This window comes from Pseudomonas sp. KSR10, assembly GCF_022355455.1.
Lineage (GTDB): Bacteria > Pseudomonadota > Gammaproteobacteria > Pseudomonadales > Pseudomonadaceae > Stutzerimonas > Stutzerimonas stutzeri_E.
Genome location: NZ_JAKOEN010000019.1, coordinates 1,639,330 through 1,694,300 on the forward strand (window position 1 = coordinate 1,639,330; position 54,971 = coordinate 1,694,300).

General features: G+C 62.2%; 53 protein-coding genes and 1 pseudogene (2 of these 54 only partly in view). 30 read left to right on the forward strand and 24 right to left on the reverse strand.

Annotated features, from left to right (window positions below; genetic code table 11):
* From fadD1 to hrpA, 4 genes are all read left to right on the forward strand, one after another.
* Positions 1-9: the end of a long-chain-fatty-acid--CoA ligase FadD1 gene (fadD1, locus tag MCB86_RS16395; RefSeq protein WP_045163216.1), read on the forward strand. It extends 1,680 nt beyond the left edge of the window; the window shows 9 of its 1,689 coding nt (coding positions 1,681-1,689); the start codon falls outside the window, past its left edge; it ends in the stop codon at positions 7-9.
* Positions 10-270: 261 nt separating this feature from the next.
* On the forward strand, positions 271-1,956 hold the full coding sequence (locus MCB86_RS16400; protein WP_045163215.1) for a methyl-accepting chemotaxis protein: 1,686 nt from the start codon (positions 271-273) through the stop codon (positions 1,954-1,956).
* Between the two features lie 374 nt (positions 1,957-2,330).
* Positions 2,331-3,935: a M28 family metallopeptidase gene (locus tag MCB86_RS16405; RefSeq protein ID WP_239611502.1), complete on the forward strand. Its 1,605-nt coding sequence runs from the start codon at positions 2,331-2,333 to the stop codon at positions 3,933-3,935.
* 117 nt (positions 3,936-4,052) lie between these two features.
* Complete coding sequence (hrpA, locus tag MCB86_RS16410) at positions 4,053-8,135, forward strand: ATP-dependent RNA helicase HrpA (RefSeq protein WP_239611503.1); 4,083 nt, start codon at positions 4,053-4,055, stop codon at positions 8,133-8,135.
* A 35-nt stretch (positions 8,136-8,170) separates the two neighbouring features.
* Here the strand turns inward: hrpA and MCB86_RS16415 are convergent, their stop codons facing one another.
* Together MCB86_RS16415 and MCB86_RS16420 are read right to left on the reverse strand one after the other, a co-directional pair.
* Positions 8,171-8,761 carry a 2-hydroxychromene-2-carboxylate isomerase gene (locus tag MCB86_RS16415; protein ID WP_239611504.1) on the reverse strand — a complete coding sequence of 197 codons (591 nt, stop codon included), beginning with the start codon at positions 8,759-8,761 and terminating at the stop codon, positions 8,171-8,173.
* A 26-nt stretch (positions 8,762-8,787) separates the two neighbouring features.
* Positions 8,788-9,519: an SDR family oxidoreductase gene (locus MCB86_RS16420; RefSeq protein WP_045163211.1), complete on the reverse strand. Its 732-nt coding sequence runs from the start codon at positions 9,517-9,519 to the stop codon at positions 8,788-8,790.
* Positions 9,520-9,610: 91 nt separating this feature from the next.
* Here MCB86_RS16420 and MCB86_RS16425 point away from each other — a divergent pair, with 91 nt between their 5' ends.
* Positions 9,611-10,168 carry a TetR/AcrR family transcriptional regulator gene (locus MCB86_RS16425; RefSeq protein ID WP_045163210.1) on the forward strand — a complete coding sequence of 186 codons (558 nt, stop codon included), beginning with the start codon at positions 9,611-9,613 and terminating at the stop codon, positions 10,166-10,168.
* Positions 10,169-10,229: 61 nt separating this feature from the next.
* Here the strand turns inward: MCB86_RS16425 and MCB86_RS16430 are convergent, their stop codons facing one another.
* Positions 10,230-11,153 carry an alpha/beta fold hydrolase gene (locus MCB86_RS16430; protein ID WP_239611505.1) on the reverse strand — a complete coding sequence of 308 codons (924 nt, stop codon included), beginning with the start codon at positions 11,151-11,153 and terminating at the stop codon, positions 10,230-10,232.
* A 105-nt stretch (positions 11,154-11,258) separates the two neighbouring features.
* On the opposite strand from MCB86_RS16430, the gene MCB86_RS16435 reads away from it, so the two are divergent.
* Positions 11,259-12,164, forward strand: coding sequence for a LysR family transcriptional regulator (locus tag MCB86_RS16435; RefSeq protein WP_239611506.1), 906 nt, complete (start codon positions 11,259-11,261; stop codon positions 12,162-12,164).
* On the opposite strand, the gene MCB86_RS16440 is transcribed toward MCB86_RS16435, so the two are convergent.
* A complete protein-coding gene (locus MCB86_RS16440) occupies positions 12,159-12,758 on the reverse strand; it encodes a TonB-dependent receptor (protein ID WP_275589485.1) in 600 nt (199 codons plus the stop codon). The genes MCB86_RS16435 and MCB86_RS16440 overlap by 6 nt on opposite strands.
* A 56-nt stretch (positions 12,759-12,814) precedes the next feature.
* Entirely contained in the window at positions 12,815-13,843 is a 1,029-nt protein-coding gene (locus tag MCB86_RS16445; protein ID WP_239611507.1) for a ribonuclease Z, read from the reverse strand.
* Positions 13,844-14,047: 204 nt separating this feature from the next.
* Between MCB86_RS16445 and MCB86_RS16450 the strand changes: the two genes are divergently transcribed.
* Both MCB86_RS16450 and MCB86_RS16455 read left to right on the forward strand, forming a co-directional pair.
* The gene (locus MCB86_RS16450) at positions 14,048-14,830 is read left to right on the forward strand and encodes a sulfite exporter TauE/SafE family protein (protein ID WP_025242676.1); all 783 of its coding nucleotides are present in this window, start codon (positions 14,048-14,050) and stop codon (positions 14,828-14,830) included.
* 77 nt (positions 14,831-14,907) lie between these two features.
* Complete coding sequence (locus MCB86_RS16455; RefSeq protein ID WP_239611508.1) at positions 14,908-15,648, forward strand: Mut7-C ubiquitin/RNAse domain-containing protein; 741 nt, start codon at positions 14,908-14,910, stop codon at positions 15,646-15,648.
* 35 nt (positions 15,649-15,683) lie between these two features.
* On the opposite strand, the gene MCB86_RS16460 is transcribed toward MCB86_RS16455, so the two are convergent.
* Positions 15,684-16,307 (reverse strand): cysteine hydrolase family protein, encoded by a 624-nt coding sequence (locus MCB86_RS16460; protein WP_239611509.1) that lies wholly within the window; start codon positions 16,305-16,307, stop codon positions 15,684-15,686.
* A gap of 119 nt (positions 16,308-16,426) precedes the next feature.
* Between MCB86_RS16460 and MCB86_RS16465 the strand changes: the two genes are divergently transcribed.
* The gene (locus MCB86_RS16465; RefSeq protein WP_239611510.1) at positions 16,427-17,380 is read left to right on the forward strand and encodes a helix-turn-helix domain-containing protein; all 954 of its coding nucleotides are present in this window, start codon (positions 16,427-16,429) and stop codon (positions 17,378-17,380) included.
* A 58-nt stretch (positions 17,381-17,438) separates the two neighbouring features.
* Here MCB86_RS16465 and MCB86_RS16470 read toward each other — a convergent pair whose 3' ends face one another.
* The 3 genes from MCB86_RS16470 to MCB86_RS16480 all read right to left on the reverse strand — a co-directional run bounded on the left by MCB86_RS16470 (position 17,439) and on the right by MCB86_RS16480 (position 19,700).
* The gene (locus tag MCB86_RS16470) at positions 17,439-18,599 is read right to left on the reverse strand and encodes a heparan-alpha-glucosaminide N-acetyltransferase domain-containing protein (protein WP_045163290.1); all 1,161 of its coding nucleotides are present in this window, start codon (positions 18,597-18,599) and stop codon (positions 17,439-17,441) included.
* A 239-nt stretch (positions 18,600-18,838) separates the two neighbouring features.
* The gene (locus tag MCB86_RS16475; protein WP_045163203.1) at positions 18,839-19,261 is read right to left on the reverse strand and encodes a VOC family protein; all 423 of its coding nucleotides are present in this window, start codon (positions 19,259-19,261) and stop codon (positions 18,839-18,841) included.
* A 19-nt stretch (positions 19,262-19,280) separates the two neighbouring features.
* On the reverse strand, positions 19,281-19,700 hold the full coding sequence (locus MCB86_RS16480; protein ID WP_045163202.1) for a YciI family protein: 420 nt from the start codon (positions 19,698-19,700) through the stop codon (positions 19,281-19,283).
* 117 nt (positions 19,701-19,817) lie between these two features.
* On the opposite strand from MCB86_RS16480, the pseudogene MCB86_RS16485 reads away from it, so the two are divergent.
* Positions 19,818-20,071: pseudogene (locus tag MCB86_RS16485) on the forward strand (anti-sigma factor); the annotation flags it as partial.
* Positions 20,072-20,196: 125 nt separating this feature from the next.
* Here the strand turns inward: MCB86_RS16485 and MCB86_RS16490 are convergent.
* Together MCB86_RS16490 and MCB86_RS16495 are read right to left on the reverse strand one after the other, a co-directional pair.
* Entirely contained in the window at positions 20,197-20,901 is a 705-nt protein-coding gene (locus MCB86_RS16490) for a glutathione S-transferase N-terminal domain-containing protein (RefSeq protein WP_045163201.1), read from the reverse strand.
* Between the two features lie 122 nt (positions 20,902-21,023).
* On the reverse strand, positions 21,024-22,259 hold the full coding sequence (locus tag MCB86_RS16495; RefSeq protein WP_239611511.1) for a M20/M25/M40 family metallo-hydrolase: 1,236 nt from the start codon (positions 22,257-22,259) through the stop codon (positions 21,024-21,026).
* Positions 22,260-22,451: 192 nt separating this feature from the next.
* On the opposite strand from MCB86_RS16495, the gene MCB86_RS16500 reads away from it, so the two are divergent.
* The 4 genes from MCB86_RS16500 to MCB86_RS16515 all read left to right on the forward strand — a co-directional run bounded on the left by MCB86_RS16500 (position 22,452) and on the right by MCB86_RS16515 (position 25,442).
* A complete protein-coding gene (locus tag MCB86_RS16500) occupies positions 22,452-22,898 on the forward strand; it encodes an HIT family protein (protein WP_239611512.1) in 447 nt (148 codons plus the stop codon).
* Positions 22,899-23,024: 126 nt separating this feature from the next.
* On the forward strand, positions 23,025-24,032 hold the full coding sequence (locus MCB86_RS16505) for an ABC transporter substrate-binding protein (protein ID WP_239611513.1): 1,008 nt from the start codon (positions 23,025-23,027) through the stop codon (positions 24,030-24,032).
* Complete coding sequence (locus MCB86_RS16510) at positions 24,029-24,790, forward strand: ABC transporter permease (RefSeq protein WP_239611514.1); 762 nt, start codon at positions 24,029-24,031, stop codon at positions 24,788-24,790. Before MCB86_RS16505 ends, MCB86_RS16510 begins: the two co-directional genes overlap by 4 nt.
* Positions 24,783-25,442 carry an ATP-binding cassette domain-containing protein gene (locus MCB86_RS16515; RefSeq protein ID WP_045163197.1) on the forward strand — a complete coding sequence of 220 codons (660 nt, stop codon included), beginning with the start codon at positions 24,783-24,785 and terminating at the stop codon, positions 25,440-25,442. Before MCB86_RS16510 ends, MCB86_RS16515 begins: the two co-directional genes overlap by 8 nt.
* 36 nt (positions 25,443-25,478) lie before the next feature.
* On the opposite strand, the gene MCB86_RS16520 is transcribed toward MCB86_RS16515, so the two are convergent.
* Together MCB86_RS16520 and MCB86_RS16525 are read right to left on the reverse strand one after the other, a co-directional pair.
* Positions 25,479-26,744, reverse strand: coding sequence for a DUF445 domain-containing protein (locus MCB86_RS16520; protein ID WP_239611515.1), 1,266 nt, complete (start codon positions 26,742-26,744; stop codon positions 25,479-25,481).
* Positions 26,745-26,887: 143 nt separating this feature from the next.
* Positions 26,888-27,283: a hypothetical protein gene (locus MCB86_RS16525; protein WP_239611516.1), complete on the reverse strand. Its 396-nt coding sequence runs from the start codon at positions 27,281-27,283 to the stop codon at positions 26,888-26,890.
* A gap of 202 nt (positions 27,284-27,485) precedes the next feature.
* On the opposite strand from MCB86_RS16525, the gene MCB86_RS16530 reads away from it, so the two are divergent.
* The 4 genes from MCB86_RS16530 (at position 27,486) to MCB86_RS16545 (ending at position 29,657) form a co-directional block, all read left to right on the forward strand.
* Positions 27,486-27,635 (forward strand): hypothetical protein, encoded by a 150-nt coding sequence (locus tag MCB86_RS16530; protein ID WP_196298683.1) that lies wholly within the window; start codon positions 27,486-27,488, stop codon positions 27,633-27,635.
* A 50-nt stretch (positions 27,636-27,685) separates the two neighbouring features.
* Positions 27,686-27,907, forward strand: a complete 222-nt coding sequence (locus tag MCB86_RS16535) for a hypothetical protein (RefSeq protein WP_239611517.1) — start codon at positions 27,686-27,688, stop codon at positions 27,905-27,907.
* An 81-nt stretch (positions 27,908-27,988) separates the two neighbouring features.
* Positions 27,989-28,417 carry a hypothetical protein gene (locus tag MCB86_RS16540; RefSeq protein WP_045163193.1) on the forward strand — a complete coding sequence of 143 codons (429 nt, stop codon included), beginning with the start codon at positions 27,989-27,991 and terminating at the stop codon, positions 28,415-28,417.
* A gap of 229 nt (positions 28,418-28,646) precedes the next feature.
* On the forward strand, positions 28,647-29,657 hold the full coding sequence (locus tag MCB86_RS16545; protein WP_239611518.1) for an alpha/beta hydrolase: 1,011 nt from the start codon (positions 28,647-28,649) through the stop codon (positions 29,655-29,657).
* 18 nt (positions 29,658-29,675) lie between these two features.
* On the opposite strand, the gene MCB86_RS16550 is transcribed toward MCB86_RS16545, so the two are convergent.
* A complete protein-coding gene (locus MCB86_RS16550; protein ID WP_239611519.1) occupies positions 29,676-31,535 on the reverse strand; it encodes an SLC13 family permease in 1,860 nt (619 codons plus the stop codon).
* A 285-nt stretch (positions 31,536-31,820) separates the two neighbouring features.
* On the opposite strand from MCB86_RS16550, the gene MCB86_RS16555 reads away from it, so the two are divergent.
* On the forward strand, positions 31,821-32,723 hold the full coding sequence (locus MCB86_RS16555; protein ID WP_239611520.1) for an alpha/beta fold hydrolase: 903 nt from the start codon (positions 31,821-31,823) through the stop codon (positions 32,721-32,723).
* Between the two features lie 64 nt (positions 32,724-32,787).
* Here the strand turns inward: MCB86_RS16555 and MCB86_RS16560 are convergent, their stop codons facing one another.
* Positions 32,788-33,735, reverse strand: coding sequence for an alpha/beta hydrolase (locus MCB86_RS16560; RefSeq protein ID WP_045163189.1), 948 nt, complete (start codon positions 33,733-33,735; stop codon positions 32,788-32,790).
* Positions 33,736-33,911: 176 nt separating this feature from the next.
* Here MCB86_RS16560 and MCB86_RS16565 point away from each other — a divergent pair, with 176 nt between their 5' ends.
* Both MCB86_RS16565 and MCB86_RS16570 read left to right on the forward strand, forming a co-directional pair.
* Positions 33,912-34,637 carry an SIMPL domain-containing protein gene (locus tag MCB86_RS16565; RefSeq protein WP_239611521.1) on the forward strand — a complete coding sequence of 242 codons (726 nt, stop codon included), beginning with the start codon at positions 33,912-33,914 and terminating at the stop codon, positions 34,635-34,637.
* Positions 34,638-34,763: 126 nt separating this feature from the next.
* Positions 34,764-35,786 carry a MerR family transcriptional regulator gene (locus MCB86_RS16570; protein WP_239611522.1) on the forward strand — a complete coding sequence of 341 codons (1,023 nt, stop codon included), beginning with the start codon at positions 34,764-34,766 and terminating at the stop codon, positions 35,784-35,786.
* Between the two features lie 63 nt (positions 35,787-35,849).
* Here MCB86_RS16570 and MCB86_RS16575 read toward each other — a convergent pair whose 3' ends face one another.
* The 3 genes from MCB86_RS16575 to MCB86_RS16585 form a co-directional block, all read right to left on the reverse strand.
* Positions 35,850-37,073 (reverse strand): MFS transporter, encoded by a 1,224-nt coding sequence (locus MCB86_RS16575; RefSeq protein ID WP_239611523.1) that lies wholly within the window; start codon positions 37,071-37,073, stop codon positions 35,850-35,852.
* A gap of 166 nt (positions 37,074-37,239) precedes the next feature.
* Positions 37,240-37,764: an ankyrin repeat domain-containing protein gene (locus MCB86_RS16580; RefSeq protein WP_239611524.1), complete on the reverse strand. Its 525-nt coding sequence runs from the start codon at positions 37,762-37,764 to the stop codon at positions 37,240-37,242.
* A 143-nt stretch (positions 37,765-37,907) separates the two neighbouring features.
* Positions 37,908-39,266: a cytochrome B6 gene (locus tag MCB86_RS16585; RefSeq protein ID WP_080890644.1), complete on the reverse strand. Its 1,359-nt coding sequence runs from the start codon at positions 39,264-39,266 to the stop codon at positions 37,908-37,910.
* Between the two features lie 315 nt (positions 39,267-39,581).
* Between MCB86_RS16585 and MCB86_RS16590 the strand changes: the two genes are divergently transcribed.
* Positions 39,582-39,794 carry a DUF3820 family protein gene (locus MCB86_RS16590; protein WP_025242650.1) on the forward strand — a complete coding sequence of 71 codons (213 nt, stop codon included), beginning with the start codon at positions 39,582-39,584 and terminating at the stop codon, positions 39,792-39,794.
* A 43-nt stretch (positions 39,795-39,837) separates the two neighbouring features.
* On the opposite strand, the gene MCB86_RS16595 is transcribed toward MCB86_RS16590, so the two are convergent.
* The gene (locus MCB86_RS16595; protein ID WP_045163288.1) at positions 39,838-40,368 is read right to left on the reverse strand and encodes a hypothetical protein; all 531 of its coding nucleotides are present in this window, start codon (positions 40,366-40,368) and stop codon (positions 39,838-39,840) included.
* A gap of 319 nt (positions 40,369-40,687) precedes the next feature.
* Between MCB86_RS16595 and MCB86_RS16600 the strand changes: the two genes are divergently transcribed.
* The 4 genes from MCB86_RS16600 to MCB86_RS16615 all read left to right on the forward strand — a co-directional run bounded on the left by MCB86_RS16600 (position 40,688) and on the right by MCB86_RS16615 (position 45,391).
* Complete coding sequence (locus MCB86_RS16600; protein ID WP_045163183.1) at positions 40,688-41,809, forward strand: beta-ketoacyl-ACP synthase III; 1,122 nt, start codon at positions 40,688-40,690, stop codon at positions 41,807-41,809.
* A gap of 345 nt (positions 41,810-42,154) precedes the next feature.
* Positions 42,155-43,210 carry a porin gene (locus tag MCB86_RS16605; protein WP_239611525.1) on the forward strand — a complete coding sequence of 352 codons (1,056 nt, stop codon included), beginning with the start codon at positions 42,155-42,157 and terminating at the stop codon, positions 43,208-43,210.
* A 154-nt stretch (positions 43,211-43,364) separates the two neighbouring features.
* A complete protein-coding gene (locus tag MCB86_RS16610; protein ID WP_239611526.1) occupies positions 43,365-44,057 on the forward strand; it encodes a DUF2057 family protein in 693 nt (230 codons plus the stop codon).
* Between the two features lie 209 nt (positions 44,058-44,266).
* Entirely contained in the window at positions 44,267-45,391 is a 1,125-nt protein-coding gene (locus MCB86_RS16615) for a GNAT family N-acetyltransferase (protein WP_239611527.1), read from the forward strand.
* 8 nt (positions 45,392-45,399) lie between these two features.
* On the opposite strand, the gene metR is transcribed toward MCB86_RS16615, so the two are convergent.
* Both metR and MCB86_RS16625 read right to left on the reverse strand, forming a co-directional pair.
* Positions 45,400-46,326, reverse strand: coding sequence for a transcriptional regulator MetR (metR, locus tag MCB86_RS16620; RefSeq protein ID WP_045163180.1), 927 nt, complete (start codon positions 46,324-46,326; stop codon positions 45,400-45,402).
* 214 nt (positions 46,327-46,540) lie between these two features.
* Complete coding sequence (locus MCB86_RS16625; RefSeq protein WP_045163179.1) at positions 46,541-47,131, reverse strand: exopolysaccharide biosynthesis protein; 591 nt, start codon at positions 47,129-47,131, stop codon at positions 46,541-46,543.
* A gap of 157 nt (positions 47,132-47,288) precedes the next feature.
* On the opposite strand from MCB86_RS16625, the gene metE reads away from it, so the two are divergent.
* Positions 47,289-49,589, forward strand: a complete 2,301-nt coding sequence (metE, locus tag MCB86_RS16630) for a 5-methyltetrahydropteroyltriglutamate--homocysteine S-methyltransferase (RefSeq protein WP_239611528.1) — start codon at positions 47,289-47,291, stop codon at positions 49,587-49,589.
* Positions 49,590-49,698: 109 nt separating this feature from the next.
* A complete protein-coding gene (gene ybaK / locus MCB86_RS16635; RefSeq protein WP_239611529.1) occupies positions 49,699-50,169 on the forward strand; it encodes a Cys-tRNA(Pro) deacylase in 471 nt (156 codons plus the stop codon).
* 12 nt (positions 50,170-50,181) lie between these two features.
* Here the strand turns inward: ybaK and mltF are convergent, their stop codons facing one another.
* The gene (gene mltF / locus MCB86_RS16640) at positions 50,182-51,642 is read right to left on the reverse strand and encodes a membrane-bound lytic murein transglycosylase MltF (RefSeq protein WP_045163176.1); all 1,461 of its coding nucleotides are present in this window, start codon (positions 51,640-51,642) and stop codon (positions 50,182-50,184) included.
* Positions 51,643-51,929: 287 nt separating this feature from the next.
* Here mltF and MCB86_RS16645 point away from each other — a divergent pair, with 287 nt between their 5' ends.
* Both MCB86_RS16645 and MCB86_RS16650 read left to right on the forward strand, forming a co-directional pair.
* Positions 51,930-52,229 carry a GIY-YIG nuclease family protein gene (locus MCB86_RS16645; RefSeq protein WP_045163175.1) on the forward strand — a complete coding sequence of 100 codons (300 nt, stop codon included), beginning with the start codon at positions 51,930-51,932 and terminating at the stop codon, positions 52,227-52,229.
* Between the two features lie 69 nt (positions 52,230-52,298).
* On the forward strand, positions 52,299-53,237 hold the full coding sequence (locus MCB86_RS16650) for a glutathione S-transferase family protein (protein ID WP_239611530.1): 939 nt from the start codon (positions 52,299-52,301) through the stop codon (positions 53,235-53,237).
* 48 nt (positions 53,238-53,285) lie between these two features.
* On the opposite strand, the gene MCB86_RS16655 is transcribed toward MCB86_RS16650, so the two are convergent.
* Positions 53,286-54,083 (reverse strand): undecaprenyl-diphosphate phosphatase, encoded by a 798-nt coding sequence (locus tag MCB86_RS16655; protein WP_045163173.1) that lies wholly within the window; start codon positions 54,081-54,083, stop codon positions 53,286-53,288.
* Positions 54,084-54,267: 184 nt separating this feature from the next.
* A protein-coding gene (yejK, locus tag MCB86_RS16660; protein ID WP_045163172.1) for a nucleoid-associated protein YejK crosses the window boundary here: on the reverse strand, positions 54,268-54,971 show its 3' portion. The gene runs 304 nt beyond the window's last position; the window shows 704 of its 1,008 coding nt (coding positions 305-1,008); its start codon lies off the right edge, out of view; it ends in the stop codon at positions 54,268-54,270.

Consider the following 54,971-nt stretch of genomic DNA (forward strand, 5'->3'; position numbering starts at 1 on the left):
CAGAAGTAACGACTCAGGCTAGTGAGAGCCCCGCTTCGGCGGGGCTTTTTTTTGGAGCAGTGCGCTCGTTCGAGGCCGGCTCGCCTACCGTCTGTTCTGGCTTGAGCGATCTGTCTCGCGCGCGTTAAGACCTACGTCATCTTCGAGGGAAGATTTGCTTGGTTGACTCAATTACGCCGCTAGCTAGCCGATAGCCTCGATGGTGCGATAAATTTGGCGCCGAAAAACAGGCGCTTTCGCCGCCTTTAAGTTCTGCTCAAGGTCCAGCTCATGCTCTCCAGATTACGTCTGCAAACGAAGCTTCTCATCCTCGCATTAGGTCCAATCCTCTTGTTGGCGATACTCCTCAGCGGCATATCCGTGCTCACGCTGCAAGAACTGGCGGCCAAGCAGGAAGCAGAGACGCGTGAAAATCTCGTTCGGGATCGCCGCGCGGAACTGGAAAACTACGTGCAGCTTGCCCGGAAGATGATCGCCCCCATCTACGATAGCTCCGCCTCGGATGACCAGGAAGCACGAGACCGCGCCGTGGCCATTCTGGAAACGCTCTCCTACGGCAAGGACGGCTATTTCTGGGGCTACGACGAACAAAGCGTGCGGATTCTCCAGGGCAACACCAAGGACAAGATTGGGCAAAGCTTCTATGACTATCGTGACCCCAGCGGCAAGTACGCCATCCGTGAGCTCGTCCGGGCCGGTATGGATGGAAGCCGTTACGTCGATTACAGCTTTGTGCTGGGCAACAGCACGACGCTCGTCCCGAAGATCGGCTATGCAGAGCATCTGCCGAAGTGGAACATGGTCTTTGGCACATCGCTCAATCTGGACGGAGTAGAGCGCGATGTACAGGCGGCTCGGAAAGCGTTCCAGGACGACATCAACGAACTGCTGTTCGTCATGCTAGGCTCCGCCGTCGCGCTGCTGGTGCTGATCGCCGTGCTGGTAACTGCCACGAGCCGCACGCTGCTACGGCCGCTCATGCTGATAAAGGGCAAGCTCGATGACATGGCGTCCGGTGAGGGCGATCTGACCCACCGCCTGCCAGTTACCAGCCAGGACGAACTGGGCGATCTGGCTTCCTCGTTCAATCGCTTCGTCGAAAAGATCCATGGCCTGGTTCAGCAGGTTTCGAAAACCACCGGCCAGCTGACGACGCTGGTTGCCAGCGTTGCCAGCCAGGCGCAACGTTCCGAGCAGGCGATGGCCGCACAGCGCCATGAAACCGATCAGGTGGCGACTGCGATCAACGAGATGTCGGCTGCTGCACAGGAAGTGGCAATGAGCGCACAGCGCGCCGCCGAAGCGGCGCAGGAAGCGGATCAGCAGGGCCAGGGCGCCAAGCGAACCGTGGACAGCAGCATTCAGCAGATCCACGCTCTGGTCGGCGAGCTGCGTGACAGCGGCGAATCGCTTGGCGGGTTGCAGAAGGATGTGGAAGGCATCGTAGGCGTTCTCGACGTGATCCGGGCGGTCGCCGAGCAGACCAACCTGCTGGCGCTCAATGCCGCCATCGAAGCGGCACGCGCCGGCGAGGCCGGCCGCGGATTCGCAGTGGTCGCCGACGAAGTGCGAGCGCTCGCCAGCCGTACCCAGCAGAGCACGGTCGAAATTCAGGGCATGGTCGACCGTCTGCAGAACACCACGGCAATGACTGTTACCGGCATGGGTCGCGCCGGGCAGCAGGGCGAAAGCACCCGGGCCCAGTCGAACCAGGCGGGCGAGTCGCTGGATGCGATTGCCGCGCTGATAGGCACCATCAGCTCCATGAACGCTCAGATCGCCAGCGCCGCCGAGGAGCAGACTGCGGTCGCCGAGGAGATCAATCGCAGCGTTCATCACATCGCCGATGCGGTTGATGGCGTGGCGCAGGAGGCCGCCGAAGGCGCCCAGACCTCCCGCGAACTCAATAGCCTGGCCGAGAGTCTGCAGCGTCTGGTCGGCCAGTTTCGTATCTGAGCCATCATCGATGAGGCGGGTGTAATGCCCGCCTTGGTCTGTCGAGAACTGCCGGCAGAATTCCGTCGGGTTCCATCAAGCCGACCGGCGGTGCTGCCGTCTGGCGCGACGGCGCGAACCGAAGCGAGACAACCCGGGTCTAGGACCCTATGGCCGCGTCCGCTCCAGCGGCTGTTGAATGCCAGCGCGCCTCCCTATGCCGTGCTGAAGCCGTCTGATGTAAGCAACTGCAGCGCGCCGGTGCGCGACGCAGCCGGCTTGGCCTCCATATCTGTCGCTCGCTCCGTTTTCAACGGCCGTCTGTGCCGTAGGGGACGATGGCGCATGCCATTTTGCGGCCTGCCCATCAATCTCGTTGCAAGGATGAGTTACCCATGCAGAAGAAAAACAATGCACGTCGGGTAGTTGCTTCTTTCGCTTTATTCGCTTCCACCGCAGCCTTGGCAGCACCCTCCGCCGAGATCGCTGCGTTCGATGACTATTGGTCGCCCGGCAAGCCCGACTCTCGGATCTGTCGATCACCGTTGCTGGTGGGAACGCCGCTCGGTCTGCCGCGCTGTATGCAGGCCGGTAACGTGATGAAGCACCTGGAGAATTTGCAGGACATCGCGTCAATGAACCGCGGCAATCGCGCCTCCGGACAGTCTGGCTATCAAGCCTCGGTGGATTACGTGCGCAGCACTCTCGAGCGCGCCGGCTATCGGGTCAGGGTGCAGGCATTTCCGTTCCTGGCGTTCTATCCCGCAGGCCCGGGCGCGCTAGCGGCAGTGACGCCGCAGCCGGTGCAGTACATCTGGGAGGAGGATTTCACCTACGCCGACCAGACCGATCCTGGCAATGTCACAGCGCCCGTGGTGCCGGTGGACCTGGCGCTCGGCCTGGGCAATACCTCGACCAGCGGCTGCGAGCCGTCTGATTTCGCTGGTTTCCCGGCGGGCGCCATTGCGCTGATGCAACGCGGCACCTGTCCGTTCGGCGAGAAGGCCACCAATGCGGCCGCCGCTGGCGCAGCCGGAGCGATCATCTTCAACCAGGGCGATACCGAGGACCGCAAGGATCTGCTGGTCGCGACCTTGGGCGAGGACTATCAGGGTGGCATCCCGGTGATGTTCTCGACCTATGACAATGGTGTGAGCTGGTCGCAGACCGAGGGGCTTCAGCTGAGCATGAACGTCGACGTGATCCGTGAGCAGTCGGAGACCTACAACGTGCTGGCCGAGACCCGTCGCGGCAATCCGGACAACGTGGTGATGGTCGGTGCGCATCTGGATTCGGTCTTCGAAGGACCTGGCATCAATGACAACGGCTCCGGTAGCGCCGCCTTGCTGGAAATGGCCACGCTGATGAGCAAGGCGCACCCGCTGAACAAGGTGCGCTTCGCCTGGTGGGGCGCGGAGGAGTCCGGGCTGGTCGGGTCGACCTACTACGTCACTCAGCTACCGGAGGAGGAGAAACAGCAGATCAAGGCGTACCTCAACGTCGATATGATCGGTTCGCCGAACTACGCCAACTTCATCTATGACGGCGATGGCTCCGATTTCGGCCTGCAGGGCCCGCCCGGCTCCGGTGCGATCGAGCGCCTGTTCCGCTCCTACTTCCACTTGCGCAACGCACCCTCGGAGGGGACCGAGATCGACTTCCGCTCCGATTACGCGCAGTTCTTCGATGACGGCATCGCCTTTGGTGGCCTGTTCACCGGTGCTGAAGACATCAAGAGCGTAGAGCAGGCGCAGCTCTATGGCGGTGCGGCCGGGCAGGCGTACGATCCGTGCTACCACAGCGAGTGTGACAACCTCGGGAACATCTCCACCGACGCGCTGGAACTGCATGGTGACGCCCTGGCCTTCGCCACCAGCTGGTTGTCGCTGTCGACCAAGATGGTCGACGACGAGATCGACGCAGCGGCCGAGCAGGGCATCGGCACCCTGCGCATGCAGAAGGCGCAGGAGAAGTCGCGTTGGGGTCACTGGATCCGTTGACCGCGTGAGCGCCGCGCCGGCTAGCCGGCGCGGTCTTTTCCATCAGTCCCTTTCCCTACGGCCAGCCGGCTAAATCTGCGACAATCGCGTCCTTCTCGAAATCGCTTACGGCTGTCCATGACCGACGCAACGCCCGCTTTTGCACAACTCCTGGAAAACCTCGATCAGACCATGTTTGCCGACCGTCATCGCTTGCGTCGTCAATTGCATGACCTGCGCAAGAAGGCCGGCGATGCGCCGCTCGAAGACGAGCACCTTTCCCTGTGGCTCGAGCGTTTCCAGGCCTCGGTGGCCAAGGTCGAGGCGCGCCGGCAGAGCGTGCCAGCCATGCGCTACGACGACAGCCTGCCGATCGCTGCCAAGCGTGAGGAGATCAAGGAGGCGCTGCGCAAGCATCAGGTGCTGGTGATTGCGGGCGAGACGGGCTCGGGTAAGACCACTCAGCTGCCGAAGATCTGCCTGGAAATCGGCCGCGGCGTGCACGGGTTGATCGGCCATACCCAACCGCGCCGGCTGGCGGCGCGAAGCGTGGCGACCCGAGTGGCCGAAGAAATCGGCACGCCGCTGGGCGAGCTGGTGGGCTATCAGGTGCGCTTCGAGGATCAGAGCAAGGACAGCTCGCTGATCAAGCTGATGACCGACGGTATCCTGCTGGCCGAGACCCAGCACGACCGCTTCCTGGAGAAATACGACACCATCATCGTTGACGAGGCGCACGAACGTAGCCTCAACATCGACTTCCTGCTCGGCTACCTGAAAACCCTACTGCCGCGTCGGCCCGATCTGAAGGTGATCATCACTTCGGCGACCATCGATCTGGAACGCTTTTCCGAACACTTCGGTAATGCGCCCATCGTCGAAGTGTCGGGGCGTACGTATCCGGTCGAAACCTGGTACCGGCCGCTGGCGGCAGAAACCGATGAGGATGGCAACCGGGTCGAGGACGACCTCACCGTCGATCAGGGCATCCTTGCCGCGTTGGACGAGATCGACGCCCATGAGAAGAGCATTGGCAAGCGCCCCGGCGATGTGCTGGTGTTCCTGCCCGGCGAGCGCGAGATCCGCGACGCCGCCGAGGTGCTGCGCAAGGCCAATCTGCGCTTTACCGAGGTGCTGCCGCTGTATGCGCGGTTGACGCCGGCCGAGCAGCAGAAGATTTTCCGACCCGCTGCCGGCCGCAAGATCGTGTTGGCGACCAACGTCGCGGAAACTTCGCTGACCGTGCCCGGCATTCGCTACGTGATCGACTCCGGCACTGCGCGTATCAGCCGCTACAGCTACCGCGCCAAGGTCCAGCGACTGCCGATCGAGGCCGTGTCTCAGGCCAGTGCCAATCAGCGCAAGGGCCGTTGCGGGCGGGTCGAGCCGGGCATCTGCATTCGTCTGTACAGCGAAGAGGATTTTCTCTCTCGACCGGAATTCACCGATCCGGAGATCCTGCGCACCAACCTGGCGGCGGTGATCCTGCAGATGCTGCACTTGCGCCTCGGTCAGATCGAGGACTTTCCGTTCATCGAGCCGCCGGACGGCAAGGCCATCAGCGATGGCTTCAACCTGTTGCAGGAGCTTTCGGCGGTCAACCGCGAGAATCAGCTGACGCCGCTCGGGCGGCAGCTGGCGCGTCTACCGATCGATCCACGTCTGGGTCGAATGCTGCTGGAAGCGGCCGGCCTAGGCAGCCTCGCCGAGGTGTTGATCGTCGCCAGTGCGCTGTCGGTGCAGGACGTGCGCGAGCGCCCGGCCGATCGTCAGCAGCAGGCCGACCAGGCCCATGCCCAGTGGAAGGACCCGGACTCGGATTTCGCTGCGCTGATCAACCTCTGGCGCGGTTTCGAAGAACAGCGCCAGGCGCTCGGCTCCAATCCGCTGCGTACCTGGTGCCGGAAGCACTTCCTCAACTATCTGCGGCTGCGCGAATGGCGCGATGCGCATCGGCAGCTGACCCTGATCGCACGTGAGCTGAATCTGGGCAAGCGCAAGGAAACGGCTGGTCCCGGTCAGCCATCCGCCAAAAAGGCCGACTCCCGTAAGGTGGAAGACGGCGGGGCCTCTTCCATCGAGCAGCCCGCGCTCACCACCGATAAAAAGGTCAACGTCAAGCTCGCCCAGCAAGCCGAAGCCAGCGAGGCGGCACAGAAAGCCAAGAGCTATGCCGCCGTGCACAAGGCAATCCTCTCCGGCTTGCTCAGCCAGGTTGGGCACAAGACCGAGGAGGGCGACTTCCTCGGCGCGCGGCAGCGACGCTTCTGGGTGCATCCGTCGAGCGTCATCGGGCGCAAGAAGCCCAACTGGATCATGGCGGCCGAACTGGTGGAGACCACCAAGCTGTTTGCGCGCATGGTGGCGAAGATCGAGCCGGACTGGATCGAGCCCCTCGCCAAGCATCTGACCAAGACCAACCACTTCGAACCACATTGGGAAAAGAAGCGCGGTCAAGTGGTGGCATTCGAACAGGTGACCTTATACGGCATGATCATCGTCGCGCGCCGGCCGGTGCATTTTGGTCCGATCGATCCGCCTGCGGCACGTGAGCTGTTCATCCGTGAAGGGCTGGTACGCGGCGAAATGCACAGCCGCGCCAAGGCGCTAACGGCCAACCGTGAGCTGCTGGAGCTGTTCGACGAACTGGAAGCCAAGGCCCGCCGGCGCGACATCATTGCCGACGAGGACACCTTGTTCGCTTACTACGACGCGCGTCTGCCGCAGGACATCTATCAGACCGCCAGCTTCGAGAGCTGGTACAAGCGCGAAAGTGCGAAAGACCCGCAGTTGCTGATGATGCGGGACGAGGATGTGCTCGCCCGTGATGCCAGTGAGGTCACTAGCGCGCAGTACCCGGATCAGCTGCACATCGGCGAACTGCAATTGCCGCTCGAGTACCACTTCGAACCCAACCATCCGCGCGATGGCGTGACGCTGCGCGTGCCGGCACCGCTGCTGCCGCAACTGCGCAGCGAAAGGCTCGAATGGTTGGTGCCCGGGCTTCTCGAAACCAAGGCCGTAGCGTTGGTGCGCGGCCTGCCCAAGGCCATCCGCAAAAACTTCGTGCCGGTGCCGGATTTCGTCAGGGCTGCGCTTTCGAAGGTCAGCTTCGGTGAGGGCTCGTTGGCCGAGGCGTTGGGCCGCGAACTGCTGCGCATGACGGGCGCCCGCGTGTCTGAAGAGGCATGGGACGAGGCAGCGAACCAGCTCGACAGCCATCTGAAAATGAACATCGAAGTGGTCGATGGTCGCGGCAAGTACCTGGGTGAAGGACGCGATCTGGCTGAGCTCACTGCGCGCTTCTCCGAGGCCAGCCAGGCCGCGCTGGCGCCACCGCAGCAAAAGGCGGAGCAGAAACCAGTCGAAGCCAAGGCCTTCGCTGAGGTGGCACAAACGGCTCAGGCGAAGATGGCCGGATTGTCGATGACGGTCTATCCCGCCTTGGTGGAAGAGGGTGGCGTGGTCAAGGAAGGCCGCTTCCCGACCCAGGCGGAGGCCGAATATCAGCACCGCCGCGCTCTGCAGCGACTGTTGTTGCAGCAACTCAGCGAACCGGCGAAATTCCTACGCAGCAAACTGCCGGGCCTTACCGACCTGGCGCTGCTTTACCGCGAGATGGGCAAGGTGGATGCGTTGCTCGAGGACATCCTGCTGGCCAGCCTCGACAGTTGCATCCTCGATGGGGAAGCCTCGCTACCCCGCGACGGCGCGGCGTTGGCTGCGCTCGCGGAGCGAAAGCGTGGCGACTGGACGTCGCATGCCGAACGCCTCGCGCGGCAGGTACTGGAAATCCTCAAGCTCTGGCATGGGCTGCAAAAACGCTTCAAAGGCAAGATCGATCTGGCCCAAGCCGTGACGCTCAACGACATCAAGGCGCAGCTCGGCAATCTGGTCTATCCCGGCTTCGTGCGCGAAACGTCGGCTGAATGGCTCAAGGAATACCCGCGCTATCTCAAGGCCATCGAGCAGCGCTTCGAAAAGATCGGCGCGCAGTTACAGCGTGATCGCGTCTGGTCCGGCGAATTGGCCGGCTATTGGGAGCAGTACCAGGCACGCCTGAAGAAGCATCAGCGAGAAGGCAAGCGCGATCCGGAACTGGCGTTGTACCGCTGGATGCTTGAGGAATACCGCGTATCGCTCTGGGCCCAGCAGTTGGGGACGAAAGTCGCGGTATCGGACAAGCGACTGAACAAGCAGTGGGGACAGGTCGAGGCCTGACGGCGCATCGCCAGGCCGGGCATACGGTCTGGGCACTAGCTCAAGGCTTCTTCGACGAAGCCCAACCGGTCCTGTCCAAAGAACATTTCGCTGCCCACGAAGAACGTCGGCGCACCGAACACGCCGCGCAGCACGGCTTCTTCGGTGTTCGCCTTGAGAGCGTTCTTGACGTGCTCATCGGTGACCAAGGCGTGGAACTGCTCGGGCTCGAGGCCGGCTTCCGCCAGGACCGTCGCTAGTATCCGCTCGTCGCCGAGGTTGCGCTGATCGACCCAGAGAGCTTTGAACAGGGCGTCCAGATAACGCGGAAAATCCTTGGGTTGCTGCAGTTGATAGCCGACTGCGCCTCGCATCAGCGCCAGCGTATTGATCGGAAAGTGCGGGTTGAAGTCGAACGGCACATCGTAGCGGCGTGCATGGCGCAACAGGTCCGTCGTCATGTAACGGCCTTTCGCCGGAACGGTCGCCGGCGAGCTATTGCCGGTGGCTTGGAAGACGCCCCCGAGCAGCATGGGCCGATAACGCAGCTCTGCGCCGGCGCGTTCGCACAGCGCGGGCAATTGGGTCCAGGCGAGATACGCCGCCGGGCTGCCGAGGTCGAAGAAAAACTCCACGGTCTTGTCCATGTCGCAACTCCAAAGGGAAGGGGGGATTACCAGCGCTCGATCCAGGGGCGCAGGTCGAGTTCGAAGGTCCAGGCGTCGCGTGGCTGACTGTGCAAGTGCCAGTAGTTGTCGGCGATGTGCTCGGGATTGAGCACGCCGTCCTGGTCCTTGAGGGCGTAGCGCTCGGGAAAACTGTCGCGGATGAAGTCGGTGTCGATGGCGCCATCGACCACTACGTGGGCCACGTGAATGTTCATCGGGCCTAGCTCGCGCGCCATGCTCTGCGCCAGCGCGCGGATGCCGTGCTTGGCCCCGGCGAAGGCAGCGAAGCCGGCAGCCCCACGCAAACCGGCCGTGGCACCGGTGAAGAGAATGGTGCCGCGCCCGCGGGTCACCATGCGTCTGGCCACCGCCTGGCTGGTAAGGAAGCCAGAGAAACAAGCCATTTCCCAGATCTTGAAGTATTTGCGCGCAGTTTCCTCGAGGATACTGCACGGCACGTTGGCGCCGATGTTGAACACCATCACCTCGATTGGGCCGATATCGCGCTCGATGGTCTCGACCAGTTCGGCTACCTGATCTTCCTTGCGCGCATCGGAGGCGAAGCCATGGGCACGACCGCCCTCGGCAATGATGCTGTCGACCAGCGGCTGCAGCTTGTCGGCGCTACGCCGGGTGACGCAAGCCACGTAGCCCTCACGGGCAAAGCGCCGCGCAATGGCACCGCCGGTAGAATCCCCGGCGCCGATGATCATGGCGACACGATTGTTGTTATCCATGGGGTGCGCTCTCTTGCTAAACGATCGTTAGGTAAACGAACGTTATGTTACGCTCGGCCTATCGTCAAGTGACTCAAAGAGGTTGTGCTGTATGCGTTACTCCGCCAGCCACAAGCAGGAAACCCGACAGCGTCTTGTCGAAAGCAGCGGCGCCATCGCCAAGCGCGGCGGCTTCGCCACCACCGGTGTCGATGGACTGATGAAAGCCATCGGCCTGACGGGGGGCGCGTTCTACAGTCATTTTCCATCCAAGAGCGACCTGTTTACCGAGGTGGTGCGGCGCGAGTTGTCGCAAAGCCCGATTCTTGCGCGCGACGGTGTTCTGGATCGGACCAGGCTTGAGCGCTGCCTCGACGGTTACCTGAGCCTGGCCCACCTGCACAACCCGGAGGCCGGCTGCGCCATCCCGGCGTTGGGCGCGGAGATTGCCCGTGCCGATGTGCCCGTGCGCGAGGAGGCTGAACATTGGCTCTGTGCCCTGCAACAGGCTTGGGCCGCCGCGCTGGAGGATGCCCAGCTGGCCTGGGCGCTGATTGCCCAATGCGTCGGTGCATTGGTCGTGGCGCGCATGCTGGCCAGTGAAGACACTCAACGTGAGGTGCTAGAGGCGAGTCGTGGCCATTTGCATGCGGCTATCGCCAAGAACTGAGCGACCGACAGCGGCCGATTAGCCTGCCTTTGGGCTGATGCGCAGATTCGAGCCAGGCGCGTCAGCTGCGGAGGAAGGCCAGCACCGCATGCATGAATTCAGTTGGATACTCGATATTCGTCAAATGGGCTGCCGGCAGAACCAGCAATCGAGCATTGGGAATAGCAGCGGCCATGGCTTCACTGTGCGCAGCGGTAGTTACCGCGTCGTGCTTCCCGGCAATGATCAAGGTTTGATTGGGGATAAGGGCGATGGTGCGCCGCATATCGGTATCCCGTACCAGCGCCCAAGAGCCCGCGATGCCTTGCCGATCGGTTTCCAGCAGCATGGTCCGGAATTGCGCCACGACGGGACTTTCTACTGCCAGCATTCGCGCAGGAAACCAGTTACGCAGGAAGGCTTCGGCGGTGCTCTGCATGTCTCGCGCTTCGAGCACGGCGGCGATCGCCGGATCCCATTGCTCGGTCGGCCCTAGATAGGCTGCGGTGTTGCTGAGAATCAGGCGATCGATGCGTTCGGGGCGGTGGATACCAAGCCATTGACCGACGAACCCACCGAGCGAGAGCCCCAGGAAATGGGCGCGCTCGATATCCAGGGCATCCAGCAGCTCTATCACATCTCCACCGAACCTACCGATTGAGTACGCGCCGGGTGGCACATCGGATGCGCCGTGCCCTCGCATGTCATAACGCAGCACGCGGAAGTGCCTGGCCAGAACGGGAATCTGGGTATCCCACATGTGCAGATTCGTTCCGATGGAGTTGGATAGCACCAACACCGGCTTGTCTGCCGAGCCATCGAGGCGATAAGCGATACGGGTACCATCTCCAGTCGTAAAGAAAGACAGGGCCGCCTGAGCCTGCGCACTCGCCTGTGCGGGGTGTGCCTCGGCGGGATTGGGTGTGTCGTTCGCTTGTACCGCCCTCGGAAATGCTGGGGCAAGCAATACGAAACTGGTGAGCAGGGAGGTAAGCGTGCGCAGCATTCGGAGCTCCTTCGGCGTGGTGCCTTGAGGTGAATTCAGCCGGAATGCTAGTTGCGAGTTTATTAGGAAGAAATTACAAAGATTGAACGATCATCGACAGTTTTTATGAACATGTACAAGTTCACTCTGCAGGACCTGCTCTGCTTCGAGGCCGTGGTACGAGAAGGCAGTTTCCAGGCTGCTGCGGCGGCTTTGCACCGCTCTCATACTGCGGTCTTTGCAGCCCTGCGCAAGTTGGAGCGGCAGTTCGGCGTGGCTCTGCTTGATCGCGCCGGCTACCGTGTGTGCCCCACTCAGGCAGGGCTGGCCCTCTACGATAGGGCGCAGCACCTATTGCAAGAGGCGGAAGCCTTTTCCCTTCATGCTCAGCAATTGGCGATGGGGGAAGAAACGGGGCTGCGGGTGGTTATTGGCGACCTATGTCCCCGTCCGCAGGTGCTGGGGATGTTGAGCAGCTTCTTCGCACAATGTCCAGGCACGCGGCTGCAGCTTCACTTCGAAGCGGTCACTGGCCCCTGGGAACGGTTGTTCAATGACGAGGCGGATTTGATTCTGCACCGCATCGATAAAACCAATCCTAAATTGGAGTGGGTGGATCTGGGAGTCATCTCATTGATCCCGGTAGTAGCGCCCGGCTTTCTGCCCTTTCCTCAGACCGACGCGATCACCCCCGAGCAGATGCGCGGACTCACGCAGTGCATCCTTCGGGACACCGCGCATGATCCTGGTGATGTCAGCCATTTCGTCATCGACGGATCGCCCCAGTGCACCGTGGCTGACCACTCGATGAAGGCCGAGGTCGTCCTGCAGGGCATGGCCTGGGGGCACTTGCCGCTTTTCATGATCGAAGAAGAATTGCGAAACGGACGTCTTATTTCCATTGCCGGACGGCACTTTCCCGGCGTGGCGGAAGAGCTGGTAGCCAGCCGTCGACGCGACCGTCCACATGGGCCTGTCGCCATGCGTCTCTGGAAACATATTCAAGAGTGGGCAGACGCCGTGCGCTCATAGGTGTAAACACGCGGGTTTCGGTTGCCTGAAGCGCACGGCTGCGTGACGAGGCGCCTGCGTGTTGCGTTCCAGGCGGAACACCGCAGCAGTCAACGTGAGCTGATCCTGCAGCAGGTTCCAGTTGGCGCCGAGCTCGTAGTTGGTGGTTTCTTCCGGGTCGAGTTCGACGTTAGACGCGCTGGCCTGGAACATCTCGCCGGAAGGCTGATAGGAGCGGCTGACCGAGAGGTAGTAGGACTGCACGTCATCCAGCTGCCACACCAGGCCCGCACGGGGACTGAGCGTGTAGTCGGTGCGCTCCAGTTCCGCCTTGCCGTTGAAGTCGTCACGGAATGTCTGGTCGAATTCGTCATAGCGCACGCTCAACAGCGCTTTCCAGTGTGGCGACAGTTCGATCATGTCCTGGACGTAGAATCCGAGCGTCTCTTGCGTGTTCAGGCCATCGCCGGTCTTTCTATTGGCCTGGAACGGAACAGGTTGCAGTGCCGTAAACCGGTACGCGCGCCACATCGTCCTGGTTGTAGAACTGCTGGTCCTTCTCCTGACAGCCGAACCCCACGCCATACAGCCGTTGATGGTTCTGCCGGCAATCATGGCGTTCTGCTTGAGTTCGGTCTGGTTGAATATTTGTGCGAGTGTCGCCGGTCAGATCAAGGATCGTCTGCGGTTCCATCATTTCGCTGGGCTGTGTCCCCCGCCTCGTTGTGCTTTCGCGGAAGGCGTTCAACCCGTTGCATTTGTCCCTTGTTGTCCAATCTCAATCGCAACAGGTCCTCGGCTAGCGTGAGCTGCCCGCTGTAGCGTTCGGCCGCTTCCGCTCGAATGTCTTCGATCGATAAACCCTGGTTCGGGGCGCTCTGATAACGCGCGCTGAAGTGCGTCAGCACTAGATTCGGAACGCCTACGGCCTGGGCGAAGGTGGCGACCCGGGCGGCCGTGCTGTGACCGAAATCGGCTTTGCCGGCTTCGGCGATGGCCAGGGTGTAGGTGGCTTCGTGGACGAGCACATGCGCGCCCTGGCAGGCGTCGCGGAGCAGTTCGGGGCGGTCGTTGTCCCCGCCGATGACAATACGTCGGGGCGAACGGCCGAGCAGCAGGTAGTCTTCGCTACGTAGGGTGCGGCCTGCATATTCGACATCGTGGCCGCGTATCAGCTCGCCCCAGAGCGGCCCGCGAGGTATGCCGTCGTGGTCGAGCTTGTCGATGTTCAGGCGCGGGTCGGGTCGGGTTTCGCTGAAGGTGTAGCCCCAGCTCGGCACGCGGTGGGAGAGGGCGGTGGCTTCGACACGTACCTGTAGATTGCGCCAGCCCTGGAACGTTTCGGTGGCATGGAAGCGTAACTCGTAAGGCAGCCAGCTCTGGCTCATTACCAGCGTGGCACGCACCCATCCTTCGATTGCGGACGGGGCGATGATATCCAGCGGTTCCTGCCGCCGCGCCATGCCGGCGCTGGCAATCAGACCGGGCAATCCGTAGCAGTGATCGCCATGGACATGCGTAACGAAGATCGCGCGCAGGCCATGCAAGGTCAGTGGCGTGCGCAGCAATTGATGCTGGATGCCTTCACCGCAATCGATCAGGTACCAGCCCTTGCCGCTGTCTTCCAACAGTGCCAGTCCGCTGACGTTGCGTGCCCTGGTCGGGGTACCGGATGAGGTGCCGAGAAATAGAAGGTCCACACGAGGGCTCCCTGGTTCGTGCCGTCAGTATGGCGACTCCAATCGTCGCGCAGAAGTTCGCCTTTGCCTCGCACCGTCGGGGTTTCGATGCATATTCTTTTTAGCTACTAAGAAAGCACAAACTTATATTAAGAATTGCTAACTCGCGCGGTTATGCTGGCGGCCATCTGATAAGGCCTGCTGGGCCCACTTTGGGGTTGAACGATGGAGTTTGGTGTTCTTGGCTTTGTGATAGCCGGCCTGCTGGTCGGGTTCATCGTCGGCATGACCGGGGTTGGTGGTGGTTCGTTGATGACGCCGATCCTGTTGTGGTTCGGCGTCAACCCCGCAGCCGCTGTCGGCACCGATCTGCTCTACGCGGCGATCACCAAAGCGGGTGGCGTCTGGGTCCATCAGAAGAATCGCAACATCGATTGGCGCATTACCGGTTGGCTGGCGCTGGGTAGCGTGCCGGCCGCAGCGGCGATGCTCTGGATATTGAAGGGGTTACATAGCGATCAGGACACGCTCAACGCGGTGATCAAACAATCGCTGGGCATCGTTCTGGTGCTCACCGCGCTGGCCGTGCTGTTCAAGAAGCGTCTGTTGGTACTCGCCTCTCGCCTGTCCGGACCCACCCCGCGGCTATCGCCTCGTGGCCTGGACGTGCTGACCGTTGTGGTCGGCATGGTGCTCGGCGCAGTGGTGACGCTGACCTCCATCGGTGCCGGCGCACTGGGTACCGTGGCCTTGTTCTTTCTCTATCCATTGCTGAGCACGCGCCGTCTGGTCGGAACGGAAATCGCCCATGCGGTGCCGCTGACGCTGGTCGCCGGCCTTGGGCACGCTGGCATGGGCAACATGGATTGGACCATTCTGGCCTATCTGCTGATGGGTTCGTTGCCGGGCATTTACCTGGGCAGCAACCTGTCCGGCCGTGTTCCGGACTCCTTTTTGCGACCCTGCATGGCGGTAATGTTGGCGGCCATCGGCTATAAGCTGATCTGACCGCATCCTTTTTCGGAGGCGCGACGCACCGCGCGTTCCGTTATGGACATCATCGCGGCTGGCGTCGCTGAACATGCATGACGACAGCGACATTCCGCTTCTACGCCAGGCTCAACGCTTTCCTTCCGGTCGAGCGCCGCGGACAGGCTTTCAGTTGTTCATGCGCGCAGGCGGCGACCACGAAGCACATGATCGAAGCCCTCGGCGTGCCGCATACCGAGGTGGCGCTGGTGTTGGCCAATGGAACCCCGGCCGGGCTCGACTGGGCTATCAATGACGGTGATCGAATTGCCGTCTACCCGAAATTCGAACGACTGGATATTACTGGACTGACATCCATGCAGCCGCTCCCGAGCGGCCCGCCGCGGTTCGTCGCCGATGCCCATCTGGGCGGCCTCGCCCGGCTATTGCGCATGGCCGGCTTCGATACGCTCTTCGACAACCGCTACGAAGATGCGGCGATGACCGCGCTGGCCAATCGTGAGGATCGAGTACTGCTAACCCGTGACCGCGCGTTGCTCATGCACCGGGTGGTCAAGCATGGCTGCTACGTGCACGCGCTCAAGCCGGCGGAGCAGTTGCGTGAGTTGTATGAGCGCCTGGACCTGGCCATCCATGCTCGCCCCTTCAGCCTATGCATGCGTTGCAACCGGCCACTCTCAGAGATCGACAAGCAGACTGCGCGCGACCGTGTGCCGCCGCGCGTGCTGGAACGCCATGAGCGATTCGTAGGCTGCGATTGCTGCGGCAGGATTTTCTGGGAGGGCTCGCACTGGCAGGACATGCGAGCCTTGCTGGGGTCGATGACGGCGGACTGAACGCAATGGGGTATGCGTCACGCTCAGTTGGGTGATCAGCGTGCCTGAATCGCCCGTTGGTTGGACAGGTAAATATTGTCCGGCGACAGCGGTTGCCCGGTGTTCACCGCTTCGAGCCACTGATCGGTGCTCGCCACGGCTGCGAAACCGGTGTGCATCACCACCGTGAAGGCTCGATGAATCTCCTCGGCACTGGCTGCACCGGCCGAGTTTTGGTAGGGCAGCGAGCCGGTGGCGTCGTGCAGCAGCTCGACCTTCCAGCCTTCATGGTGCGCCTGCACCACTGTGGAGTTGTCGCAGTTATGGGTCATGTAACCGACCACCGTCAGGGCGTCGATCTGCCGGTCACGCAGCCAGGCGCCCAGGTTGGTGTTGACCAATGCGCTAGCCAGCGACTTCTCCACGTGCAGGTCATGTGATCGCGCCGCGACCGTGTGATGCAGCTCGGCCTGCTGGCTGCCGCGGGCGAACAGCGGCGATGTTTCCGGCGCGATGTGCTGCACGGCCACTACCGGGATGCCCGCCGCACGGGCCGCGTCCATGGCTCTGGCGATGTTCGACAGTGATAGTTGCACATCGGGATATTCGATACGTAAGTTGCCGGTGACGTATTCGTTCTGCACGTCGATGACGATCAGCGCGCGTTTTGGCTGGCTCATGGTGTGTCCTCATTCGAAGTTGGGGGCGACCGCATTGTTTCGTCGCTCGACCCGAGAGAGTGAGTGGCCCGAATGACAACTTACGATAAGATCGGGCCAACTCCAGCCGACATCTCGCCATGCAACTGCACCGAATCGCCGTGGTCGCCTTCGACCAGATAAGTCCCTTTCATCTTTCCGTTCCGTGCATGGTGTTCGGCGATGCCATGTCACGCACGCACCGTTATGCCGTCGATGTCTGCGCTGCCGAAGCCGGACCGCTGCGTACCACCGCGGGCTTCGAATTGAATGTGGCGCACGGGCTGGAAGCGCTGGAGCAGGCCGATACGGTGATCGTTCCGAGTTGGCGCGATGGCGACGAGGCACCACCGGCCGCGCTGCTCGCAGCACTGATAGCAGCTCATCAACGGGGAGCGACATTGGTCGGGCTCTGCCTCGGCGCTTACGTGCTGGCCGCAACCGGGCTGCTCGAAGGCCGTCGCGCGACCACGCACTGGGCGTGGGTCGAGCATTTCAAGGCGCAGCATCCACGGATTCAGGTGGACAGCGATGTGCTCTATCTGGATGACGCTAATTTGCTGACGTCGGCTGGAACGGCGGCGGCGCTGGACTGCTGTCTGTATCTGGTGCGCAAGCATTGGGGGGCTGAGGTGGCGAACAAGGTGGCGCGGTACTTGGTCATGTCGCCGCACCGGCAGGGCGGGCAGGCGCAGTTCATCGAGCAGCCCATGCCGACCCGCGGCCGTGACAGCCGTCTCGGCGAATTGCTGGACTGGGCGCGGGCGAGCCTGCATCTGCCGCATACGCTGGATAGCCTGGCGGAAAAAGCACTGATGAGCCGTCGCACCTTCAGCCGGCATTTCCGGCAGCACACCGGCACCACCGTTGGCGGCTGGCTGTTGGCTGAACGTATCGCGTTGAGCCAGCGTCTGCTGGAAAGCACCAATCAGCCCATCGATGCGATCGCCGCATTGGCAGGATTCGGCTCGCCGGTTTCGCTACGGCAGCACTTCAGCAAGGCACTCGGCATATCGCCCAGCCATTACCGGCAAGCGTTTCGCGGCCGTGGCTGAAGAGGTATCACCCGCTTCGGGCCGCTGCCTCTGATGCGCAGCCAACGAGAGGCTTGCGTCAAAGATATTTGAGCCAGGCGATATCCCGTCGCCGTGCTTTCAGCTCAGCGAACCAGCGTACCGCTGGGTACAGTGCGACCGCCAGGACCAGCGTGCCCAGCCACAGCGGCCAAACCGCGTCGAAGCCGAAGTGGCTGCCGCGATTGAGGCCCCATATCGCCACAGCGGCGAGATAGAGCAACTTCAGCACGTACAGGTGCAGCAGGTAGAAGAACATCGGCGCGGCGCCGAACACCGTCAATGGCCGCAGCCAGCCGCGCTCCTGGTTGCGTTCGAAACAGAGCAGCAACAGCAGCCCAATGCCCAATGTCAGGCAGAGGAATAACAGCGACGGCGGATACTTGGTGATATTCAGCAGGCTCATCAGGGTTTGCACGGCGTTAGCACCCGCACTCCAGGGTTGTTCGCCGTAGCCGTTGAGCAGCCGCAGCAGCGCGAATACCAGTAACGAACCAAGGCCCCAGCCCAGCAAGCGGCGCCGACGCCATGCCGCATCGGCGGGCCGTGCGTACAACGGCCCCGCGGCGTAACCCAGGGCGATTACACCGATCCAGGGCAGCAGTGGGTAGGACGTGCGCAGGCGAAGGCTTTCCGATACCTCGATCCAGCCACGGTCATGCAGGACTGCCCAGGGCACATGCATCAGCGAATCGCTGGCGAACTGCAACGGGTCCAGCAGGTTATGTCCGGCAATGATCACCAGCCCCAGCGCCGCAAGCAACGTGCGCGGTAACCAGAGCAGCGCCGACAGGGCGAGCATGCTTAGCCCGATGGCCCAGATCACCTGAAGGTAAATCACGCTCGGCGGGAACTGGAAGGTCCAGGCGAAATTGACCAAGGTGAATTCCAAAATCACCAGAAACAAACCGCGCTTGAGCAGGAAGCTCGATACGGCGGCGCGTCCCTGGTACTTCTCGCCGAATAGAAACGCGGACAGGCCGGTAAGAAAAATGAACACCGGCGCGCACAGATGCGCCAAGGTGCGGCTGAAAAACAGGGCCGGCTCGGTGACTGTCACATCCATGGGGTCGGAGACCTGCATGTGCAGCAGGAAGGTTTCGCGAACATGGTCAAGCAGCATGAACAGGATCACCAGGCCGCGCAGCGCGTCGATGGAAAGTAGACGCGCCGGATTTGGCGAGGCAGCGGTGGAGGGCATGGAACGGCTCACGACGGGGGATTTGGAGGTAGCAATCAGCGATTGCTCGTACAGCTTGCGATACGTTATAACAAAATAGACGGAGCGCAAAATCCAAAATCGCATGGCGCGTATGGCGAGCCATGGCAGCTCGCTCCGCGAGTCGCGTCGGGTGTCGGGGCGGTAGGGTGGAAGACGCTTGGCTCAGCGCGGAGTCAGGCGTCTTCGCATCGGTGGCAGTGCTTAGGCGACAGCTGCCGTTAGGCCTGCTCGCAGTTGACCATCCAGGACACGCCGAAGCGGTCGACGAACATGCCGAAACGCTCGGCCCAGAAGGTTTTTTCCAGTGGCATCACGACCTGGCCACCTTCGGCCAGCCCGTTGAATACGCGCTCGCCCTCGGCAACGCTTTTCGGATGCAGGGATATCGAGCAGCCCTTGATGCCTTCGTACGGGCCGCCGCCACAGGCATCGCCGGGCATGGTGTCGGACGCCATCAACTGGTAATCGCCCAGGTTCAGGCAGACATGCATGATCCGCTCCCGATGTTCGGCCGGGAAATGCTCGGATTCTGGCGCCTGGGCGAAGGTCATCATCTCCAGTGTGCCGCCCAGCACCTTCTGGTAGAGCGTGAAGGCATCGCGCGCCTGGCCGTCGAAGGTGAGATAAGGGGTGATTTTCATAGGTGTTCTCCTATTCGGGTTATTGGCTGATCCGTGCGCGCAACCGGTCTTCCTGCTCGCGCAACTCTGGGGTGAACTCGGCGCCGAAGTCTTCGGCTTCGAAAATCTGGCGAATCTCGATTTCCGAATCGCCGATGGCGGATGCTGGGCAACGCTTTACCCAGTCGATGGCTTCTTGCAGCGAGCCGGTCTGGAACAGCCAGTAGCCGGCAATCAGCTCGCGGGTTTCGATGAACGGGCCATCCACCACCGATGGTTGCCCCTCGCTGAAGCGCACGCGCGCGCCCCGGCGGCTGGGGTGCAGGCCTTCGCCGCCCAGCATGACGCCGGCGTTCACCAGTTCCTCGTTGTACTGGCCCATCGCCGCGAGCACCTCCTCGCTGGGCATCACGCCCGCTTCGGTGTCTTGGTTGGCCTTGATCATCACCATGAATCGCATCGTGCGGCTCCTTTGTCAGTTGAAGAACAGCCTAGTCGGTGCTGCTCAATCCGCTGGCTCTGTTCATTGGTCGATTCACGGCCAAAGGAATCGACACGGATGTGCGATTTTTTCTGACAACTCCAGCCACCGCTGCGTGTGGATGAAAAAGAGATGCCGTTTGGCAAGGCCTTGCGGCTCTGGACCAAGGCGGGCCGCTGGCAGGCACCGGTCTCCCTTGGCCTGGTCAAGCCGTGTGAGTCGTCAAAATTCGCCTGGACGACCTTCCGCCGTTGCAACCAAACCAACTCTTCGAGCTGACGCTGGAGCAGCCCACCGGGTCGCCGACCGGGCCGATTCAGTTCATCGGCCGTGCGGCGAAGGTGATATGAGGTTGGGCGCGGTTCGCCGCGCCTCGGCCAGATCGGATCAGCGCTGACTGCTTTTCATCAGATGCCCGGCCCGCGCCTGATAAGCCGGTTACGACTTGTGGCTGTTATCAGTATTTTTTGGGCCTTCACCCACGTGGCGGGATGTTCAGACCTTTGGCCACTGCCGGCCGCGCGATGAAGGCGTCCAGCACGCGTTGCACGTTAACGAAGCGCTCGAATTCCACCAGTTCGCGCGCTTCGTAGAAGCCCACCAGGTTGCGCACCCATGGGAAGGTGGCGATGTCGGCGATGCTGTAGCGGCCGCCCATGAGCCAATCGCGGCCTTCCAGGCGCTTGTCCAGCACGCCCAGCAGGCGTTGGCTTTCAGCGACGTAGCGATCGCGTGGGCGCTTGTCCTCGTAGTCCTTGCCGGCAAATTTGTGGAAGAAGCCCAACTGGCCGAACATCGGGCCGATGCCGCCCATCTGGAACATCAGCCATTGGATGGTCTCGTAGCGAGCCGCGGCATCCTCCGGCATGAACTGACCGGTCTTCTCCGCCAGATACAGCAGAATCGCACCGGACTCGAACAGGGCCAGCGGCTCGCCATTCGGTCCGTTGGGATCGAGGATCGCCGGGATCTTGTTGTTCGGGTTCAGTGAGAGAAATTCCTCCGAGAGCTGATCGTTGCTCTCGAAATTGACCAGATGCGCCTCGTAGGGCAGACCGGTCTCCTCCAGCATGATCGACGCCTTCACCCCGTTGGGCGTGGGCAGCGAATACAGCTGCAGGCGATCAGGGTAGCTGGCGGGCCATTTCTGGGTGATGGGGAAGGAAGACAGGTCATGCATGGTGCGCTCTCCGCAAGACAGGATTCGGTAGGTGAGGATAGCGGCTGCGAGGTGACGCGGTCATTTTCCGGCGCGGGCCGTCAATGCGCCCCCGCGCCGCGTTCTGCTCAAGGGCTGAACAATCACTGCGTGGAAAGCGTTTTGATCATCGCCACCGTCAGGTACAGGCGCGGCGCGATGCTGGCGAGCTCCAGGTATTCCTCGTCCGAATGCAGGCCGGCACCGACGACCCCCATGGTTTCCAGCACCGCAGGCGTATCGCTGTCCGGGACGTAGGCGTAACCGGCGTCGGTGCCGAAGCGCATGGCAATGGGCTCGATATCCTTACCGATCTCGCCATAGAGTTCCTGCGCCGTTTTGGCCAAGGCTTCGGAGCCGGCATTCTTCGCCAGCGGCGGGCGGCCCTTGTCGATGTGCACCTCGACCGTGGTCTCGTCGATCAGCTGCTTTGTGATGATCCGTTTGGAATCCGCGAGCACCCGGTCGTACTCGCTGAGGTCCGAGTAGCGCATGTCCGCCTCCGCTTTCGCGCTGGAGGGGATAATGTTGCGCTTCTCGCCGCCCTCGATCATGGTCCAGTTGACGGTGGTGCCCTTGCTCGGATCGCCCAGGTCCCGCAGCTGCACCAGTTGGTGGGCCAGTTCCATCACGGCATTACGACCCTCTTCTGGCGCCGAGCCCGCATGGGACGATTTGCCCTCCACCTCGAGTATCACCGCGTTGATGCCGTTGGTGGCGGTGGTCACCGCATCCTTGTCCGGCGGCTCGTAGGAGAAGACGTAATCATGCTTGCGCGCCAGCTCGGCAATGATTTGCTTCGAGCCCGACGAGCCCATTTCCTCGTCCGGGTTGAACAGCACGGTGATGCTGCCGTAGTCGTCGAAGCCCTCGCGTTTGAGCAATTCCAACGCATGAAGAATCATCGCCACGCCGCCTTTGGCGTCCGCGACGCCGGGCCCGTAGGCACGCTGCTCGTCCATGCGGAACGGACGCTTGGCGGCCGTGCCTTCGCCGAACACGGTGTCGTAGTGAACCATCAGCATGAAATTCTTGCTGCCCGAGCCTTTCAGCGTGCCGACGATGTTGTCGCCTGCCGAGGGCGTTGCGGGCGTGGTCGTGACACTTGCCCCCAAGGCTTCGAGACGCTTGACCAGCATCTGGCTGACGGTCGCCAGGCCCTTTTCCAGCCCGGTGCCGGTATCGACGGCGACCAGCGCCTTCACCGTTTCCAGATACGGCTTCTGCTCGGCTTCGGCCTGTTTGAGTAGCTCGTCGGGCTTGAGGTCGGCCGCAAAGCTGGTCAGGGAAAAGAAGCACAGGGCAACGGCAGCGGCGAGCGGGGAGGGACGGACGCGCATTGTGAAGACCTCGGTTCGGGTGGGTGGTGAGATTGAGAGCGCTCGCGACGTTGCATCGTTCCGGTGCATATGCGTTCGAATGCATGTGTCAGGGCTGCTCGAGGCTTGCGCAACGCCATCAACGTACCGCTGGCTCTGCGTGGTCGGCTCCCGCTATGGTTGGCGCTCACCCCACTTCATGGAGCGCTGCACGTGTCGCTGACCACTCCCTATGACCCGCAAAACATTTTCGCCCAGATCATTCGGGGCGATGCGCCTTGCTACAAGCTCTACGAGGACGACGACGTGCTTGCCTTCCTCGACCTGTTCCCCCAGTCCTACGGCCATGCGCTGGTGATTCCGAAGCGCTCCGCGGCGTGCAACATCCTCGATGTGGATACCGAGGCGCTGTGCAAGGTCATGGCGGTGGTGCAGAAGCTGACCCGCGTGATCGTCGACGAGTTGCAGCCCGACGGCGTGCAGGTCGCGCAGTTCAACGGTGCCCCGGCGGGGCAGACGGTTTTTCACATCCATGTGCACATCGTCCCGCGTTTTGCCGGCGAAGGGCTGGGCATCCATGCGGCGGGCAAGGCGGAGCCGGCAGAACTGGAGAAACTGCAGGCACGGCTGGTGCAGCGGCTGAAGCAGCAGAGCGCTTAGGATCTTCGATCACAGGCCGCGTGAGATCGTGGCTGCTGCACCGCCGCAGCCACGACCATCGCAGCAGCCAACGAGCACCAAAGTACTATTCGTGACGGGCTAGCGTCTTCGTACCCTGCGGGCATGATGCCTGCTTCGTGGTTCCTCACCCGGTTCTCCGTCCGCGCCTTCCGAGCGGCGCGTCGATGCCTGCCTGCAGTTCTGGTGGCCTTGGTCCCGCTACTGGCGTCCGCGCAGAGCGAGGAGCGAGCGTTGCCGGTGCTGACTCTCAGCGTGTTGCAGTTCGGGACGCCGCACTGGGAACTCGACCACCTCAAGCGTCACGGGCTGGATCACGCTAACGGGTTCGACTTGCAGGTGCTCCTGGTGGCCGACCTGCCAGCATCGCGGTTGGCGCTGACCGGCGGCAGCGTCGACGGGGCGGTGAGCGACCTGCTCTGGGCCCAGGCGCGCTATACCGCTGGCACCGCCTACCGCTACGTGCCGTTTTCCTCGCAGATCGGCGAAGTGTTGGTCAGCGAGGGCAGCGACATCCACGGACTGGCCGACCTGCGCGGCAAGCGCATCGGTGTCGCAGGCGGGCCGGACGGCCTCGGCTGGCAATTGTTGCAGCGCGTGGCGGCGCGGCAGGGCATCGACTTGGCGCGCGACGCGACCGTGCAGTACGCCGCGCCGCCGTTATTGGGGCAGGCGCTGCGCCGCGGCCAGATCGACGCGCTGCTGACCTTCTGGCATTTCTCGGCGCGCTTGCGTGGCGAAGGCGGCGTGCGCAGTGCATTTCGTCTGGCTGATCTGGTCCGCACGCTGGACCTCGCCCCCGATCTGCCGGTGCTCGGCTACCTGTTCGCCGAGGATTGGGCCGCGTCGCACGAGGCGCTGCTGCGGCATTTCAGCAGGGCCCTGCGCCAGACCAAGCGTGCGTTGGCGAGCAGCTCAGAGCCGTGGCAGGCGATTCGTCCCCTGATGCGGGCCGATGACGAGGCGGTGTTCGCCGCCTTGCGCAACAGCTTTGTCGAGGGCATTCCGCAACCGCTGGACGCGGCGCGCATCGCGACCTTGCAGCGCTTGCTGACGCTGACCGGCACCGCCCCGGCGGCCCTGATGCCGGCCGCGTTGTTCCAGAGCGAACCATGAACGATACGCGCTGGGCCTGCTGGCTCGCGCTGCCCCTGCTGGTGGCATTCTGGGCGCTGATCGCATGGCTGATGCACACCCCTTTGCTGCCCTCGCCGGCAGCGGTGCTGGAGACCTTCTGGCGCGCGCTGCACAATGGCGAGCTGCCGCATCACCTGGTGGTAACCCTGCGTCGGGTGCTGATCAGTTTCATTCTGGCGATGGCCCTGGGCGCGCTGCTCGGCGTGTGGATGGGCCGTTCGCGCACGGCCAACGCCGTGCTCGATCCGCTGCTGGTGCTGTTTCTCAACCTGCCGGCGCTGGTGACCATCATCCTGCTCTACGTCTGGTTCGGCCTGGTGGAAGCGGCGGCCGTGCTGGCGGTGGTGATCAACAAGGTGCCCAATGTCGCGGTCACGCTGCGCGAAGGCGCGCGCAGCCTGGATCCGAAGCTCGAGCAGATGGCCCAGGTATACGCTTTCAGCTGTCGCCAGCGGGTACTGGATGTGTGGCTGCCGCAGCTGTTTCCCTACCTGATGGCGGCGACCCGAGGTGGCCTGGCGCTGATCTGGAAAATCGTGCTGGTGGTCGAGCTGCTCGGGCGCTCGGACGGCGTCGGTTTCCAGCTGCACATGGCCTTTCAGGTCTTCGACGTGGCGAGCATCCTGGCCTACAGCCTGACCTTCATTGCGGTGGTGCAGCTGATCGAACTGGCTGCGTTGCAACCCCTCGAACGACGGGCGTCGGCCTGGCGCGAGGCGGGCGTGCAGCATGCTTAAGCTGCGCGTCGATGGTGCCGCGGCCGCCCATCCGGTGTTGGGGGCGATCGATTTGCAGGTATCTGCCGGCGACCGCATCTGCCTGCTTGGCCCCTCGGGTATCGGCAAGACGACCCTGCTCAACGCCATCGCCGGGCTCGATCCACGGCTGGTGCCGACGCTCCGCGCGGGAAAGCCTCCGCGGGTCGGCTACCTGTTTCAGGAGCATCGCCTGCTACCCTGGCGCACCGTGCGCCAGAATCTGGCACTGGTCGGCGCCTCGGCGGCAGACATAGAGCGGCTGCTGAGCGAGGTGGGGCTGGGCGATGCCGCGGATCGGCTGCCCGATCAGTTGTCGCTGGGCATGGCGCGTCGTGCGGCGCTGGCGCGCAGCCTGGCGATCCGCCCGGACTTGCTGTTGCTCGACGAACCCTTCGCTTCGCTGGATCCCGACCGCGCGACGGAACTGCGCGCGCTCATCGTCCGCCTGCTCGACGCGCAGCCGCAGATGGCGATGATCTGCGTGACCCACGACGCGCGCGATGCCGATCAACTGGCCAATCGCTTGTGGTACCTCGCCGGGCACCCGGCGACCCTACGTTGGGATCGGCCATTGACCGGCGATGCGAGCGCCAGCCATATCAGCGAAACATTGCGTCTGCTCAGCGCCTGAATGTAGCGGGGCATTGCCGATCTCCCTCGCGGCCGCCTACCCAACGGCCAGCTGCGTGAGCGCATGCAACACCAGGCCGACGAGCCCACCGACCAGGGTGCCGTTGATTCGGATGTACTGCAGGTCCTTGCCGACGCTCTGCTCCATCTGCTCGACCAACTCACGGCTCTCCCAGTTCTCCACGCGCTGGGCGATGTATTTACCGATCTGCCCGCGGTAGCGCTCGAGCATCGTGGGTGCGGCAGCCATCAATTGCTCGTTGATCCAGGTGCGCATCGCGGTGTCGGCGGCCAGCGAGTCGCCCAGGCCCTGGGTCAGGCGCACGATCCGTTTGCCGATGCGCGAGTCCGGGCTGTCCAGATCGGCTTCCAGCCAGTCGGTCAGCTCGCGCCAGAGCGTTTGCAGGTAGTCGGTGGTGGCTGGATGCTCAAGCAACTGAGCGACGAGGCGCTCGACCTCCAGCCGATAGGCCGGGTCATGCTTGAGCCGCTCGATATATTCGCCGACATGCTCGTCGAAGCGTTCGCGCAGCGGGTGCTCGGGATCGTCGGCGACTTCGGCGATCACCGCCGAAACGCCGTCGACGAACTTGTTCGCCGACCAGCCGCCGACGGCCCTGCCCAGGCCCAGGTAGCGCAGGGTACGTACTTCGGCGGTGATGGCGTCGGCTACCAATGCCCGGGTGTCGTCGTCCTGCAGCAGGGTGTCGAGCTTGATCAGCGCTTCATCGAGCATCGCCTGATGCTTGCCCTGGCGGGTGAGCATTTCCAGCACCTGACCACAGACCGGCGCAAGATCGATCTTGCGCACGCGGTTGATCAGTTTGGCCTGGACGAAGGCCTGCACCCGCTCGTCATGCAGCGACTCGGCGCCGAAACGTGCCATGCCGGTGAGCTGCCGGCCGACGGCGTCGGCATTGGCCGGATGGCGCAGCCAGTTGGCCAGGCGTCCGCCGATATCCAGAGCCTCCAGCTTGGCCAGTACCAATGGGGTGGAAAGGAAGTGGGTGGTGATGAAGACCGACAGGTTCTGCCCGATCCGGGCCTTGCTGCGCGGAATGATTGCTGTGTGCGGAATGGGCAGGCCTAGCGGGTGGCGGAACAGGGCGGTGACGGCGAACCAGTCGGCAATGGCGCCAACCATGGCCGCTTCGGCGAAAGAAGCGAGATAACCCCAAGCCGGGTGCCGTGGTTCCAAGGCGGTCGCCACGACATAGAGCAGGGCCGCGAGCAGCAGCAGAAGGCCGGCGACCAGCTTCATACGTAAAACCGGCGACTGCCAGCGATGTTGCAGAGCGCTCATGCGATTCCTCTTTGATGGCGACGGATGATGCAGGCGGTTCGGCCGGACGACCGACGGGCTGCCCATGAAGAGCAGACCCGGTTGGGTGGGAGCGGGTTCGATTACCCGTTTGTTGCGTTAGTGCGGCGGGCGGTACCGGCGGCTTATTCCTCGCCGTCGTCTTCTTCGCGCAGCAGCACGTAGGTGCCGTCGTCCAGGCGCTCGCAGACATAGAACATCGAGATGGTGCCGTCCTGCTCGGTCACGGCGGCGTAATCATCGGCCTCGACGGTGAAATAGCCCTTGGAGTCGGTGCCGGCTTCGCTGGCGAATACAGCCGTGAAGAAGGCGTCTTCCGGCGTGCCGTCGAAGTAATCGGCGCGCGCCTTGGCGTCCCATTCCTGCGGCGGTTCGAACTGTCCGGTGATGATCACACGGGCGTCGCCCATGTCCTTTTCTTCGCCGTCCGGATCGGTTTCGTGGGCACGGTAGATGGTGCAGCTGAGCGCATTCGGGTCGGCCAGAATGCTGTCGCGCGGGGGATGGTTGTTGGCAGGCATGGGGGCAGCTCCGGTCACAGGTGGGATTGACGGCAGTGTGGTGGAGTCCTGGTGCGGCTGCAATCGCAAGTTGGCCGGCGCGGCGGATTCTCCTGCCGGCAACCGATGGCGATCGGACCGCCGGCACCTGGTGAAGCGAACGCCGTCGGACTGAGGCGGCTCCAATGCGATAGACCCCATTGCGTCATACAGCGAGATCGCCATGAGCCAGCACCATCAGGATCAATCCGAACATGACCATCCCGCTGACGAATCGCCGGACGTCACCATGACCGATAGCGGTGAGAAAGAGCCCGGCGAGGATCCGGACTTCGACGAAAGCGAGATCGAGGACGGTGTCGACGACCGATAGCCCGCCAGCCCAGGACGCGATCGAACCTGCGGCCGCCATCAGGAGTACCCATGGACAAATACCACGTGAATCCAACCCCGATGGGCTGGGAGCTGACCGACCCGCAATCCCGCGAAACCGTGCTGCGGACGGTGACCAAGGACGAGATGTTCACCGAGCTGGATAGATTCATGGCGGGCAAGACCGCTTCGGTCGAGGTCTACCGGCGCGACGGCGGGTTAGAAGAAGAGCGGCCCTATCCCGGGAGCAGCCATCCGGTGTCGACCCGTTAGATCAGCTGCCGTATTTCCCGCATGGCGAGCGTAAACCTGTCATACCATCAGCGCTTCGCTTATCTGATCGGAGAGTCCCGCATGCGCTTGCCCCTCGCATTTGCTTCCCTACTGGCACTGGCCGGCTGCTCGTCCTGGCAGGCTGACCCGGAGGACATCAAGCCGGTGCCGCAGGAACGTCTGCGCGGCTATCAGACGCCCATCACCAACGGCGGCGAGCTGGTGGTGACCCGCGACTTCGGCGTGCGCGGCGGCGGTTGCTATGTGGCGGTGATGGTCGATCGCAAGCTCGCCGCACGCATCCACGTCGGCGAACAGGTGCGGTTGCAGGTGCCGGAGGGTATGCGCATCGTCAGCATCGAGTCCGATCCCGAAGACGACACCCTGTGCGGCATGGGCAATCTGCTACGCGAGCGGGCCGCGCGAGTTGAGACTGGCGAGACGCTGCACTTTCGCATCAGCGCCGACAACCGTATCGGCTTCGATATCCAGCAGGTCGACGCCCAGTAGCGTCGCTGTCGCTCGCATCGGGTGTCTGTTTGATCCCGGTACGAGGCGGTATCACAAAGAAACATTCTTGCACCGTCCTCGCCGAACCCTCACTTCGGTTTCGTGCTCCCAGATAGGCAAACCGTTGTGCTTGAGCCTTCGGTGCCTGTCTGGATTCTGAAGACAGCCCGCTCCGCACAACGACCCATACGTCATCGCGGCCGAATGGTCGCCTGCCAGGAGTTGATGCGTGAAACGAGCCATATCCTCCTTGATGTTCGCCGCCGGGCTGACTGTCGTCCCCGTGCTGCACGCTGAACAACAGCCGACCTACGGGCCGCACCTTGAAGGGTTTGAGTATCCCCACCCAATCAAGCGCTTCGAGTTTTCGTCTCAGCGCCAACCTTTGACCATGGCGTACATGGACGTGCCCCCAGCGGGCAAAGGCAATGGGCGAACGGTCGTGCTGATGCACGGCAAGAACTTCTGTGCGGCGACTTGGGAGGAGAGCATCGCGGCGCTCTCGCAGAACGGTTATCGAGTGATTGCGCCCGATCAGATCGGTTTTTGCAGTTCCAGCAAGCCTGAGGCTTACCAGTTCAGCTTTGCGCAGCTGGCACACAACACCCGCGCGCTGCTGGAGTCGCTGGATCTGGAGAAGGTCACCGTGATCGGTCATTCCATGGGTGGCATGCTGGCGTCACGGTTCGCGCTCAATTATCCGCAGATGGTCGAGCAGCTGGTACTGGTCAACCCCATCGGGCTCGAGGATTGGCAAGAAAAAGGCGTGCCCTACGCGTCAATCGAAGAACTGTATCAGAGCGAGTTGAAGACCGACTTCGAAAAGATCAAAGCCTACCAGCAGAAGTTCTACTACAACGGCAGCTGGAAACCGCGCTATGACCGCTGGGTGAGCATGCTGGCCGGGATGTACGCCGGTGACGGCAAAGAGATCGTTGCCTGGAACCAGGCGCTGACGTCTGACATGGTTTTCACCCAGCCGGTGATCCACGAATTCGACACGCTGAGTGTGCCAACCTTGTTGTTGATCGGTGGTAAGGACCGCACCGCACCGGGAGCCAATCGAGCGCCGGAAGACGTCGCGCAACGCCTGGGCGATTATCCCGAACTTGGCCGGCAGGCCGCGGCGATGATTCCCAACGCGACCCTGGTGCCTTTCCCTGAGCTGGGCCACTCACCGCAGGTCGAGGCGCCGGATGTGTTCCATGGGGCGTTGCTCAATGGACTCAAGACGCGTTGAACCACGCCGCGGACGCCGCTATAGAGGCCAAACCCAGAGGATGACGGGTACGGCCACCAGCACCACCAAGATCGACAGCGGCAGCCCGAGCCGCCAGTAGTCACCGAAACGGTAACCGCCGGGGGCCATGACCAGCGTATTCGACTGGTGTCCGATGGGGGTTAGAAAGGCGCAGGAAGCACTGATGGCGACCGCCATCAACAGCGGATCGGCAGAGGCGTCCATACCGCGCGCGAGGGCGATCGCCACGGGGGCGGCAAGCACCGCGGCAGCGGCGTTGTTGACCACGTTGGATAACAGCATCACGCCAATCATCAGGATCGCCACCGTGGCGGCCGGTGGCGCCGCCTGGCTGATGTCCAGCAGGGCGTTGGCGATCAGGCGCGAGCCGCCGGTGGTTTCCAGTGCCTCGCCAATCGGCAGCATCGCGGCGATCAGGACGATGACCGACATGTCGATGCTCTTGTAGATGTCGCCGGTGGGGACCAGCCCCACGAGCACCATCGCCAATGCCGCGCCGACCAATGCGATCGCCGCGGGCACCACGCCGAACGCGATCAGCGCCAGCGCGCCGGCAAAAATGCTACTGGCCAACAACACCTTGCGAGGCGCGGTGATACGCAGACCGCGCGATGCCAGCGGCAGGCAACCGAGGTTGCTCAATGTCGATTGCAGCTGATCCTCGCGTGCCTGCAGCAGCAGAATGTCGCCCGCGGCGAAGCGGATCTTGCCCAGTCGTTGCTGCAGTCGCTGCCCTTGGCGCGCCACGGCAAGGATGTTGACCCCGTGGCGCTCACGCAGCGCCAGGCCGGTTGCGGTCGTGCCGACCAGGGACGAGCCGGCGGTAATGATCGCCTCTGCCAGGGCGCGCTCCCCGCGAGGCGTGCGATCGGCGTCCGGGTCATCTGGCTGCTGGCTCTTGTCGCCATTAGTTTCGGCCCGCTTTTCCTGCTCGGCTTTCTCACGCGCTTCCGCCTTGCTGTCCGCCTCGGCGGCCAGCTGCAAGTGCGTCACGTCGAGAAAGCTCTTGAGACTGTCCGAATCGGCTTCGACCAGCAGAACGTCTTCCTCGTGCAGCACTTCGTAGGTCGAGGGCATGCGCTGATGCTGCCCGGCGCGTACCAGGGCGATGACCATGACATCGGCTTCTTCACCGCCTGCGACCAGCAGATCGCGCAAGGTGCGACCGGCATATTTGCTGCCCTGCGGAATCTGCAGTTCTGTCATATAGGCGCTGATCTCGAACAGCTCCTGATCACCGCTCTGGTTCTCGCGACGCGGGGTCAGGCGCCACAACAGGGTGATGAGCAGAACGCCGGCGACCGTGATCGCCAGACCTACGGGAAGAAACTCGAACATGCGGAACGGCGTCTCGCCGACTTCACGCCGATAGCCGGCGATAATGATGTTGGGTGGCGTACCGATCAACGTCAGGGTACCGCCGAGCAATGAGCCGAACGCCAGCGGCATCAGCAGATAGGAGGGCGAGCGGCCACTCTGGCGTGACATCCATACGGCGACCGGCATGAACAGCGCCAGCGCGCCGACGTTGTTCATGAAGCCCGAGCACAGCGCGACGATACCGGTGAGCGTCAGCACCTGAATCCAGGGCTGGTCGCCAACCCGGGTCAGATGGCGCGCCAGTGAATCGACCACGCCGCTGTTGAGCAGGCCGCGGCTGAGCACCAGTACGGCAGCGACAGTGATCACCGCCGGATGCCCAAGGCCCATGAAGGTGTTCTCTGGCGGCACGATACCGGTCAGGGTGACGACCAGCAGGGCGCCGAGCGCAACGATGTCGTAACGCCAGCGATTCCACACGAACAGCCCCAGTGTTGCGGCCAGCACGGCGAATACGATCAGCTGATCGCTTTGCATGGAGAACTCCGAAAGGCCGCTGTACCGCAGTCAAAGGCGGAGAGCAGAGCGGTTGGATGAAAGCAGACGCCGCGGCGGCGCCGCGTCAGCCCGATGATGGACCGCTGGACCAGCGCTGCGTTCGTTGACGGTCTCACGGTAGGGAACCGGCGACCATTGTGATTGCATCGCAGCGCCGCCGCCTAGTCGTGATGCACGGCGTATCGGCCGGCTCCACCAATGGGCTGGCCAAAAATGGCTGCAGCGGGCAATGTTGCACGAGACCCCACGAAGCGACGGCCGCCTATGCCCAAGCATATGTTTCTGCAATGCCGCGATGACTATTCGCTTGCCGCGCAGCTCTGGCTGCCCAATGGCACGGCGCGCGGCTCGGTGATCATCAATAGCGCAACCGGCGTGCTGGCACGCTACTACGCCCGCTACGCCGCGTTTCTGCGCGAGCATGGATATGCGGTGCTGACCTACGATTACCGCGGTATCGGTGGCTCGCGGCCAAAGAACCTGCGCGGGGTCGACATTCGTTGGCGCGACTGGGGCGACTACGATTTCGATGCGGCAGTGCGCTGGATGCGTGAGCGCGACCCGGACGGCCTATTGGTCACGGTCGGGCACAGCATCGGTGGCTTTCTGCCGGGGTTCGCCGAGGCCGCCAGCCAAGTGGACCGCTTTCTCAGCGTCGGTGCGCAATATGCCTATTGGCGCGATTACGCCGCCGCCCAACGTTGGCGGATGTTTGCCAAGTGGCATCTGTTCATGCCGGCCGTGACGGCGCTCTACGGCTATTTTCCGGGACGACGGCTGGGCTGGCTGGAAGACCTGCCGGCCGGCGTGGCGCTGGAGTGGGCGTTTCGCCGGGCGCGAATGGAGCACAGCTACCCAGCGCATGAGCGCGAACAGATGTTGGCGCGATTCGCCGCCGTCTACGCCCCGATTCTGGCGGTCAGCGTCAGCGATGATGAGTACGGCACCTCGCCGGCCATCGAGCGGGGATTGAGCTACTACCGCAACAGCCAGCGCGACCATGTGCGGCTCAGCCCCGCCGAGTTGGGTCTGGCGCGCGTCGGGCATTTCGATCTGTTCCATGAACGCCACCGTGACGGCTTCTGGCTGGCGAGCCTGGCGTGGATCGGCGAGGGTCGCAATCCTTGGTCGGGTGCTCCCCAGCCCGTCGCCTGCGAGGCCTGTTGAGTACGCACTGCGGGATCCAGCGTTACCGGCGTAGCGAAGCCGTGCTTTCAGGCCCAAACGGTGTCTAGCCGCGGTTGGTATGCACGTCTCCGGGCGATCCGCTATCCGCAGCGTGCTCCCTTGGCGCAGCCAGCAATTCCCGGATGGCGTCGGAATAGGCTCGGCGACCCACACGCATTGCGTTGTTATGGGTGCCGCCTTCGATCAGCAGAAGCTGCTTGGGGTGCTTGGCGGCGGCGTATAGTTCTTCGCTGAAGCGGGCCGGTACGTATTGATCATCCGTACCGTGAACCAGCAGCAGCGGCATGCCGATCTGATCGATCTTGTCGATCGAATCGAATTTCTGCGACACCAGCCAGCGGATCGGCCAGGGGGTGTCGGCCACTTCCGTCGCGATATCGGCCAGGTTGGTGAAGCTGGACTCGACGATCAGCGCGCGTGCGGGCGGCGCTTCGCCGCGACGTTCGGCTTCGAGACCCAGCTCGGCCGCTAGATCCACCGCCACCGCACCGCCCAGCGAATGGCCATAGATCAAACGCTTGTCGGCATCGGGCTGCAGCGTCTTGAGATGATCCCAGGCAATCCGCGCGTCCTCGTAAACGCTGGATTCGGACGGCAGCTCGCCCAAGCTCTGACCGAAGCCGCGGTAATCGATCGCCAGCACTGAAAAGCCCAGCGAACGGATTTGCTCCAGCCGGAACAAGTGCCCTGTGAGATTCCAACGCGACCCATGCAAATAAAGGATTGCCGGCGCGTTTACCTGTTCGGCTGGCCACCACCAAGCGTGAATGTTCTGGCTGTCGCCGAACGCTGGCGCGCTTAATTCGCGTTCTTCCACGCCGCTGGGCAGCCCGCGATACCAACTGGCTGTACCAGGCTCGATTCGGAACACCAGCTCACGCTCTTTGTGCTCCAGCAGCGAGCAGCCGATCGGCAGGACGGCGAGCGCCGCGGCAATGAACAGCAAGAAATTGGAGCGGGCTTTTTTGCGAAAGAGCGACAAGGTCGACATGGCGGCTGGGGCATCTCCTAGTGAAGCGCCATTGAGCGATTAGCTGGCGGGCGCATGCAAGCGGCTCGCGACGACAAGTCTTTACTACAGATTGCAGCGTAGCGATGTCCGCTTCGCACCATTGGCCTTCAGCGCGGGTTAGCATCCTGGCTCCCGTCGTTTTCAGGAGTTTCATCGTGATCACAACACGCATCGGTTTGCTGCCCGCCCTGTTGATTGCCGCCGCGCTCGCCTTCGCCGGCTGGTCGGTGGGGCAGGGGGTGGAACGTTTTCGTATGGCCGACCGCTCGGTGACGGTCAAAGGGCTGGCAGAACGCGACGTGCAAAGCGATTTTGCCGTCTGGACGCTCGGCTTCCGTCGCGCCGGCAACGATTTCGCCGGCGTCCAGCAGGGCTTGTCGGACGATCGCAGCCGGGTGGTGGCGTTCCTGCGCGAGCAGGGCTTCGCTGATGACGAGATCGAGGTGCGCCCGTTGCAGGTTCAGGACCTGCTGGCGCGTGAATGGGCGCCGCAGGAGATCGCCCTGCGCTTCAACGGCAGCGGCCAGGTGCTGGTCAAGTCGACGCGTGTCGAGGCGGTCGGCAAGGCCGCCAACGGTGTCGATCCGCTGATCCAGGCCGGTATCCAGCTCGATACCGAGCAGAACGGTTTCAGCGGGCCACGTTATCAGCTGCGCGGCTTCAATGATCTCAAGCCGGCCTTGCTGGAAGACGCTACACGCAACGCGCGCGAGCAGGCGGCCAAATTCGCCGAGGATGCTGGTGCGCGTCTGGGCGAGCTGAAAAACGCCAATCAGGGGGTGATCCGCGTGCTCGACGACGATGGCAGCGACATGGATACCGGTCGCACGCCGGGCAAGCGTCTGCGGGTAGTCAGTACCTTCGAATACGCCCTTCAGTAAACATCACGTCGCAACGATCCGCTCGTATCCGGGACGGTCGCTGTCGAAAAACTTCCTTGATGCCATTGACCCTCACGTTGCGTGAGGCCCGACCATCACTTTCGCACGGACGAGGAGCGCTTTGCGATGCAGTTGAAAGTAGGTGAATTGGCCCGGCGTTGTGGTTTGACCGTCAGGACCTTGCACCACTACGACGACATCGGATTGCTACGCCCATCCGCGCGCTCCGACGCGGGCTATCGGCTGTACAACCGTGACGATGTTGCACGGTTGCAGCAGATCCAGGCGCTACGAAGCCTGGGTGTTTCGCTGGCCGAAGTCGGAGCGATTCTCGACCGGCAAGGGCGGTCGGTGTCCGCCGTGATCGAGCAGCAGTTGAGCCTGCTCGACCAGCAGATCGCACGCCAGATACGGCTGCGCGAACGGCTGGCGCAGCTGCATCAGCAGTGCGTCTCGGGCGACGAGCCGGCGCTTGCCGACTGGCTGGAAGCACTGGAGTTGATGAGCATGTACGAGAAGTATTTTTCCGAAGACGAACTGCGGCAACTGCCGTTCTACAACCGCAACGCCGTGAGCGATGCCCGCTGGGCCGAACTGGCCGAGGAGGGCGCACGGCTGCTACACGAAGAAGTCGACCCGCAGGACGAACGGGCGAAAGCGCTGGCGCGACGCTGGATGCAGCAACTGGAGCGGGACACCGCGGCCGATCCTGGCCTGCTGGCGAAACTCGACGCCATGCACTTGGAAGAACCGGTACTGCAGCAACAGACCGGCATCTCCCGTGAGGTCAGTGACTATGTGCTACGAGCCTTTGCCGAGACCAAGCTGGCCGTGTACGAGCGCTACCTCGATCCCGACAGCATGGCGTTCATGCGTCGGCACTACCTGGACAGCATGCGTGAATGGCCTGGCCTGATCGCTGCGTTGCGTAAGGCGCAACGGGATGGCCTGGCGCCCGACTCCGAGCAGGTGCAGCAGCTGGCCCGACGTTGGCTGGCACTGTTTCGCGCCTATGCAGGTGACGATCCGCGGATCCAGCAGACGATTCGCCAGGCCAACCAGCGCGAGCCCAGCCTGATGGAGGGCACCTGGGTTGATGAAGGCCTGTTGCGCTACCTCGGCCAGGCGGTCGATGCGCTCTGCACCTGACGCTATGAGTTGTGCGTGGGATGGATACTGCGAACTCAACCCCTCCCACGTTAATTCGGGTATTCAATCGCAGGCGATGGCCGTTTCGGGGGACGCTTGACCGTCGTCGCGTGATGTCCAGGCCCACCAGAACACCAACAAACCGACCGCACCGGTGGCAGCGCCGATGTAGCCGGTGGAGGTCCAACCCAGGCCAGCGCTGATGGCCAGTCCGCCAAGCCAGGGGCCGAGCGCGTTGGCGACGTTGAATGCCGAATGGTTGGACGCCGCGGCCAGCGTCTGCGCATCGGCGGCTACGTCCATCAGGTGCGTCTGCAGTGCAGGCGACAGCGAGACCATGGTACCCACTGCGAAGGCCGCCGGCAGGATGGTCCATAGTGAATGGGTGGCAAAGGGAAATACCAGCAGGACGAAAATGCTCCAGAGCAATAGCCAGGCGATGGCTTTGAAGCGCAGCTTATCGAATAGCCAGCCACCGAAAATATTGCCGACGATACCGCCCAGACCGAAGGCCGCCAGGCCCACCGGAATCCAGCTTTCGCTGACGCGGGTAACCTCCAGCAGGGTCGGCGCCAGGTAGCTGAACACGCAGAACATGCCAGCAAAGCCGATCGAGCTGATGGCCAGCGCCAGCCACACCGGTTTGCGATTGAAATCGCGTAGTTCGCGCATCGGATTATTACGTGGCTCGCTACGGTCCAGTGGCAGGAAGATTGCCACCAGCAGCACCGTCAGCAGCGCGATGAGCCCCACCAGGCCGAACGCCCAACGCCAGCTCAGCCACTGCCCCAGCCAAGTCGCGATGGGGTTGCCGATCAGCATGGCGATGGTCAGTCCGGCCAGCACCCGGCTGACCGCCTTGGCGCGTTGATCCGCCGGCACCATCGATGCGGCGACCAGCATGGCCACGCCGAAATAGGCGCCGTGGGGCAGTCCGGCGATGAAGCGGAACAGCATCAGCGAGTGGTAATCCGGGGCCATGGCGCTGGCGAAGTTGCCCAGCGCGAAGAAACTCATCAGCAGCAACAGCAAATGTCGGCGGAACAACCGCGAGCCGAGGATCGCCAGCAGCGGCGCCCCGACCACCACACCCAAAGCGTAGGTGCTGATCACATGGCCGACCTGCGGCTCGCTGATGCCCAATCCCTGCGCCACGTTGGGCATCAGTCCCATGATGGTGAACTCGCCTGTGCCGATAGCGAAACCGCCCATGGCTAGCGCCAGCTCTATCAACAGGATCGCGCGCGGAGAAAAGCGCGGCGTCGGCGGGGCGGTGTACGCCGTCATGGTCGTCCTCGGAGGTGGCGGAGAAAAATGCGGGATTATCCCGTGCAGCGCGCCGGAAGGGGAGCGCTGGCTGCTTTCGGCTCAGTACACAGAGATCGGAAGAGGACGCGATGGTTCAACGACGCGGCACGGGCGTCGAGCGCCGCGATTGGTAGGGCGGTGCCGGTCAGTCGGCGAACTTGCTCAGCAGCGCATGGGTGTCGGCGGCGCCCATCATCGCGGCGGCGGTGAGTGGCGTGGCACCGTTGCGGTCGGCAGCGTGCGGGTTGGCACCCTGGGCGATCAGGTATTGGACGATCTCGGTGCGGTTGAACATGGCGGCCACCATCAGCGCGGTTTTGCCATCAGGCGATGCGCCCTCTACATCGGCGCCCTGTTCGAGCAGCAGCCTGATCATCGCCAGATCCCCCTTGAACGCCGCACCCGCCAGCGGTGTCTGGCCTTTGTCGTTGCGCAGCTGCGGATCGGCGCCGCTCTCCAGCAGCACGCGTGACGCATCGAGATGACCATGGTAGGTGGCGAGCATCAACAGGCTGTCGCCGTTGTGGTTGCGTATGTTAGCCGGCAGGCCGCGGCCGAGCAGGTCGGCGAGGCGCACAGCATCGCCTTTACGGGCGCTGTCGAATATCTGCTCGGCAAAGGCCAGCGCGGCGTCGTCCAGTTCGGGCTTGGGTTGGGCTGGTTCGGTCATGGAGCGCTCCTCGATGAGGCGATGCGCCGACGTTTGCCGGCGCGTGCAGCATTGTGACAAGCGACAGGGCAAAAGGCGCCATGACAAAGGCCATGCCTGCAATAGGCCGTCCGTATTAGGACCTCAACCCTGGCGCAGCGGCGTCACAGGGTGCGCAAAAACGCCACCAGATCGGCTTTCTCCTCCTGGCTCAGGCCGCGCTGCAATACCAGGTTGAAGAACTCGACGGTGTCCTCGAGTGTCAGCAGGCGACCGTCGTGCAGGTACGGAGGCGAGTCCTTGATGCCGCGCAGCGGGAAGGTCTTGATCGGCCCGTCGCCGACGGCCATGACGCCGTTGTACTCCTGGGGTTCGTAGAAGCGTTCGGTCTGCAGGTTATGCATCAGGTGGTCGGTGTAGTAGGGCGGTATGTGGCAGCTTGCGCAGGCGCCTTTACCGTGGAAAACCTGCTCGCCGCGCAGTTCCTGTTCGCTGGCCTTGGCCGGGTCGAGTCGGCCCTCGACGTTGAGCTTGGGGGCCGGCGGGAAGTCCAGCAGTGCCTGGAACTCGCCCATGAAATGCACCTGGCTGCCGCGCTCGAGCACATTCACGCCTTTTTTCGCCGCCAGCACGATGTCGCCATCGAAATAGGCGGCGCGCTGCTCGAATTCGGTGAAATCTTCGACCGTCTTCAGCGCGCGCTGGGAGCCGAAGATCTGTTGCACGTTCACGCCGCGCAGGGTGGGCGTGTCGATGCGGTGGCGGAATTTCTGCGGCCGCACGTCACCGGCCAGGTGCGTGGCGGCATTGGTATGACCGTTGGCGTGGCAATCCAGGCAGGCGACTCCGGTATGTGGATGCTCGCTGCGCCGGTCATCGGTCGCATTGAATTGCTGTTGCGGAAAAGTCGTCACCAGCAGGCGCAGCCCTTCGAGCTGCTTGGGGTTGAGGATGCCGTTGAACAGCTCGAAGTAGTTGCGGATGTTCACCAGCTTGCCCTGGGATACATCGCCGAGATCCGGCCGCGTGGTGAGATAGATCGGCGCCGGGAATTCCGGAAGGAAGTGGTCCGGTAGGTCGAAATCCAGGTCGAAGCGGGTCAGGTCGCGGCCCTCGATCTTGTTGACCTCATCGATATGAAACTGCGGAAACACCATTCCGCCTTCGGGATGGTTCGGGTGTGGTAGCGGCATGAACCCGGCGGGGAAGCGCTTCTGTTGGCGGATCTGCTCGGGGCTCAGTTGCGCCAATTCCTCCCAGCTGCCACCCGCGAGCTTGACCCGCACGCCGGCTTGTATCGGCTTGCCGCGCGCCATGGTGACGCCTTCGGCTGGCGTGTCGCTGAGGTCGTAGCGCTGCCTCAGCAGCTCCATGTGCCTCTCGAGGATGGCAGGCTTGTCCGCTGACATGCGCTGCATGATCGCATCGAAATTCTCGCTGATGACCACGGGGTTGTAGCTGGTCGGCTTATCGTCTTCGGCGGCGTAGGCCATCGGTACGATCGGCATGGTGCCAAGTGCCATGGCCAGGCACGAACGGGCTAGGACGGCATTCATATTGTTGTTTTCCTGTATCGACGAGGTCGTACAGAAGGCCTAGAAGCAAATGGCTTCGCTTGCTAAATAGGCAAGGCCTATGGTCGTGATAGAGAACCTCTAGCGAACCCCGGCTATTCGCTGTCGTCAGCGGTGGCGCAGGCTGGAGGGATCATGGCGATGTGCCTTATAGCTGTGCGCTTGCTTGGCGCGCAGCGTTATGACGAAAGGGTTCAGCTTACCCAAGCTGCCGTTTCAGACCGGCTGTGGCAGTATCTGCGCTCCGTCGACCGAAGCGCTGCCATGAAACCCGAAGACCTCGAACGCCTGGTGACCCAGACGATGCCGTACGGTAAGTACAAGGGGCGGTTGATCGCAGATCTTCCGGGCAACTACCTGAACTGGTTCGCGCGGGTTGGCTTCCCGCCCGGGGAAATTGGCCAGTTGCTGGCGCTGATGCAGGAAATCGACCATAACGGTCTGTCAGGGCTATTGGAGCCGCTGCGCCGACGCTAGGCCCGTTGCCGCTCGGGGCGAACGAAACGGCAGCGGAGCTGGCTCAGCCTTCGCTTTCAGCTTGTAACGCCGCCAGCGCCGGGGCGGCATAGATGCCCACTTCCACCGCCAGGGTCATTACCCGCTCGATATCGCTGGTGTATACGAGCACCGCTTGCAGTTCGTCATCCAATGGCTCGCTGAAGTCCACCAGCACGTAGCCGCCTTTTTCCGGGTAGAGACTGCTGAGTTGCGTCTGGATGCGGTTGAGCGCCTTCAGCGGCTCGGTTTTCGCCAACTGCTTGGGTTTGAGGACGAAATTCACGTCCGGGCCGAACGAGCCGACGATCTGCTCGAACAGCGTCTGGTAATCGTCGGCCTGGAACAGCACGGTGTCCGGCAGGCTGCCGACGATCATCCATTCGCCTAGCGGAATGGGGAAGTCATCGTCGTAGATGATGTCCGGGTTGGCCTGCAGAAAGGCACCGGGATCGGCATAGGCTTGGGCCGCTTCGTCAGCGAGGCGGTTGATCTCGTCTTCGCTCATGCAGCCCGAGCTGATCAGACGGATCAGCTCGGCGAGTGGGTCTTTCATCGGATGGTCCTGTGGGTTGGGATCGCAAGAATAGCCGAAAGCGATCATTGCCGACGGGCGCCTTTGGAACGCAGCCGGCATGTCGGGATGGCGTTCCCCTCTCGACACCCGCTTCCCTGACGCGTCAACGCGGGTGACGTTGCAGGCTTGTGATCTGTTTTGTCTGCATTTGAACGCCAAGCTGCGGCATCTGCCAGGTTTTCGTGCACAATAGCCGCCATATAAACAGACGCGGCATGAACGATGGCGAACGGCGCTGGCCGGCCTCGCTCCGTTGCGGCGCCAGACAACGATCAGCCAATATTCAAGAGGAACGACTGTGCATAACGTCGTCATCAGCGGTACCGGCCTTTATACCCCTGCCCACAGCATTTCCAACGACGAACTGGTCGAGTCGTTCAACACCTACGCCCGTCGCTTCAACGCCGAACACGCCGCCGCCATCGAGGCGGGTGACGTGCAGCCGGTACCGGAATCCAGCTCGGCCTTTATCGAGAAGGCGTCGGGCATCAAGAGTCGCTTCGTCACCGACAAGGCCGGCATTCTCGACCCGGACCGCATGGTCCCGCGTATTCCCGAGCGCAGCAACGAACAGTGGTCGATCCTCTGCGAGATGTCGGTCAAGGCGGCCGAGCAGGCACTGGCGCGCGCAGGCAAGACTGCCGCCGATATCGACGGCGTGATCGTCGCCTGCTCCAACCTGCAGCGCGCCTACCCGGCGATCGCCATCGAAGTGCAGGCGGCGCTGGGCATCAAGGGTTTCGGCTTCGACATGAACGTGGCCTGCTCCTCGGCCACCTTTGGCATCCAGAACGCGGCGAACTCGGTGCAATTGGGTCAGGCGCGTGCCGTGCTGATGGTCAACCCGGAGATCTGCACCGGGCACATGAACTTCCGTGACCGCGACAGCCATTTCATTTTCGGCGACGCCTGCACGGCGGTGATCATCGAGCGCGCCGACCTGGCCACTTCGCCATACCAATGGGACGTGGTCAGCACCAAGCTGGCGACCGAGTTCTCCAACAACATCCGCAACAACTTCGGCTTTCTGAACCGCACCGCCGAGGAATACATGACCAACCCGGACAAGCTGTTCGTCCAGGAAGGTCGCAAGGTGTTCAAGGAAGTCTGCCCGATGGTGGCCGAGCTGATCGGCGAACATCTAAAGGAGAACGAAATCGAGGTCAGCGCCGTCAAGCGCTTCTGGCTGCACCAGGCCAACCTGAACATGAACCATCTGATTGTGCGCAAACTCTTGGGTCGCGACGCCAGCCCGGAAGAGGCGCCGGTCATTCTCGACACCTACGCCAACACCAGTTCGGCCGGTTCGGTGATCGCCTTCCACAAGCATCAGGACGACCTTTCGGCTGGCAGCCTTGGCGTGCTCAGCTCGTTTGGTGCTGGCTACTCGATCGGCAGCGTGATTTTGCGCAAGCGCTGACCCTTCCACATCCGCTGCTCCGATATGGGCAATACGCATTCCCATGCTCTGCGTGGGAATGCAGGATGCTCAGCGTCTAGTTCCTGACCATGCAGGACGTGGGCGTCTGCCTTACTGAGCGTAGCAAGCAAAAGCTTCGAATGAAGCCGTTAACTCATGATGCAGCACTGGTTGCTCCCGCCGGACTGCTCTGCAACGCCACTTGCAGAGAAGTTCCCTGATCTTTGAAATGTCATATTGCAGCAAACCTTCTGTCATATCGGCTTCCCATAATCGCCTCCGTTGAAACAGACGACGTCATGTCATCCGCAGGACGACGTTTCATAAACGAAGGAGCTTTCCCTGATGAAGAAGAAGTTGATTGCGATTGCTGTTGGTGCTGCGATGGCGGTGCCTGCTGTGGCAATGGCCGACGTGTCGTTCTACGGCCGTGCACACATATCGGTAGATTACCTCGATGATGGCGCCGACTATTCCGAAACCAACCTGTCGAGCAACTCTTCGCGCTTGGGTTTCAAGGGTGATCACCAGATCAACCCGAATCTGGAAGCTTTCTTCCAGATCGAGCAGCAGATCAGCTTCACCAGCGGCGGTAACGATGGCGACAGCACGGACTTCGCCACTCGTGACACTTTTGTCGGCCTGCGCAGCAACGACATCGGTGCAGTTCAGATTGGTCGTTTCGACAGCCCGTTCAAGGTAGCCCGCGGCCCGGCTAACCTGTTCGGTGACCAAGTTGGTGACATGCGTAACCTGACCCGTTTCGGCAATGGCCGCTTCGACGAGCGTTATGACAACACGATCCAGTACACCACCCCGACCATGGGTGGTTTCAATGCCAAACTTGCCTACTCGATGTATGAAGGTCAGTGGGCTGTCGAGGACGAAGACAGCGATGCCCTCAGCATGTCGCTGAACTATGCAGGCGGCCCGCTGGAGGCCGCCCTGGCATACGAGAAGGTAGAAGAAGACGCTTCTCGTGGCGAACGTGATGGCATCCGTGCCGCTGCCGCCTACAAGCTCACCGATGCCTTCAAGCTGGTGGGCTTCTATCAGACGGTTGACCATGACTCGCCGGTTCAAGCCCAGAGCGACGCCTGGTCGTCCGACGTCTATGGTCTGGGTGGCGAGTTCGCGGTTGCCAAGAACACTGCTCTGAAAGCCATGTGGATGACTCGCAACTCCGACGCCGATAACGCCGACGCCGATATGTGGGTAGTTGGTGTCGAGCACAAGCTGGACAAGGCCGTTCGTGTCTATGCCAACTATGCCGTGGTCGATAACGACGAAAACTCCGCTCAGGTACCGTGGGAACAAGCCCGCTCGGCAAACGAGAGACTGGCCACTGCGGCGGGTGAAGCGGCTTCCGGCCTCTCTGTAGGTCTGCGCTACGACTTCTGATCCGCGTCGCTGGGCAGGTTAAACGAACCGGGCTGTTCCCTCAGGGACAGCCCGGTTTGTCATTTAGTTGACATCTTTCGGACTTATTCTTGTTTCCTGTTCGTCATCGAATCCAGACCGTCGAGTCGGCGGGTCTTCGCATCTAGGAGTTTTCATGCGCAGTTTGTTCGTTATCGCCATGGCGTGCCTGCTGGCAGCCTGTGCCCAACAGCCCCATGTTCAGCTGTATGCCGGTTCGCCATTGCCGGAGAATAAGGTGTTGAAACTAGTGGTTCCCAGCGAGTTGGAGATCCGCACTATTAATGGCCAGCCATATTCGGCCGCCAACTCTATGTTCGGCGCCTCGGACAAGCGCTTGCATCTGCAACCGGGTGCTTATCAGGTCCAAGCCTTCTACAAGAACGGCTTCGATATCGATGGCGGCATGAGCCATGAAGTGGTGCGCAGCCGTACCGCCATCTTCAACTTCGAGGGGAAGGCCGGGGAAGTATGGCGTCTGGACTTTGATCGTCCGCAGAACTTGGCCGAGGCCCGTGAGTTCGAGACCAATTTCCCCGCCTGGGCAGAAAACACCCGCACGGGCGAACGCCTTGAGGCGCAGGCCGGCAACCGCAATACTTCCGTGCTCAGCGCGATGATGGGTTCAAGTGAAGTCGCCCCGGAAACCTCCACCGTTTCCCCCTTAGGCGCTGCTGAGCCGGCCACCCAGGCAGTGACGTTGCGCCAGACGCCCTCGGCGACGGCTACCCTGCCACACAGCGATGCGACCCTGACCACCCTGCAGCAGATGTGGAACATGCTGACTCCGCAAAGCCGCGAGGCGTTCTTGAAGTGGGCCCAGCAGTAAGCGCATCAAGTCGCTTTTTCACTCTAGGAGCCGTTGAGATTCAGCGCTGCCACACCTGACCACAGGCGTCGCCTTCCCCCTCTCGTAATGAGAGAGGGAGAAGGGCGGAGCTTAATCATTGCTCTCAAGCCGGATAGCCGTGACTGTTGCGCAGTTCAACAGTTGTCAGGCACTTTTCTTCCTGCTTGCGACAGGCCAGACTGCTCGGCATGCCTATCCAGACAGTTTCCCGCCTTGCCGAGATCGAGCCTCAGCAGTGGGACGCGCTGCTAACAGCTCCCCAGCCTTTTCTGCGCCACGCCTTTCTCTCCAGTCTCGAAGACAGCGCCAGTATCGGCGGTCGTACGGGCTGGCGCCCTTTGCATCGATTGCTGATCGATGCAAAGGGCGCCGTGCAAGCGGCGCTGCCGCTGTATCGCAAGACCAACTCCAACGGAGAATACGTGTTCGATTGGGCCTGGGCCGACGCCTGCCATCGCGCGGGCATTGAGTACTACCCGAAGCTGCTCTGCGCGGTGCCGTTCTCGCCTGTTACTGGTGCGCGTCTGCTGGGCGACCCTGTGGCGGCTGGTCAGCTGCTCGACCAGCTCGCTGCGGGGCTGGCTGAAGGAGGCCATTCGAGCCTGCATGTGAACTTCACCGAGCCGGATGCCGACTCGATCTTTCGTGGGCGCGACGGCTGGCTGGAACGCATCGGCTGTCAATTCCACTGGCACAACCGCGGCTACCGCGATTTTCAGGATTTTCTCGACAGCCTCACGTCACGCAAGCGCAAGCAGTTGCGCAAAGAACGTGAGCAGGTGGCAGGGCAGGGGGTCGATTTCGAGTGGCGCGCAGGCCATCAGCTCACAGAGGCCGAGTGGGATTTCGTCTACGCCTGTTATGCCAATACCTACTACGTACGCGGGCAGGCACCCTACCTGACGCGAAGCTTCTTCAGCCTGCTGGCCGAGCGGATGCCGGAGGTGATCCGCGTCGTGCTAGCCCGGCAGGGCGGCCGGATGGTGGCCATGGCCTTCAGTCTGGTCGATGCACATGGGCTCTACGGACGTTACTGGGGCTGTCTTGCCGAGTTCGATCGGCTGCACTTCGAGACCTGCTTCTATCAGGGTATCGATCAGGCCATCGCTGCCGGGCTGTCTCGCTTCGATGCCGGGGCCCAGGGCGAACACAAGCTCATTCGTGGCTTCGAGCCGGTGATTACCCGTTCCTGGCATTACCTGCGACACCCCGGGCTGCGCGCCGCGGTGAGCGAATTTCTCGAACAGGAACGCGTCGGAGTGCGGCGTTACGCCGAGGCAGCGCGCAATGCGCTGCCCTATCGGCAGGACTGAAGGACGCTCTATTTCGCTTTCTGCGCCGCGCTGACGCCTTCCAGGGTCGAGAAGGAAGTGTCCTTGGCGGTCAGCAGGAAATCGCGCATGAATGGCGAATCCAGCATGTCGGCGCGAATGCCGGCGAACAGCGTAGCAAACAGTCCTTTTTCACCCAGGCGCTTGGCGGTGACATAACCGCGGGTGCTGTATTCGTGCAGCGCCCAGTTCGGTACGCAACAGACACCGCGGCCCGAGGCCACCAACTGCATCATCATCACTGTCAGCTCAGAGGTACGGACCTGCGCCGGCTCGACATCCGCCGGCTCGAGAAACCGGGTGAAGATATCCAACCGGTCGCGCTCCACCGGATAGGTAATCAGGGTTTCGCTGGCCAGGTCTTCGGCGCGCACGTAGGGCCGATTGGCCAAGGGATGCTGGTTGGCGACCGCCAGCAGGGCCTCATAGGTAAACAACGGGACATAGGTGATGCCGGGCAGCTCGATCGGATCGGAGGTCACGACCAGATCCAGATCGCCGCGAGCCAAAGCCGGCAGCGGCGCGAACGAGAAGCCCGAGGCGAGATCGAGTTCGACTTCCGGCCAGGCATCGCGGAACTGGTCGATCGTGGGCATCAGCCACTGGAAGCAGCTGTGGCATTCGATGGCCATGTGCAGGCGGCCCGCCGTGCCACCGGCCAGCCTCGCCAGGTCACGCTCGGCGCTGCGCAGTTGCGGTAACAGGCTGTCCGCCAGTTGCAGCAGGCGCAAGCCGGCACTGGTGAAGCGCACGGGGCGGGTCTTGCGCACGAACAGCTGCAGGCCCAGACGTTCCTCCAGTTCCTTGAATTGGTGCGACAGCGCCGACTGGGTCAGATGCAGGCGCTCGGCCGCTTCGACGAGGCTGTCGGTTTCGCGCAAAGCATGAAGGGTTTTCAGGTGGCGGATTTCCAGCATGCTGCGGCTTCCTGCTGTGACGGTATCGGGGCCAGGATCCGAGGAAATACTCGATCGGGGATACTACGATGACTTGAGCATCACTCATTGTGTTGGCGAAGTGTGTTCCAGCGCGATGGCTATTGTCGAGCAGGCAGAATGGCGACTGAACTCACCCGCGTCTCGCAAAAGGTTGTCTTCGCCGAGACGCGGGATGCAGAGGTGATGAGGCGGGTCACATCCAGATGCGGCTGACCAGATAAACCAGCACGCCGAGAAACAGGAGGGCGACGATTACCAGGGCGCCGTCGCGCGCCATCATGCCCAGCCCGAGGAAACTCAGCGCGGCGCCCGCGGCAGAATTGCCGAACGGGATCAGCTCGAGTGGCGGCATGGTGGCGGCGATCAGCAGGCATACCAGCGCATTGAGGCGTACTGCGAGGCCTTCGGTGAGAAAGGTCAGGCGATGCCGCAACAGCCGATCGACCCAGCGCGCGGGACGCTGCAGAAAGGCGATGGCCCGATCGTATTTACCCCGCGATGCCCGACGCTGAAGCAACCACCGGGGCAGCCAGAAGTGTTTGCGCCCGATCAAAATTTGGAGTGCGATCAGCCCCACCATGACGGCAAACAAGCTTGGCAGTCCGGGGATACCCGACAGGGGCGAAAACACCAATAAACCCGGCACCAGCAACAAGGCTCCGAAGCTGCGGTGGCCGGTCGCTTCGAGCATGCCCTGGATGGTAACCGGCTCGCTGGGTTCGCCAGCCTGGCTGAGGCGCTCCAGCAGACCTTCAAGATTCTCCGGTTGTTGTCTGCCAATCATTTCAGTTCTTCTTATGCCTTTGGAGTGTTAGAGAACAAAAGCGAAAAAACGACAATATGAAATTTTTTACTATTCAAAACAAAATGCATTAGTTTGTTTCATTCTCTGGCTACGACCACAATCTCCTCCATCGAAGCGAAATGAATTGGAGATTGTTATGGCTGTTGCTCATTCCCTGGGTTTCCCGCGCATCGGCGCCGATCGGGAGTTGAAGAAGGCGCTGGAGGCGTACTGGAAGGGCGACCTGACCGAGGAAGCACTACGCCAAGTGGGCCGTGAACTGCGTGCTGCGCATTGGCAATTGCAGGCCGACGCGGGGATCGAGCTGTTGCCCGTTGGTGATTTCGCTTGGTACGACCAAGTCCTGACGCACTCGCTGATGTTTGGCGTGATCCCCGAGCGGTTTCGTCCGGCCGATGGCGCACCGACATTGGACACTCTGTTCGCCATGGCGCGCGGCGTCAGCCAGAGCTGCTGCGGCAGCGGACAGGCACAGGAAATGACCAAATGGTTCGATACCAACTACCACTATCTGGTGCCTGAATTCACTGCGGATCAATCCTTCAGCCTGTGTTGGACCCAATTGTTCGAGGAGGTCGAGGAGGCCAAGGCGCGGGGGCATGCGGTGAAGCCGGTACTGATCGGCCCGCTGACCTATCTCTGGCAGGGCAAGGCCAAGGGGGAAGCGTTCGACAAGCTGGAGCTGCTCGAACGCTTGCTGCCGATTTACGGCGAGGTGCTCGAGCGGTTGGCTGCGCAAGGCGTGGATTGGGTACAGATCGATGAACCAATTTTGGTATTGGACCTGCCGCAGGATTGGAGGAATGCCTTCGAGCGGGCCTATCATCTGCTGCAAAGAGCGCCGCTGAAGAAGCTGGTCGCGACCTATTTTGGCGGCCTGGAAGATAATCTGGGACTGGCGGCCGCATTGCCTGTGGATGGTCTGCACATCGATCTGGTGCGTGCACCGGAGCAGTACCCGGTCATTCTCGATCGGCTGCCGACCTACAAGGTTCTCTCCCTTGGTCTGGTCAACGGTCGCAACGTCTGGCGCTGCGATCTGGACAAGGCGCTGGATGTGCTGCGGCATGCACGCGAGCGTCTCGGCGATCGGTTATGGGTTGCCCCTTCCTGTTCGTTGCTGCATACCCCCGTGGATCTGGCTCGCGAAGATCAACTGGACGCTGAGCTCAGAAACTGGCTCGCGTTTGCCGTGCAGAAATGCGCTGAAGTCGCGGTCCTGGCACGTGCGCTGGACACCCCCGAAGACGCCCGGGTACAGGCCGCGTTGCAGCACAGCCGGGATGTTCAGACCAATCGGACGCAATCGCCGCGTATCCATAAGCCCGAAGTGCAGGCGCGTCTGGCCGCTATCGACCCGCTTGATAGCCAGCGTCAGTCGCCTTTCGCCGAGCGGATCGACAAGCAGCGTGCGCGGCTGGGACTGCCGGCATTCCCGACCACGACCATCGGCTCCTTTCCGCAGACGCCGGCGATCCGTCTGGCACGCCAGGCCTTCAAGCAGGGCAAGCTGGGGTTGACCGAGTACACAGAGGCGATGCAGGCGGAGATCCGTCATGCGATAGCCGTGCAGGAACAACTGGGCCTGGATGTGTTGGTGCACGGTGAGGCTGAGCGCAACGACATGGTCGAATACTTCGCTGAGCAGTTGGACGGCTACGCCTTCACCCGTTTCGGCTGGGTGCAGAGTTACGGCTCTCGTTGCGTCAAACCGGCGGTCATCTACGGCGATCTGAGTCGTCCAGCGCCCATGACGGTGGAGTGGATCCGCTATGCACAGCAGCAGACCGGCAAAGTCATAAAGGGCATGCTCACCGGCCCGGTGACGATGCTGATGTGGTCCTTCACCCGCGAGGATCTCAGTCGCGAGCAGCAGGCCCGGCAGCTGGCACTGGCGATCCGTGACGAGGTGTGTGATCTGGAAGCGGCCGGCATCAAAATCGTGCAGATCGACGAAGCTGCGTTCCGCGAAGGATTGCCGCTGCGTCGCGCGCAGTGGCAGGGCTATCTCGACTGGGCAGTCGAGGCGTTCCGTCTGTGCGCCAGTGGCGTGCGTGACGAGACGCAGATCCATACGCACATGTGCTACAGCGAGTTCAACGATGTCATCGAATCGATCGCCGCAATGGACGCCGATGTCATCACCATCGAAACCTCGCGTTCGCAAATGGAACTGCTCGAGGCCTTCCGTGCCTTCGATTATCCCAACGACATCGGCCCGGGCGTCTACGACATCCATTCGCCGCGGATACCGGATACGCAGGAAATGGTGCAGTTGCTGGAAAAAGCCAGCGAGCGCATCCCCGCTGAGCGGCTCTGGGTCAATCCCGACTGCGGCCTGAAGACCCGCGGCTGGCCGGAAACCGAGGCGGCACTGGTCAACATGGTGGCGGCGGCACGGCAGCTGCGTGCGACGCAGCGGTCCAAGGTGGCCTGAGCCGGAGTCGGCAGGCCGCTGGCATGTCGTGACATCAGCGGCCCGCACAGCGTGCGGGCCGTTGTGTTTTTGGCTAATGTAGCGACCTCCATCTAATGATCCTTTCGCCATGACGCCCGCCATCGATCTCCTGAAGAAGGCTAAAGCCGAGCACCGCATTCACAGTTATGAGCACGATCCGAAGTCCGCTTCCTATGGCCTCGAGGCCGCCGAAAAGCTCGGTCTCGAACCTGCGCGGGTATTCAAGACGCTGCTGGCCTGCAGCGAGAAGAATGAGCTGCTGGTCGCCGTGGTGCCGGTCGCCGGTACGCTTGATCTGAAGGCGCTGGCTCAGGCGGCCAAAGTGAAGAAGGTCGAGATGGCCGATCCGATGGCCGCGCAACGGGCGACAGGTTACCTGGTGGGTGGGATCAGTCCGCTGGGTCAGAAAAAGCGGCTGCGTACCTTTATCGACAGCTCGGCGCAGGCGCAGCCGAGCATCTATGTCAGTGCAGGGCGGCGGGGGCTGGAGGTCGAACTGGGCGCCGAGATATTGGCCGAGCATACCGCCGGCAGCTTCGCGCCGATCGGCCGGCCGTGAATTTGGAAGGGCTTACAGAGGCGGCAGGATTTCGCCGAGGTCGGTGGCATTGACGCCGGGGATGTGAAACTCGTTATGCACCAGTTGCTGGCCTTCCATCTGTGGCTGGGTCACCCAGGTCAGGATGTCGTAGTAACGGCGAATGTTGGCGACGAAGTGCACCGGCTCACCGCCGCGGGCATAACCGTAGCGCGTCTTGGTGTACCACTGTTTCTGCGCCAGGCGGGGCAGCATCTGCTTGACGTCCAACCACTTGTTCGGGTCCAGGCCTTCGCTCTCGGCCAGTATGCGCGCATCTTCCAGATGACCACCGCCGATGTTGTAGGCGGCCAGGGCGAACCAGGTGCGATCGGGCTCTTTGATGCTTTCAGGCAGGTTGTCGTGGATTCGGGCAATGTACTTTCCGCCGCCCTGAATACTCTGTGCCGGATCGAGGCGATTGTTCACACCCATGGCCTTGGCCGTGTTCAGCGTCAGCATCATCAGACCGCGCACACCGGTTTTTGACGTGGCGTCCGGTTGCCAATGAGATTCCTGGTAGCCAATTGCGGCAAGCAGGCGCCAGTCCACCCCATGCTCCTTGGCCGTCTCGCGGAAAACCTTTTCATACCGCGGCAAACGTTGCTGCAAGTGTTTGGCGAAGGCGTAGGCACCGACATAACCGAGTACGTCGACGTGGCCGTAGTACCGTTCGCGCAGACGCTGCAGCGTGCCGTTCTCCCGCGCCTGGTCGAGGAACTGGTTGGCCGCCTCGAGCACGCTGTCGTCTTCACCCTTGCCGATGATCCAGGACAGGCTGTTCTGTTCACCCAACTCGAATGCCGCCCGTGCGTTGGTGAAATAGACCTGATTGAGAGCCAGCTCATTCGATTCGACCAGCGTCAGGTCGACTTGACCCTCATCGACCATGCGCAGCAGATCCACCACCTCTACCGCGTCGGATTCCTCGTAGCGCAGCTCCGGCAGTTCGGCCTGCAGCGCCTTGAGTTTTTCCGCCTGACTGCTGCCCTTGAGAACCAGGATGCGCTTGCCTACGAGGTCTTCGGGTTGGGTCGGCCGGCGTTGCCCCCGGCGATAAACCACTTGAGTCGTGACGTCCAGGTAGGGTTTGGTGAAACGTGCGAGATCCTTGCGTCCTTCGCTGGCCACCAGGCCGGCAGCGGCGAGGGCTGGGCCGCCCGGGCGGTTCAGGCGGGTGAAAATGTCCTCGATGCTGTCGGCGGTTTCGATTTGGAGCTTGACGCCGAGATGGCTGGCGAAGCGTTTGACCAGCTCGTATTCGAAGCCGGCTTCGCCGTTGCGATCCTGGAAATAGGTCGACGGACTGTTGCGAGTGATCACGCGCAGTACACCTTCCTCCTTAATACGCTCGAGGGCGCTGGGCGGTTCAGCGCAGCTACTGAGCATCAGGAAGAGTCCGGTCGCCAGCAACCAGGAGGTGCAGCGCTTGCGGAACGCGGTTTGGGCAAACATCGGCGCAGTATACGCAAAGGCGAACCGCCACCATATCTCGACAGGATCGACGGACTTTGCTAAGCGAAGCGGCAATGGGTCGAAAACCCAGGGCTGGCATGGGCTCCTTTTACCAACCGCCGACGGCTGCCATATATCGGATGATCACCCGTCGAATGCGCGGACAAATACTGATCGTGGATCCCAGCTAGCTTGCTCCAGGTGAGATGGATCGGGAGAATCCAGCACCCATCGCCGGGCGACTCGGCGCGTCGCGTGGCATATCACCCATCGAGAGATCCCATCGCATGAGCGTCGCTTCTGCAAAGCCCTGGTTCGTCTATCTGGTGCGAGCCGCCAACGGTTCGCTGTACTGCGGGATAAGCGACGATGCACATCGCCGTTTCGCCGCCCATCAGCGTGGACAAGGGGCGCGTTTCTTTCATTCCAGCCCGGCGGTGGCATTGGTGTATGTCGAAGCCTGCGACAACAAAGGCGATGCACTACGCCGGGAACGTGCCATCAAGCAGCTTAAAAAAGCGGCCAAGGAGGCACTGGTTTCCGCGCAGGGTGGCTGTGTCCCGGTGAATGACGAGGCAATCAGCTGAACGGGTAGGCCACTTGCTTGGTCGCGAGTAAGCTGCCGTTCTACCTGAACAAGACTGGCGGAGCCTGCAATGCACGAAATCATTCTGCACCACTATCCCACCTCTCCCTTCGCTGAAAAGGCGCGCCTGATACTGGGTTTCAAGCAGCTCTCCTGGCGTTCGGTGGCGATTCCTCCCGTCATGCCCAAGCCCGATCTCACTGCCCTGACCGGTGGCTATCGGCGGACTCCGGTGTTGCAGATCGGTGCTGGCGTGTATTGCGATACCGCGCTGATGGCCCGCCGCCTCGAGGCTGAAAAAAGCACGCCCGCGTTGTTCCCGGAGGGCCAGGAGTTCGTCGCGGCGACGTTGGCACAATGGGCCGACTCCGTGCTGTTTCTGCACGCGGTGAGTCTGGTGTTCCAGCCGGAGTCCATGGCCGTGCGTTTCGCTCAGGTACCCAAGGAGTTCGTGCAGGTGTTCAGCGAGGATCGCGCCCAGTTGTTCAGTGGGGGGTCGGTGTCACGCATTCCGCTGGAGCAGGCCAAGAGTCACTGGCCGGTACTGATGGCTCGACTGCAGCAGCAACTGGCGCGCGGGACCGGTGAGTTCCTGTTGGGAAGCGCGCCTTGCATCGCGGATTTTGCCGTTGCGCATTGTCTTTGGTTCCTCAAGGCCACGCCGGTCACCGCGCCGCTGGTCGAGGACTATCCGGAGGTCGCCGCCTGGCTGAGCAAGATTCTGGGCGTCGGACATGGCTCGCATAGCGAGCTGTCCGCCGAAGCGGCGCTGACGTGTTCGCGCGAGGCCACGCCGGCTCCATTGCCAGACGAGGCGTTCTTCGAACCCAACGGCTTCCAGGCAGGCCAGCAGGTGACGATTGCCGCCGTGGATTACGGGACCGATCCGGTGACGGGTGAACTGGTGTTCGCTGGTGTAGAAGAGCTGATCCTGCGACGTGAAGACGAGCGCGCTGGCGTCGTGCACGTGCATTTTCCGCGTATCGGCTATCGCATCGAGGCCTCTTGATGCGATGCACCCGCGGACCGCGGTTGGGCCGCGGGCGCTCTGCACGGCTTACAGGGCGATGAACAGCAACGTGACGCCCAGCAGCAGCCGATAGATCACGAAAGGCAGCATGCCCAGTGCATCCAGGGCCTTGAGAAACAGTTTGATGCAGAGGAAGGCGGCGACGAAAGACAGGGCCGCACCGATGAAAATGTCGTTCCATTGCGCGTCTTCCCCGGACTGAACCAGCTCGACGGCCTTCAGCCCACCCGCTGCGAGAATCAGCGGTATCGACAGCAGAAACGAGAAGCGCGCAGCTGTCTGCCGAGTAAAACCGAGCAGTAGCGCGGCAGTCATGGTGATGCCCGAGCGGGACGTGCCGGGGATCAGCGCCAGGGCCTGGGCGAAACCGATGATCAACGCGCTCTTCCAGGTCAATTGATCCATCTCGGCGACTCGACGGCCCTTTACGTCCGCATACCACAGCAGCAAGCCAAAAATGATGGTGGTGGCAGCGATGAACAGCATCGAGCGGGTGTACTGCTCGATGTAGTCCTCCAGCAACAACCCGAGAATGGCCGCCGGCAGCGTGCCGATGATGATCGCCCAACCCAGCCGGCTCTCGGCGCTGACCTGCTGCCTGAACACGTGAGCCAGCCAGCCGCGGCTGGTGGCGATCACTTCATGACGGAAGCAGATCAGCACCGCTAACAGCGTGCCGACGTGCACCGCGACGTCGAATGCCTGGCCTTGGTCGGGCCAGCCAAATACCTGGGACGGAAGGATCAGGTGAGCGGAGGAGGAGATCGGGAGGAATTCGGTGATGCCCTGCACCAGGGACAGAATAATCAGGTGAAGCCAATCCATTGTGAATCCTTACCAGAACGGGTCGTGCGGGGTGGCAGCTCCAATTGAGCAGCCATGTGACTGACAAACCGGCATTTCATTCGACGGCGGTCGAATTTCGTTCCGCTCGTCCCGCAGCAAGGCGGGCGAGCTGAACGCGCACGAGTGCTCTTTGCCGTTGCCGGCTGTATTGCACAGTGGTGGGTCAGTCCTTGCGGCGTTTGAGCTGATCGGTCAGTTGGGTGGGCAACTGTCGGATGATCAGCATGTTACGAGCTTCGTCGTATTCGATCTTCGAGCCCAGCAGGTGGGATTCGAAGCTGATCGACAGCCCCTCGGCGCGGCCGGTGAAACGCTGGAATTGGTTGAGGGTGCGCTTGTCTGCCGGGATCTCCGGCGAAAGGCCGTAATCCTTGTTGCGGATGTGCTCGTAGAAGGCGCGCGGGCGCTCCTCGTCGATCACGCTGGACAGTTCCTCCAACGACATCGGCTCGCCGATCTTGGCCTGGCTGCTGGCGTAGCCGACCAGCGCACTGGTTTTCTCCCGCGCTTTTTCATCCGGCAGGTCCTCGCTCTCGACGTAATCGCTGAATGCCTTGAGCAGGGTTCGTGTCTCGCCGGGTCCATCGACGCCTTCCTGGCAGCCGATGAAGTCGCGGAAATACTCCGAGACTTTCTTGCCATTCTTGCCCTTGATGAACGAGATGTACTGCTTGGACTGCTGGTTGTTCTTCCACTCGGAGAGGTTGATCCGAGTGGCGAGATGCAACTGACCTAAATCCAGGTGCCGGGCTTCGGCGACATCCAGCGAGTCGGTGACGGTCACGCCGTTGCTGTGGTGCAGCAGAGCGATCGCCAGGTAATCGGTCATGCCCTGTTGATAATGAGCAAACAGCACATGGCCGCCGG

Excerpts from the sequence above, each read along its gene's own strand:
- MCB86_RS16400 (WP_045163215.1), top strand. The coding sequence starts at position 271 with ATGCTCTCCAGATTACGTCTGCAAACGAAGCTTCTCATCCTCGCATTA.
- MCB86_RS16405 (WP_239611502.1), top strand. The coding sequence starts at position 2,331 with ATGCAGAAGAAAAACAATGCACGTCGGGTAGTTGCTTCTTTCGCTTTA.
- hrpA (WP_239611503.1), top strand. The coding sequence starts at position 4,053 with ATGACCGACGCAACGCCCGCTTTTGCACAACTCCTGGAAAACCTCGAT.
- MCB86_RS16415 (WP_239611504.1), bottom strand. The coding sequence starts at position 8,761 with ATGGACAAGACCGTGGAGTTTTTCTTCGACCTCGGCAGCCCGGCGGCG.
- MCB86_RS16420 (WP_045163211.1), bottom strand. The coding sequence starts at position 9,519 with ATGGATAACAACAATCGTGTCGCCATGATCATCGGCGCCGGGGATTCT.
- MCB86_RS16425 (WP_045163210.1), top strand. The coding sequence starts at position 9,611 with ATGCGTTACTCCGCCAGCCACAAGCAGGAAACCCGACAGCGTCTTGTC.
- MCB86_RS16430 (WP_239611505.1), bottom strand. The coding sequence starts at position 11,153 with ATGCTGCGCACGCTTACCTCCCTGCTCACCAGTTTCGTATTGCTTGCC.
- MCB86_RS16435 (WP_239611506.1), top strand. The coding sequence starts at position 11,259 with ATGAACATGTACAAGTTCACTCTGCAGGACCTGCTCTGCTTCGAGGCC.
- MCB86_RS16440 (WP_275589485.1), bottom strand. The coding sequence starts at position 12,758 with ATGATTGCCGGCAGAACCATCAACGGCTGTATGGCGTGGGGTTCGGCT.
- MCB86_RS16450 (WP_025242676.1), top strand. The coding sequence starts at position 14,048 with ATGGAGTTTGGTGTTCTTGGCTTTGTGATAGCCGGCCTGCTGGTCGGG.
- MCB86_RS16455 (WP_239611508.1), top strand. The coding sequence starts at position 14,908 with ATGACGACAGCGACATTCCGCTTCTACGCCAGGCTCAACGCTTTCCTT.
- MCB86_RS16460 (WP_239611509.1), bottom strand. The coding sequence starts at position 16,307 with ATGAGCCAGCCAAAACGCGCGCTGATCGTCATCGACGTGCAGAACGAA.
- MCB86_RS16465 (WP_239611510.1), top strand. The coding sequence starts at position 16,427 with ATGCAACTGCACCGAATCGCCGTGGTCGCCTTCGACCAGATAAGTCCC.
- MCB86_RS16470 (WP_045163290.1), bottom strand. The coding sequence starts at position 18,599 with ATGCCCTCCACCGCTGCCTCGCCAAATCCGGCGCGTCTACTTTCCATC.
- MCB86_RS16475 (WP_045163203.1), bottom strand. The coding sequence starts at position 19,261 with ATGAAAATCACCCCTTATCTCACCTTCGACGGCCAGGCGCGCGATGCC.
- MCB86_RS16480 (WP_045163202.1), bottom strand. The coding sequence starts at position 19,700 with ATGCGATTCATGGTGATGATCAAGGCCAACCAAGACACCGAAGCGGGC.
- MCB86_RS16490 (WP_045163201.1), bottom strand. The coding sequence starts at position 20,901 with ATGCATGACCTGTCTTCCTTCCCCATCACCCAGAAATGGCCCGCCAGC.
- MCB86_RS16495 (WP_239611511.1), bottom strand. The coding sequence starts at position 22,259 with ATGCGCGTCCGTCCCTCCCCGCTCGCCGCTGCCGTTGCCCTGTGCTTC.
- MCB86_RS16505 (WP_239611513.1), top strand. The coding sequence starts at position 23,025 with ATGCCTGCTTCGTGGTTCCTCACCCGGTTCTCCGTCCGCGCCTTCCGA.
- MCB86_RS16510 (WP_239611514.1), top strand. The coding sequence starts at position 24,029 with ATGAACGATACGCGCTGGGCCTGCTGGCTCGCGCTGCCCCTGCTGGTG.
- MCB86_RS16515 (WP_045163197.1), top strand. The coding sequence starts at position 24,783 with ATGCTTAAGCTGCGCGTCGATGGTGCCGCGGCCGCCCATCCGGTGTTG.
- MCB86_RS16520 (WP_239611515.1), bottom strand. The coding sequence starts at position 26,744 with ATGAGCGCTCTGCAACATCGCTGGCAGTCGCCGGTTTTACGTATGAAG.
- MCB86_RS16525 (WP_239611516.1), bottom strand. The coding sequence starts at position 27,283 with ATGCCTGCCAACAACCATCCCCCGCGCGACAGCATTCTGGCCGACCCG.
- MCB86_RS16530 (WP_196298683.1), top strand. The coding sequence starts at position 27,486 with ATGAGCCAGCACCATCAGGATCAATCCGAACATGACCATCCCGCTGAC.
- MCB86_RS16535 (WP_239611517.1), top strand. The coding sequence starts at position 27,686 with ATGGACAAATACCACGTGAATCCAACCCCGATGGGCTGGGAGCTGACC.
- MCB86_RS16540 (WP_045163193.1), top strand. The coding sequence starts at position 27,989 with ATGCGCTTGCCCCTCGCATTTGCTTCCCTACTGGCACTGGCCGGCTGC.
- MCB86_RS16550 (WP_239611519.1), bottom strand. The coding sequence starts at position 31,535 with ATGCAAAGCGATCAGCTGATCGTATTCGCCGTGCTGGCCGCAACACTG.
- MCB86_RS16555 (WP_239611520.1), top strand. The coding sequence starts at position 31,821 with ATGCCCAAGCATATGTTTCTGCAATGCCGCGATGACTATTCGCTTGCC.
- MCB86_RS16560 (WP_045163189.1), bottom strand. The coding sequence starts at position 33,735 with ATGTCGACCTTGTCGCTCTTTCGCAAAAAAGCCCGCTCCAATTTCTTG.
- MCB86_RS16570 (WP_239611522.1), top strand. The coding sequence starts at position 34,764 with ATGCAGTTGAAAGTAGGTGAATTGGCCCGGCGTTGTGGTTTGACCGTC.
- MCB86_RS16575 (WP_239611523.1), bottom strand. The coding sequence starts at position 37,073 with ATGACGGCGTACACCGCCCCGCCGACGCCGCGCTTTTCTCCGCGCGCG.
- MCB86_RS16580 (WP_239611524.1), bottom strand. The coding sequence starts at position 37,764 with ATGACCGAACCAGCCCAACCCAAGCCCGAACTGGACGACGCCGCGCTG.
- MCB86_RS16585 (WP_080890644.1), bottom strand. The coding sequence starts at position 39,266 with ATGGCACTTGGCACCATGCCGATCGTACCGATGGCCTACGCCGCCGAA.
- MCB86_RS16590 (WP_025242650.1), top strand. The coding sequence starts at position 39,582 with ATGAAACCCGAAGACCTCGAACGCCTGGTGACCCAGACGATGCCGTAC.
- MCB86_RS16595 (WP_045163288.1), bottom strand. The coding sequence starts at position 40,368 with ATGAAAGACCCACTCGCCGAGCTGATCCGTCTGATCAGCTCGGGCTGC.
- MCB86_RS16605 (WP_239611525.1), top strand. The coding sequence starts at position 42,155 with ATGAAGAAGAAGTTGATTGCGATTGCTGTTGGTGCTGCGATGGCGGTG.
- MCB86_RS16610 (WP_239611526.1), top strand. The coding sequence starts at position 43,365 with ATGCGCAGTTTGTTCGTTATCGCCATGGCGTGCCTGCTGGCAGCCTGT.
- MCB86_RS16615 (WP_239611527.1), top strand. The coding sequence starts at position 44,267 with ATGCCTATCCAGACAGTTTCCCGCCTTGCCGAGATCGAGCCTCAGCAG.
- metR (WP_045163180.1), bottom strand. The coding sequence starts at position 46,326 with ATGCTGGAAATCCGCCACCTGAAAACCCTTCATGCTTTGCGCGAAACC.
- MCB86_RS16625 (WP_045163179.1), bottom strand. The coding sequence starts at position 47,131 with ATGATTGGCAGACAACAACCGGAGAATCTTGAAGGTCTGCTGGAGCGC.
- metE (WP_239611528.1), top strand. The coding sequence starts at position 47,289 with ATGGCTGTTGCTCATTCCCTGGGTTTCCCGCGCATCGGCGCCGATCGG.
- ybaK (WP_239611529.1), top strand. The coding sequence starts at position 49,699 with ATGACGCCCGCCATCGATCTCCTGAAGAAGGCTAAAGCCGAGCACCGC.
- mltF (WP_045163176.1), bottom strand. The coding sequence starts at position 51,642 with ATGTTTGCCCAAACCGCGTTCCGCAAGCGCTGCACCTCCTGGTTGCTG.
- MCB86_RS16645 (WP_045163175.1), top strand. The coding sequence starts at position 51,930 with ATGAGCGTCGCTTCTGCAAAGCCCTGGTTCGTCTATCTGGTGCGAGCC.
- MCB86_RS16650 (WP_239611530.1), top strand. The coding sequence starts at position 52,299 with ATGCACGAAATCATTCTGCACCACTATCCCACCTCTCCCTTCGCTGAA.
- MCB86_RS16655 (WP_045163173.1), bottom strand. The coding sequence starts at position 54,083 with ATGGATTGGCTTCACCTGATTATTCTGTCCCTGGTGCAGGGCATCACC.